Below are 57425 nucleotides of genomic sequence, written 5' to 3' on the forward strand. Positions count from 1 at the left end.
GTCAAAAAGCTCAGCCGTGAAGGCGAACGGGCGTGCCTGCAATGGCAAGTCTCGGACACTGGCAAAGGCATCGCCCAGGAAGACCAGGCACTGATCTTCGAGCCGTTCTACCAGACCGAAGGCAACCCCCATGTGATCGCCGGCACCGGCCTCGGCCTGCCCATTTGCCTGCGCCTGACCCACTTGATGAACGGCACCCTGCGCATGGTCAGCGAGCCGGGGCTGGGCAGCAGCTTTTCCCTGGCCGTGCCGCTGGAGCAACCCGCTAGCATCGTGCCGTCGCTGCGGCCGCCGTTGGCGCAGGAGGTGGTGTATGTGCTCTCGCCTGTACGCGAACTGGCCGACAGCCTCTGCGGCTGGCTGCGCCGCTGGGGTGCCCGTGCGCAGGTCGGCCCGCCGTCCAGCGCCGAGCTGGCCGCACCCGCGGTACTGCTCGAACTGGTAGAGCGCAGCCTGGACACCTCCTGGCACGGCCCACGGGTATTCGCCAGCAGCGATGGTGCCCACGAACCGCAGTTCACCGGCGATGGCTGGCAGGTCAACCTCAACGACCTGAACGCGATCCACCAGGCGGTTCGCCACGCCCAGAACGGCCAGGCCGCACCGTCCCAGGCGCGTTGCGAGCGGCGCGACCTGCACCCCTTGCACCTGCATATCCTGGTGGCCGAAGACAACGCCATCAACCAGTTGATCCTGCGTGACCAGCTTGAAGAACTCGGTTGTACCGTAGAGCTGGCCGGCGATGGCGAAGAGGCCTTGTCGCGCTGGCACGAAGGCGCCTTCGACATCGTGCTCACTGACGTCAACATGCCCAAGCTCAATGGCTACGAACTGGCCGAAGCCCTGCGGTGCCTTGGCTGCAACACCCCGATCCTCGGCGCAACCGCCAACGCCCTGCGCGGTGAAGATGCCTTGTGCCTGGCGGCCGGCATGAATCACTGCCTGGTCAAACCCTTCACACTGCGAGCCTTGTTCACTGCCCTGGCTCCCTACGCACGAGCTACCCATGAAACCCTGTAGCATTCTGATCGTTGAAGACCATCCCTTTCAGCACCTGTATTTGCAGAACCTGTTCAGCGAGTTGGGCGATTTTGACGTGGTCTGCGCCAGGGACGGTGAAGCCGCGCTGGCCTGCCTGAAACAACGCGATTTCGACCTGGTGCTCACCGACTTGCTGATGCCTGGCATGGACGGTGTGCAATTTATCCAGGGCCTGGCCGCACAACCCTCATGCCCCGCGCTGGCGATCATGAGCGCCGCGTCACGGCGCATGCTGATGGGTGCAAGCCTGGTGGCGAGTAACCTGCAAGTGAAGGTGATCGGGTTGATTTCCAAGCCGGTGAATGCCGCGGCCCTGCGTTGCCTGATCGACCAGCTGCAGGCTCTGCGCCAGGTTGCCCCGGCCCAGACCCAGCCCGGCATCGATTGCCAAAGCCTGATGAACGCCCTCGATAATGGTGAACTGCAAGCCTGGTTCCAACCCAAGAAAGCCCTGAACAATGGCCGCATCGTCGCGGCCGAAGCCCTGGTGCGCTGGGTACACCCCGAGCATGGCCTGTTGCTGCCCGGCGTGTTCCTGCCGGCATTGATCGCCTGCCACCTGGAAGAACGCCTGTTGTGGTGCGTGCTCAAACAAGCGATGGCCGCCCAAGCCGTATGGCGCCAACAAGGCTATGACATCCCGGTGTCCATCAACCTGCCCACGCACCTGCTCAACAGCCACGACCTGCCCGACCGCATCCTGGCGTTCGTGCTGGAACACCATGGGCTGCCGGCACGTATCTGTTTCGAGCTGATGGAATGCTCGGTGCCCGACGACATCAGCAATTTCTACGCCGGCGCCTGCCGCTTGCGCATCAAGGGTTTCGGCCTGTCCCAGGACGATTTCGGCAAGGGCTACAGCTCGTACATGAACCTGGTGTCGGCACCGTTCACCGAGGTAAAGATCGACCGTGCCCTGGTGCAGGGCTGCAACGCCAACGAAGAATTGGCCCAGGCACTCACCAGCATCGTCAGCCTGGGGCGTCAATTGGGCTTGATCGTGGTCGCCGAAGGCGTAGAAACCGCGCAAGAACTTGCGCTGTTGCGTAAGATCGACTGCACTCAGGTCCAGGGTTTCCTGATCTCTCACGCCGTCTCTGCGGATCAGTTCCAGCAATTGCTGACCCACGACGGGCCTGCGAGCGCCTATTGACCGGCTGCCGGGTGTGGAACAACGCCGTTAGCTTGCGAGGTCACCGCGTCATGCATCACCCCAATGCCTTCCTGGAGAAACTCACCAGCAGTTCACTGCGCCTGAACAAAGGCTTGCTGGTATTGGGAGCCTTGGTGCTGTTGCTGCTGGGTATCAGCTGCCTGGGGGTGCAACGCATGGTCCAGGAGCAGCATGAAACCCTGCAATTCCATTTCGCCCGGCTGATGGAGAATATCCACGAGCAGGAAGCCTTCCTGCGCGATGTCTCGCGGGGCAGTATCAAGGGCGAACTCAACCCTTCGGCCCTGCTCCCACCCGTTGCGCAAAAGCCGCTGCCCGAAGAAGGACCGAATATCTATGAGGGTCGCGGGCTGCCGTTTTCCCTGCCCTACAGCCTGAAAATCAACCCGGACAAGATCGCCGCCGCCGAGCACCCCAAGGTGTTCGCCCTCGGCACCTACTTGTCGGCTTACTACAGCGCATTCTGGTCCGCCTCTCACTATCAGTCGCCCCAGGTAATGGTGGTCAACGGACCGGATAACTTCGACATCAGCGTGCCCGCCACCGGCCGGCTGCGCGATGGCGGCCAGGTGCCCGTCGGTACGCTGCTGGACGTGCTGACCCAGTTGAACGAACGCCTGCACGCAAAGAATTCGTCGCGGACGGATCATCAAGTGCACTGGGAACCCTACGCCGCCGCACCCGATCACAACGGTGCGCCCGTGCTGCTGGGCTATGTCGACATCAACCTGGCCTCGACCGCGCTGACCATCGACGGCGCCAACACCTGGGTGGTGGTGGCCTCTCTGCTGGACCTGGCCAAGGTCAATAACATCGAGCGCTTGATGCAGTGGTCGATCTACGACAACTTCACCTTGATCACCCCCGACGGAGTTGTCCTGACCGGTGCAGTAACGCCCGGCCAGGTGCTGAACGAAGGTGTGAACGTCACCCGTGACGGCCTGGTGTTCAAACTGACCAGCCAGGGCGGGCAGCCCTGGACAGCGATCTACGTGATCAGCCTGCAACGTTTCCTCGATTACGCGATGTGGCCACTGCTGTGCCTGCTGGTCGTGGTGCTGGCGATGCTGGGCTGTGGCCGCGCCTTCAACCGTTGGTACACGGCGCGAGTGGTGTTGCCCGCCCATCAGGCCCACGCGAGCATCGCCGAAAGCGAGGCGTTCAGCCGCGCGGTCATCGACACCGCGCCGACCGGCCTGTGCGTGATCCGCCGCAGCGATCATCACGTGCTCCTGCAAAACCGCCGTGCCCAGCAATGGCAGGACGCCCGCGCATTATTCGACTTGCTCAAGCAGCAGCCGCGCACCACGCCGGGCCAGGCCGACCTTGAAAGTGACGGCCGCCACCTGCACGTGGCCTTCGTGCCCACCCGTTACCAAGGCCAGGACGCGTGGTTGTGCGCGGTGCACGATGTTACCCGGCATATCGAAGATGCTGCTGCTCTGGAGGAAGCGCGTCAGGCGGCCGATTCGGCGAACCTGGCCAAGAGTCGCTTCCTCGCGACCATGAGCCATGAAATCCGCACACCACTGTACGGCGTGCTAGGCACTCTGGAGCTGCTCGGCCTGACCTCGCTCGCACCACGCCAGCAGGATTACCTGCAGACCATCCAGCGCTCCTCCACCTCCCTGTTCCAACTGATCAGCGACGTGCTGGATGTGTCAAAGATCGAAGCCGGGCAAATGACCCTCGAACTTCAGGACTTCTGCCCCCTGGAACTGAGCGAGGACAGCGTGCGCACCTACAGCGCCTTCGCCCGCGCCAAGGGCTTGCAGCTGTATGCCTGCATCGACGCGAACCTGCCGGACCGACTGCGCGGTGACCCGCAGCGTATCCGCCAGATCCTCAACAACCTGCTGAGCAACGCGATCAAGTTCACCGATAACGGGCGCGTGGTGCTGCGCCTGCGTGTCCTGCAAACCAGCGACGACCAGGTGAGCCTGCAATGGCAGGTCAGCGATTCCGGCGTGGGCATTTCCCAGGCGCAGCAACACCAGCTTTTCGACCCCTTCTACCAGGCCGAAGATGCCGCCAGCCAGGCCGGTGCCGGGCTGGGCCTGGCAATCTGCAAATGGCTGTGCGAGCTGATGCACGGCCAGTTAAATGTGGTGAGTGAGCCCGGGCTGGGCAGCAGCTTTACCTTGCAGGTCGCATTACAGGTCGTTCCCGGCAGCCTGGCCGATTGCCCGCCGTTCAGCCCCGGCCTGCCGCCTGTCTACGTACGCGCACAGGAATCCGAACGGGCGCAGCACCTGATCAACTGGCTCAATCGCCTGGGGCTTCCCAGCCGTGCGCTGTCAGCCGAGATGCCGGCTAACGCGCTGCTGGTGGATTTCGCCCAGGACCTGGCATGGCCCGGCATGCGCATCATCGCCTCGGCGGGCGGGCCCGACCCGGCGCAACCGTGCGGTGCCGACTGGAGCGTCGACGCCGACAATGTGCGCGCCATTGCCTGGGCGATCTACCGGGCGCAGCATGGCGCCGAAGCAGGCCCACGCCGCGTACCGTCCGCCAACGCGCAACCACTGAACCTGCAGGTGCTGGTGGCCGAAGACAATGTAATCAACGCGGCCATTATCAAAGAACAATTGGAAGCCCTGGGTTGCCAGGTGGTCGTGGCGGCCAACGGCGAACAGGCGCTGATGCAGTGGCTGCCGGGACGCTTCGACCTGGTGCTGACCGACGTGAATATGCCGGTGATGAACGGCTACCAACTGACCGAAGCCTTGCGCCGACAGGATGCCGTACTGCCGATCATCGGGGTGACCGCCAATGCCCTGCGCGAAGAAGGCGAGCATTGCGCCGCTGTCGGCATGAACGCGTGGATGGTCAAGCCCCTGAGCCTCGCCGCTTTGCGTACGCAGCTGGAACAACACTGCAAGATCGAAATACCGGCGGTGGTCGACATGCCGCCGTTGTCGCCCAGGATGCGTGAGCTGTTTGTCACCACGCTGCGCCAGGACGTACAGACTACCTTGACCGCGCTGGACAATCGGGACGCCAATGGCGCGGCGCAGCAACTGCACAGCATGGCCGGCGCTCTGGGCGCGGTGCAGTTGGACGATATGGCCAGCGCCTTTGTCAGTTTGGAGCTACGCCTGACCGGCATGGCGGTCACACCGGCCCTGGCCTTGGAAGTACGGCAGCACCTCGCGCGCCTCACGGCATTGCTCGACACCCTTGAATAACTTCACTCTGGATAAAAAACCCATGGAAACCCTCAACGTAGTCATCGCAGACGATCACCCCATCGTGCTGGTCGGGGTGCGGGAACTGGTCGAGCGTGATGAGCGCTTTCGCGTGGTGGGCGAAGCCGTGTGCTCCAACGAACTGGTGACGTTGCTGGAAAACACCGAGGTGGATCTGGTGATCACCGACTTCAACATGCCGGCAGACTCGCCCTACGGCGATGGCCTGAAGCTGTTGGAATACCTGGTACGACACTTTCCCAGGGTGCGCGTGCTGGTGCTGACCATGATCTCCAACCCACTGATCCTCACACGGTTGCAGGAACTGGGTGTCCTCGCCGTGATCCAGAAAAACCAGCTGCACGTGGAGATCCAGGCTGCGCTCAAGGCCATCGCGCGCGGCAACCCGATTCGCAGCAATGGGCCGCGGCCGACCTCGGTGCTGGAGTCGTTCGACCTCGACCAGCGCTTCACCCGGTTGTCACCCAAGGAGCATGAGATTCTGCGGCTGTTTGTCTCCGGGCAAAGCGTCAATGAGATTGCCCGTGGATTGAACCGCAGCGCCAAAACCATCAGCACGCAAAAAGTCGCGGCCATGCGCAAGTTGGAGGTCAGCAGCGACCAGGACTTATTGGCTTATTGCATAGAGCGCAACTTGTTTAACTAACGTTCACTTCTAGGGATCGTCTGATGTCCCACTCAGGGCCTGCGCCTTATTGTGTTGTTTTAACCCCAACCATGGAAAAACAACATGAAGCAGTTCTCTCGCGCACTCTTGGCTCTGTCGGTATTTGCCGCAGTTAATGCATTCGCCGCCGGCGAACCCACCGCGCCAACCAAAGCCGGCAGCGGCACCATCAGTTTCACCGGCAGCATCAACAATGATGCCTGTTCCGTTGAAGGCGCTGGTCTGAACAAAACCATCTCGATCAACATGGGTGAAGTGTCCATCAAGGACATGGGCACCGCGACCGCGCCAAAAGGTAGCGGCACTCTGAGCGCCGAGAACTTCGACATGAAGATCAGCTGCAACGCCGGCACCAAGGTGGCGATGATCTTCGAACCGACCAAAGGCGCAGGTTCGGGCATCGTTGCCGGCACCAAAGTGTTGAAGCTGATCGACGGCCTGGGCTCAGCCAAGAACGTCGGTATCGCGCTGCTTGACGCCAACGGCGCGCTGATCGACCTGAGCTCGCCGACCACCGCGAAGATCGAAAACACCCTGCAGGACAGCAACACCACGCTGAAATTCTCGGCCGCCTATGTCACCACGGCCGACATTGCATCCGTCGTAGCGGGTCGCGGCGACGCCACCTTGCCATTCACCCTGCAATACGAATAACCCCCCAGCGTCGCGGGGCCTTCGGGCCCCGCACACCTCTCGAACGTAGTGGTAGCCATCATGTTATTTCGTCATTCTCTGTCCCTCTGCGCGGGCCTGCTGGGCCTGCTTGCGGTCAGCCAGGCCACGGCCGGCATTTCGTTGAGCAGCACACGGCTGGTGTTCGATGGCCAACACAAAGAAGCCGGTATCACAGTGCGTAACAACGGTGAAGACGTGCTGATCCAATCCTGGGTCGACACCGACAGCGCTGCTGCCGGCACCGTGCCGTTTGCCGTTACCCCACCGCTGGCGCGGGTCACGGCCAATGAGCAACAGCTGTTGCGGGTAATTTATGCTGGCGCCGGCTTGCCCACCGACCGGGAATCGGTGGTGTGGCTCAACGTGCAGGAAATCCCCCAGGCCTCGAAAACCCAGAACACCTTGCAGCTTGCCGTGCGCCAGCGCATCAAGGTGTTCTTTCGCCCCGCCGGCTTGAAAAACAACGCCTACCTGGCACCGACCGAACTGCTCTGGCAGTTGGCCGAGCACGACGGCAAGCACGTGCTGCGGGTCACCAACCCGGGGATTTATCACGTGTCGATTGCCGACATTACCCTGCAAGCCGGTACTGTCAGTGAACACCCGTTCGATTCGCTAATGATTGGGCCGGGCGAACTAAAAGAGTTCAATCTTAAACAACTTAATTCAAGCCAGCCGTCACGCTTGATATTCGGCAGCATTAACGACTATGGCGCGCAAGATCGTTATTCCGCGCAACTGGTTAACGGCGCGCCTACATCAGCAAGTTTGAACACAGAATCACCATAAAGCGCCTGACGTTCGCGCAGCCGCACTTTCACTGTATTTCTCTTCGCTCCGTTAGTTCGTATCGGAGGTGATATAGGGTTCCTGCATGTTTTTATTCAAGCGCGATGGATTGGCGCCGTTATTGATTGCCCTGGGCTTCACCTCATTGTGCCAGGCCGATGGCGACGAACAATTCAATACTTCGTTTTTGCAAGGTGCGGCGGCTGACGTCGATTTGCACACGCTGCTCGCCAGCAGCAGCGTACTGCCCGGTACTTACCGGGTTGACCTGTACGGCAATGAAACCCTGGTTGGTCGGCGCGATATCGACTTTCAGCGCAACCCGCAAAACGGCAAGGTCGAGGCCTGCCTGACCCTGGAGATGCTGCAGCAAGTGGGCGTCGATATCGGCGCATTACAGGCCAGCGGCAAGCTCGTCGATACCGACCCGCATGCCTGCCTGGACCTGCCTGCCTTGATCGAGCATGCCAGCGTGCGCTACGACGTACCTCGCCTGCGCCTGCTGGTCAGCGTGCCTCAACGCGCCATGGAGCGTGGGCGGCGCGGCTACGTCGACCCTGCGCTGTGGGACGAAGGCGTGCCTGCGGCGTTCATCAATTACCAATTGAGCAGCAACCGCAACAGCACTGACGCCGATACCACGCTCTCGAATAACCTGGGCTTGCGCAACGGCATCAACCTGGGCGCGTGGCGCCTGCGCAACGAATCGAACTTCAACAGCAGCACCGACCGCCCCAGTACGTTCAAGAGCAACCGCACCTACCTGCAACATGACGTGACTGCCTTGAAGGGCCAGTTCAGTGCCGGGGATATTTTCTCGGACACCGACCTGTTCGACAGCGTGCGCTATCGCGGTCTCAAGCTGGCCTCCGACGACGGCATGCGCGCCGACAGCGAGCGTGGCTACGCGCCGATCATCCGTGGCATTGCGCAATCGAGCGCCACGGTGGAAATCCGCCAGAACAATTACATCCTCTACACCGCCAACGTGCCGCCGGGCCCGTTCGAGATCAGCGACATTTACCCCAGCGGCTCCAACGGCGACCTGGAAGTGACGGTCATCGAGGCTGACGGCCGTCGCCGGGTCACGGTGCAGGCATTTTCCAGCCTGCCGATCATGGTGCGTGAAGGCCAGTTGAAATACAGCCTCTCCGCCGGCCAGTACAACAGCAATGACGACGGGCAAGAAAAACCGCAATTTGTCAGTAGCACCCTGGCCTATGGCATCAGCAACAACCTGTCGGGGATTGTCGGCGTACAAGCCACGCAGGACTTCCAGGCGTTGTCCGTGGGGGCTGGACGCAACACGTCGATCGGCGCGGTATCGCTGGACATGACCCACTCCGTCAGCCGCACCTTCGGCCAGCAGGTCACGGGCAACAGCGTGCGCGCGTTATACGCCAAGACCTTTACCGGCACCGACACCAACTTCACCCTGGCGGCCTATCGGTATTCGACCGAGGGCTATCGCACCCTCGCCGACCACGTCGAGGAACTCAGCAATGAGGGCCAAAAACGCAACGGCAACTCCAAGACCCGCACCGACCTGACCATCAACCAGAGCCTGGGCCGCAACCAGCAGTTCGGCAGTGTGTACGTAAATGCCAGCGACCAGCGCTACTGGGGACGCGGCGGTTCGCAAAGCCTGTCGGCGGGCTACAGCAACTACTGGGGCGACGTGAGCTACAACCTCAGCGCCACGCATACCAAGGACGTGGGCAACTACGGGGCGTCGAACAACGACACGCTGATCAACCTGTCCGTATCCTTTCCGCTGGGCTCAAAGCCCCGCGCGCCGAGGGCCTTTATGTCGGCCAGCACGCAGAAAGGCAGCGACACCACGCAACTGGGCGTCAACGGCTACCTGACCGAAAACAGCGACACCTATTACTCATTGCAAGGCGGTAACAGCAGCACAGGCGGCAGCACCGGCTCGGCCAACCTCAGTACCCGCACCTCGCTGATGGACATCAGCGGCGGCTACAGCCAGGGCCGTGGGTACAGCGCGCAGAACCTCAACGTGGCGGGGTCGGTGGTGGCCCACCCAGGCGGTATCAACCTGGGCCAGACCGTGGGCGAGACCTTTGCGCTGGCGCACGTCGACGGCGTGCAGGGCGTGAAGATCGGCAGCTTTTCCGGGGCCAAGACCGGCCGTAACGGCTATGCAGTGATCCCCAATGCGCAGCCTTACCGGGTGAACTGGATCAGCCTGGACACCCGTGACCTGGGCGCTGACATTGAAATCGATAACGCCACCCAGCAGGTCGTGCCTCGTCGTGGGGCCGTGGTGGTGGCCCGCTATACCAGCAAGAGCGGGCGGCGCGTGCAGTTTGCGCTGTTCGACACGCATCACCAGCCCATCCCGTTTGGTGCGTCGCTGGAGAATGTTGCGGGCAAGCAGATCGCGATGTCCGACCCTAGCGGCAAGGCATTGGCATTGATCGAAGAGGATGCCGGTACGTTGGTGATCAAGTGGGGTGACCAGCAATGCCAGGCGCCGTATACGCTGGGCGAGCGCAATAAGGCGCTGAACTATGAGCAGGCGACCCTGACCTGCTTGCCATAAATCCATCAACGCCACTGATCAAATGTGGGAGGAGGCTTGCCCCTTTCCACATTTTTGTCCCTGTGTGGCTTAGAAGTCACGTTTGTAGAAGATATCCAGGGAGCTGGCCACGCCGCTCGCCACTTCCAGGTACACCTTCTTGCTCAACAGGTAGCGCAAGGCAATGGTGCTGGCCGGTTCGAACACGCCTACCCCATACCGCAGGCTGAGTTTCTCGGTGATCTTGCCGCTGGCCACCACGGCGGTGTTATTGCCGCTGCCCTGGGTGTCGAGTTCAAAGTCCTGGATGCCCAGGTTCTTCGCCAGGTCCGAGGTGACCCCGGCACTGCCCATCAAACCCAGGCCCAGCGCAGCCTGGGCCAGCATGTTGTTGTCTTCACCGCTGGTGCTCAGCGGACGCCCCAGCACCAGGTAGGACAGCGCCTGTTCCTGGCTCATGGCCGGTTCGGAGAAGATTTGCGTGGTGGGCTGTTCCGCGCTGCCACTGAGGCGGATACCGGCGACCACATCGCCCGTCTTGCGAATCGCTTCGATATCCAGGAATGGCTGGTCCAGCGGCCCGGCAAACAACAGCCGCGCACGCCGCACATCGAGCTTCTGGCCATAGGCGCGGTAGCGGCCATCGTTGAGCCATAGCTCGCCCCGGGTGTCGAGGTTGTCGCCGATGTGCACCTGGCCCTGGACCTTGGCGGTGAGGCCGAAGCCCGAGAAGTTGAGCTTGTCTTCGCCCACCACCACGTTGATATCCATCGCCATGGCCATCGGTGGTTTGCCCTCCTCGGTCTGGCTGCCGATGATCACCGTGTCATCGGAAACCTTGACCGTCGACGGCGGCAGCTCGCGCACAGTGATGTCGCCACGTGGGATGTGCACGTTGCCGGCGATGGCCAGCTTGTCGTTCTTCAGGCTGATTTTCAGGTCGGGCGCCACTTCCAGCACGGCGTAAGGTTCGACCGTGACCGGCAACTGCGAGCCTTGCAAACTGAGGTCCACCACCAGCGCCTTGCCCCAGTCGATCTGACCCTTGAGGCTGCCCTGCCCGGCCTTGCCACTGTGCCAGGCGCCGTTGAGCTGCACGCTTTCGCCGGCAATCAGCGCCTGCACATTCAGGCCTTCCAGGCTGATGGGCAGCTCCGGCCCGGAGATCTCGCCGCCCACCAGGTTGACGTTGCCGTTGACCTGGGGCGCCAGCAAACCACCGGAAATACGGCCATTACCATTGAGCTTGCCGCTAAGGGTTTCCACCATCGGCACAAACGGCCGCGCCACGGAAAGGTCAAGGCCGGCCAAGTTGAAATTGCCGGTGATCGGTTTGTTTTTCGGCAACGGGTTGAGTTGCGCCTGCACCATCAATTCACCCAACTTGCCGCCACGGAAGTTGAGCTGCGTGTCGATGCGCTTGGGGTTGAGGGTGGTTTCGAGCTTCAAGGTGTCGTACGGGAAATCCAGCCACTGGTCCTTGTCCTTGACGCGCAGGGTGCCGCCACTGGCGTCCACCGAGACCACGCCTTTGGGGCCGCTGTCCGGGAGGTCCAGTTGCAGGTCAGCATTGAGCTTGCCCTGCCAGGCGAAATCCTTGGGCAGGAACGCCGCCAGGCTGTCGATGGGGAATTGCTTGAGGTGGTAGCGCAGCTTCGGCTCGGGCATCAGGCGCTGGTCTTCGCCGCACAGGCTGGCGGGGCCGGACACCCAGCAATGCGCGGCAAATGTCAGCCTGCCATCAGCCATGCGTTCGATCTTGGCCGGCGTTTGCAGCTTCCAGTCCTGGCCGCCGGCTTGGACGTCGCCACTGGCCAGGCGCCCGCGCCAATTGCCTTTGTCGAGATTGCCGTCCAATGCCAGGGCCAGCTTGACCAACGGGCCGGCCAGGTCCAGTTGGACTTTCTGGTGCTTGATATCGCCCTGGGCGCTGGCCGTCAGGGTGCCGACCTGGGTGTCGCCGGCCTGGATACCGCTGCCCTTGAGGTCGATTTTGGCGCGCTGGGCGTTATCCAGGTTGGCATCGAGGGTAAGGCTTTGCAGGCGGTTCTCGGCAAACGCCAGTTGCTGGCCCTTGAGGGCGAGTTTGCCCTGAGGCGCGTTGAGGCTGCCGGCCACGTCGAGCCGGCCATTGACCTGCCCGCGCAACTGCGGCCACAACTGGGCCAGGCGCGCCAGCTTGATATCGATCTGCCCGGCCAGGCGTTGTTGCAGGCTGCCGCTGCCGTTGATGCGGTTGTCGCCCAGGCGAATGTCCAGGTTGGCCAGGGTCCACTGCTCGCCCGCGCCTTCGGCCTTGGCCGCCAGCACCGCGGTTTGCCCGCGCAGGCGGCCCTTGAGGTCGAGGTCGGCATTGAGCTTGAGTTGCTCGTTCTTGAACTCGCCCTTGCTGCGCAGCGGCCCGGCCAGGGTGCCGGGCAGTTCCGCGACCCAGTACGCCGGGTTCAGCGCCGACAGGTCGAGGGCAGTGTCCCAGGCAATGCCATCGGCAAATTGCAGGTTCAGGTGACCCTCGGCCTTGCCCTGGCCGGCTGTGAGTTTCAGCTCGGGCAGGAAGATTTGCGTGAGGTCGCCACTGAACGGCGTGACCACATTGAACTTGCCCGCCGGGCCATCAAGGTCGGCCTTGAGATTGCCCAGGTAGTTGCCGTCTTTATAGGAAATCTCGCCATTGAACGTACGCAGGGTGACTTGCGGCTCGTCGATCACCGGATAGAGGCGATGCCAGGGGAAGTTCAGCCAGTCGACCTTGGCATCGGCGCTGAAGCCTTGTTGCCAGTCCAGATTGGCGCTGAGCTTGAGGCTTTGCTTGTCACCGGCATTCAGGTCCAGGCCGGCGATCTGCGCCCCCTTGGCGTCGACCTTGCCTTGCAGCAGCAAGTCCACCGGGCCTTTTTCCGCCGGCAGCACGGCTTTGCCCAGCAGTTGGTAGCCACGGCTCAAATCACCTTGGGCGGTGAGGTCGAGTTGATTGAGTTGCAGGGTGTCGGGCAGCTCGGCGCTAGGCTTGAAGCCGTCGGCGGTGATGTGTAATTGCGCTGGGAGGTGTTCCACCAGGGGTTGAAGTTCTCCCGTGAGCTTGGCCGGCAAATAGCCCGTGCTGTCGGCGTCAAGCCTGAGGGTCTTGAGCAGGTCGCCGTCTAGCTTGAGCGCAACGGTCCAGGGTGCGCCGCCCGGTGCATAGGGCAGGCTAAGGTTACCGCTGGCGCTCAACGGCCAGTCACCGGTGGGTTGCAGCAAGCCGGAAAGGTCCAGCACCAGGCCATCGCGTTGCAAATGCACCGAATCAATCTGCATGCCCGCGGCGGTCCAATGCGCCGCCAGTTGCAGGCCCTTGAGCTCTTCGCTGCCGTTGAACAGCAGGCTGCCGACGCGAACGTCGCCCAACTGGATGGCCACGGGTAGCTTCAAGTCAGGCAGTGCGATGGGGCCGCTGCTTTCTTCGGTGCTCGGTGGAAATTGCAGGCTGACCTGTTCCACGTCCAAGCGGTCGATGCACAAGGTCATGCGCAACAGGCAGGCCGGCGACCAATCCAGCTGGGGCGCCTGGAGTTCGATACGGCTGCTGTCCTGCTGCCACAGCAAATGGTCGGCGCTCCATTGGCCGCCCAGATGCCCCTGGAAATTGTCGACACTCAAACCCGGCACGCGGGCCAAGGCCCAGCGGCTGCCCGCCTGGGTGCCCAGCAGCGCCCACACTGCCAGCAACAACACGGCAAGGCTCGCCACCACGGCCAACCCCGCTATTTTCACACCACGCATCACAGCTCAGGCCCCATGGAAAAGTGCAATCGAATGCCGCCCGGGTCTTCCAGGGCATGGGCCAGGTCCAGGCGGATCGGGCCGACCGGCGACACCCAGCGGATACCGACGCCAACGCCGGTTTTAAGGCTGGGCATTTCCAGGGTATTGAACGAGTTGCCCTGGTCGACGAAGGTCGCGATCCGCCATTTCTCGGCGATGGAATATTGATACTCGGCGCTCAGGGCCACCATGTAGCGGCCACCGATGCGATCGCCCCGGTCGTTCTCCGGCGACAGTGTCTGGTACTCATAGCCCCGTACGCTCTGGTCGCCACCGGCAAAGAAACGCAGCGATGGCGGCACCGATTTGTAGCCGTTGGTGGCACTGCCGCCCACCTGCGCACGGGCCAGGAAGCGATGGTTGTCCCACAGCGTGGTCAGGCCTTTGACCATGGCGGTGCCGTAAAGCAGGTTGGTATCGGAGCCCAGGCCTTCCTTGGCGACTTTGGTGTCGAACTGCAGGCGGTAGCCGTTGTGCGGGTCGATGCGGTTGTCGCTGCGCAGATAGGAATAGCTGACGCCCGGCATCACCAGGTTGCTCAGGCCGGAGTCATTGCCCAGGCGATATTCTTCACGCTGATACTTGAGCGAAATCACCCGGGTCCAGCCGCTGGGCAACTTGCTGTGCCACTCGGGGCCCACGGTGAGCAATTTACTCAGGGTGTCGGTATTGGCGATTTCTTCGTTCTGATAGCCACCGGCAAAGCGCAGTTTATCGGTGAGCGGTGGGTCCAGCGGTATGTCGTACCACAGGCCGACGTTCTGCCGCGGCGCCGACAGCTCGGCTTCCCAACCATAGCTGTGGCCCTGGGGGTTGACCCAGTGGCGGGTCCAGTTGGCTTTGCCACGCGGGCCGACGTCAGTGGAAAACCCCAGGCCCAGCCCCATGGTGCGCGGCTTGCGGGTCTCCAGGCGCACGGCCACCGGGATGATGTCATTGGTCGACGCGGCAGGGGCGGCGTCCACGCGCACGCCTTCAAAAAAGCCACTGGCTTGCAGGTTCTGGTTGAGTTCGGCGATCAGTTCGGAATCGTAGGGCGTGCCGCTTTTGAACGGCACCATGCGTTGCAGCAGCTCTTCGTCAAACGGCGTGTCGCCGGCGAAGCTGACTTTGCCCAATGTGTAGCGCGGGCCGCTGTCGTAGATGAGTTCGATATCGGCGACACCGGCCTTCGGGTCTACCGCAAGTTTCTGGCTTGTGAAGCGCCCGCTGAAAAAGCCGTAGCGCGAAGCCTGGTTCTGGATCAGGCGCTTGGCGTCTTCGTAATGGCCGTGGTTGAGCACAGCGCCGGCCTTGAGGTCGTTGCTGACGGGCACGCGAAAGGTCTTGAGGTCTGCGGCGGGGCCGTCGACCCGAATGGTCACGTTGCGCAAATGCACCGGTTCGCCGGGGTCGATGGTGAGGATCAGGCGCGGGTTCTTGCCGCCCTTCACTTCACTGTCGATCTGTGGCTGATAGAAGCCAAGGGCCTGGGCAGCTTTGCGCGCCTGCTCCTCGGCGCCACGGCTGAACCGCAGCAGGGCCTCTTCATCACGATCGCCCACCCCGCCGATATAGCCTTCGATGTTGGCTTTCAACGCGTCGTTCGAAGGCTTGATCCGCACGTCCAGTTCGCTTTGCGCCAACGCGCCGCAGCTTGTGAACAGCAGAATCAAGCCGCTGGTAAATCTTCCTGGAAACTTCATAGGCGCGGATGCTACACGAGCAAGGGAGACTCTTTGAACTCGGATTTATCTGAATAATTCTGTATTAAGCCGTTGCAGCATGTAACGACTGCGGATTGGGATGGAAAAACACATGTTCCAGGATCGGGCCTACCGCTACTTCACCGATTTCCTCGTAGCCCTGACGCTTATAGAACTCCAGGTAACGTGAATTCCCAGTGTCCAGCACCACACCGGATGAATGTGGGTCTTCGGCACACCAATTGTGCACGGCTTCCAGCAACTGCTCGCCGTAATGCTTACCCTGGAACTGCGGGTGAATGCCCAGCAACGGCAGTACATGTACCGACTCACTGGGCAGGCACGCCAGCACCGCGTGATGGTAGTCGAGGTAACGCCGTGTACCGCGCACGCCGGTGCTCAGCCACATGCGCAGTTGCCAGGCCCAGCTTTCGGTGATGCCCAGGCGCCGCTGCGGTGGCGCGATCAGGGCGATGCCGATCAGCCGGTCGTTGACGAACAGGCCGATGGCCGGCAGTTTCTGAAAGAAGTGCTGCTTGACCAACTCGCGCACGGTGGCGCGCACCCGTTGTTCATAACCGGGGCGCTCGGCTTCGAAGATGTAGGCGAAGGTCGGCTCATGCCGATAGGCCTGGTACAACAGGGACCGGGCCTCGCGGGAGTAACCGCTGTTGAGCAGGCGAATTTCAGCAATTGCAGTTGTAGTGTCCGGCATACCGTCAATCTCCCTGGGCGCGGCTCAAAAGGCAGCGTTCTTATGGGTACGAACCTACACAGCACGAGTCGTTCCCAGACATTAGCAGTGCATGTGCCCTACCGCCACGCTGGCCCCCGTCCGACTTGTCCGCTAGCATCGCCCTTTTGCCAGACTGGACTGCCGACCATGAAAATCGTCTCCTTCAATATCAACGGGCTGCGCGCCCGCCCTCATCAGTTGGCGGCGCTGATTGAAAAGCACCAGCCCGACGTGATCGGCTTGCAGGAAACCAAAGTCCACGATGACCAATTCCCGCTGGCCGAAGTGCAGGCCCTTGGCTATCACGTGTACTACCATGGGCAAAAAGGCCACTACGGGGTGGCGCTGCTCTCGCGCAAGGAAGCCCTGAGCGTGCACAAAGGCTTTGCCAGTGACGAAGAGGACGCCCAGCGTCGCTTTATCTGGGGCACCTTCGCCGACGCGAACGGCCACCCGGTCACCATCATGAACGGCTACTTCCCCCAGGGCGAAAGCCGCGACCACCCGACCAAGTTCCCGGCCAAGCAGCGCTTCTATGAAGACCTGCAGCAGCTGCTGGAAAGCCAGTTCAGCAACGACCAGGCGCTGGTGGTGATGGGCGACGTAAACATTTCCCCGGAAGACTGCGACATCGGCATCGGTGCCGACAACGCCAAGCGTTGGCTCAAGACCGGCAAATGCAGCTTCCTGCCGGAAGAGCGCGAATGGATGGCTCGCCTGAAAAACTGGGGCCTGGTGGACAGCTTCCGCCACCTCAACCCGGACGTGGCCGACCGCTTCAGCTGGTTCGACTACCGCAGCCGGGGCTTTGAAGACGAGCCCAAGCGTGGGCTGCGCATTGACGTGATCCTGGCCTCCAATGGCCTGCTTTCGCGGGTCAAGGATGCCGGGGTGGATTACGAGCTGCGTGGGCTGGAGAAGCCGTCGGACCATGCACCGATCTGGCTGGAACTGAGCTGATCGCAAAAAGTGGGAGTGGGCTTGCCCCTCCCACATTCAGCCTTGCGGCGCACCCGTCACATTTATGCAACCTGCCTGTCTTATTCTCGCGGCACTCCCTTTGGCTTGAGAAGGTGCCGGCATGAGGCTGCGCGTTCTGTTACTGCTGACCGTTTTTCCCCTCTTCGCCGTATCCGCTCCCCTGCCCCTTCCTGATCAAGGCCCGGCACTGCGTATCCAGGGCTCCAATACCATTGGCGCGGCGTTGGGTCCGGCACTGGCCAAGGGGCTGATGGAGCATCAGGGCTTGCAGGCGGTGCACAGCGAACCGGGCGAAGGCGTCAATGAACAGCGTGTGATCGGCAAGACGCGCCAAGGCAAGACCGTGACCATCGAGGTCGCGGCCCACGGATCGAGCACCGGGTTCACGGCGCTGAAAAAAGCCAGCGCCGATCTCGCCGCCTCGTCTCGCCCGATCAAGGACAGTGAACTGGTCGACCTTGAACCCCTGGGCGACCTGAAAAGCCCTGAAGCCGAACAAGTGATTGCCATCGACGGCCTGGCGATCATCCTCCACCCGCAGAACCCGTTGAACACACTGAATACCGAGCAACTGGCGCAGATCTTCAATGGTGAGGTCAGTACCTGGGAGGCGCTGGGTGGAGTGGGCGGCCCCATTCATGTGTACGCACGGGATGATCAATCCGGCACCTACGACACGTTCAAGGAACTGGTATTGCGTCTGCGTGGCAAGCCGCTTGCCTCGGGTGCCAAGCGTTTCGAGTCCAGCGAGCAGCTGTCCGACGCGGTCAGCCAAGACCCGCAGGGTATCGGCTTTATCGGCCTGCCCTACGTACGCCAGGCCAAAGCCGTGGCGATTGTGGATGGCGATTCACAGCCCATGCTGGCGCTCAACAGCCTGATTGCTACCGAGGATTACCCGCTGTCACGCCGGTTGTTTTTCTACCTGCCGCCGTCCGGGCATAACCCGTGGGCCAAGGCGCTGGTGGACTTTACCCAGAGCGCCAAGGGCCAGGCGATTGTGGCCGCAAACGGGTTTATTGCGCAGCAGGTGCAGGCGATCGCCGTGCAACCGCGCCCGTCGATGCCCGATGATTATCAGGGTATCGCCCGCGACGCCCAGCGCCTGACGGTGAATTTTCGCTTTGAAGAAGGCAGCGCCAGCCTGGACAACAAGGCGCGCCAGGATCTGCAAAGGGTGGTGGCGTATCTGAAGAGCCACGACAAGCTGGATAAGCAGGTGACGCTGGTGGGCTTTGGCGATGCCAAGGATGACCCGCAGCGCGCCGCGCTACTGTCAAAGTTGCGGGCGATGGCGGTGCGTCGGGAGTTGGTGAAGAACGCCGTGGTGCTGCGCGATATCCGTGGGTTGGGTGCGCAGATGCCGGTGGCGGCGAATACGGCGGATGAAGGCCGGATCAAGAATCGGCGGGTGGAGGTTTGGGTTTACTGAGGGCTGATGGAGCTTCATTGCCTGATCCGGCCTCATCGGGGGCAAGCCCCCTCCCACATTTTGATCTGTGAACACATCCAAGTGTGGGAGGGGGCTTGCCCCCGATGCAGGCGACGCGGTGTTACTGCCCGCTGCGCATCAGCTCTTTAGGCACGTACTTGCCAATCTCGAACTTGCCGATGGCCGCCCGGTGCACTTCATCCGGGCCATCGGCCAGGCGCAAGGTACGTTGCATGGCGTACATGTAGGCCAGCGGGAAGTCGTTGGAAACGCCGGCGCCGCCGTGAATCTGGATTGCGCGGTCGATCACCTTCAAGGCCACGTTCGGCGCCACTACCTTGATCTGGGCGATTTCACTCTTCGCCACTTTGTTGCCCACGGTGTCCATCATGTACGCCGCTTTCAGGGTCAGCAGGCGCGCCATGTCGATCTCCATGCGTGAGTCGGCAATCTTGTCGATATTGCCACCCAACCGGGCCAGCGGCTTGCCGAACGCGGTCCGGCTGACGGAGCGTTTGCACATCAACTCCAACGCACGCTCAGCCATGCCGATGGAGCGCATGCAGTGGTGGATACGGCCTGGACCGAGGCGGCCCTGGGCGATTTCGAAACCCCGGCCTTCGCCGAGCAGGACATTTTCATAGGGCACACGGACGTTGTCGAAGAGTACCTCGGCGTGACCATGGGGCGCGTCGTCGTAGCCGAACACCGGCAGCGGGCGCACGATTTTCACACCCGGGGTGTCCACTGGCACCAGGATCATCGAGTGCTGCTGGTGGCGTGGCGCATCCGGGTTGCTCAGGCCCATGAAGATCAGGATCTTGCAGCGCGGATCGCAGGCCCCGGAGGTCCACCATTTCTTGCCGTTGATCACCCATTCGTCGCCCTGGCGCTCGGCGCGGGCGGCCATGTTGGTGGCGTCCGAGGAAGCGACGTCCGGCTCGGTCATGGCGAAGGCTGAGCGGATCTCACCGCGCAGCAAGGGCTCCAACCAACGTTGCTTCTGTTCTTCGTTGGCGTAGCGCACCAGCACTTCCATATTGCCGGTGTCGGGGGCGGAACAGTTGAACGGCTCCGGGCCCAGCAGGGAGCGCCCCATGATTTCGGCCAGTGGCGCGTATTCGAGGTTGGTGAGGCCGGCGCCCAGTTCGGATTCAGGCAGGAACAGGTTCCACAGGCCTTCGGCCTTCGCCTTGGCTTTCAACTCCTCCATGATTGCGGTGGGCTGCCAGCGGTCGCCTTCGCTGACCTGGCGTTCGAACACCGGCTCCGCCGGGTAAACGTAAGCGTCCATGAACGCAGTGACGCGTTCACGCAGTTCCTGAACCTTGGGCGAATAGGCGAAATCCATGAGCAGCTCCCTTCTCTGAGAGGTTGTTTAGGTCATGCAATCGATGCTAGAACAGCGTTGATAATTTACCTAGCCTATTCTCGGCGTGTATTAACATTCATCACCGATATATGATCGACGTATGGCCACCTAACAATAAGAGCGCTGCGAAATGAATCTGAGCAAGGTCGACCTCAACCTGTTTATCGTCTTTGACGCGATCTACACCGAAGCCAACCTGACCCGCGCCGGGCAGATTGTCGGCATCACCCAGCCGGCGGTGTCCAACGCGCTGGCGCGCCTGCGTGAGACCTTCAACGACCCGCTGTTCGTGCGCACCGCCCAGGGCATGGTGCCGACGCCGATGGCACAGAACATCATCGGCCCGGTGCGCAATGCGCTGTCGTTGCTGCGGGTATCAGTGCAGGAAAGCCGCATCTTCAACCCGCAACAGGCGGCCAAGACCTACCGCATCAGCATGACCGACCTCACCGAGGCGGTGATCCTGCCGCTGCTGTTCCAGCGCCTGCGTCGCCTGGCGCCCACGGTGGTGATCGAGAGTTTCCTGTCCAAGCGCCGCGAAACCACCAAGGAACTGGCCGCCGGGCGCCTGGATTTTGCCGTGGATGCGCCGCTCAACACGGACCCGCAGGTTCGCCACGTCAAGCTGATGGAAGACCGCTACGTGTGTGCCATGCGCAAGGGGCATCCGCTGGCCGGCAAGGACAAGCTCACGCTGGATGACTACCTGTCGCTGACCCACATCCATATTTCCAGCCGGCGCAACGGTCTGGGTCATGTGGACCTGGCCCTGGGCAAGATGGGCATCCAGCGCAAGATCGCCCTGCGCTCCCAGCATTACCTGATGGCCTCGCAGGTGCTGCAGCAGACCGACATGGTCATGACCGTGCCCGAGCGCTTCGCCCGCCGCCATGAACTGCACTGGTTCAACCTGCCGGTCAACGACGTACCGCCGGTGGAAACCCATCTGTACTGGCACGAAAGCACCGACCAGGACCCGGCCAACCGCTGGATGCGCGAGCAGATGATCGAGTTGTGCCAGCAGGTCACGGCCCATGAGAAGAAGCTGGATAAACAACAGGCGTGAGGTTGGCGAGCGTCCTGTGGGAGGGGGCTTGCCCTCGATGGGTCGCGCAGCGACCCTTGACGTTTACGTCAACCTGCCAGTAGCTTAACGCCAAGACCTCCTTGAGCGCCCCCATGAGCACGACTTACAGCATCTCCGACCTCGCCCGCGAGCTCGACATCACCACCCGCGCCATTCGCTTCTACGAAGAACAAGGCCTGCTGGCCCCGGAACGCCGGGGCCAGGAGCGCATCTACTCGGCGCGCGACAAGGTCAGCCTCAAACTGATCCTGCGGGGCAAGCGCATCGGTTTTTCCCTGGCCGAGTGCCGCGAGCTGATCGAACTCTACGACCCCACCAGTGGCAACCACGTGCAACTCAACAGCATGCTGGCAAAAATCGCCGAGCGCCGCGAGCAGCTGGAACAGCAACTGCTGGACATCGAACAGATGAAGCTGGAACTGGACACCGCCGAAGAGCGCTGCACCCAGGCCCTGGCCCACACCCTGCGCCAGGCCGACCACTGATCAGAAGGTAATTGCCATGTCCCTCCCCTCACACGTGCGCCTGGTGGAAGTCGGCCCGCGCGATGGTTTGCAGAACGAAGCCCAACCCATCAGCGTGGCGGACAAGGTCCGTTTGGTGGACGCCCTCAGCGCTGCCGGCTTGCGCTATATCGAGGTCGGCAGTTTTGTCTCGCCCAAGTGGGTGCCGCAAATGGCCGGTTCCGCCGAGGTATTTGCGCAGATCCAGCGCAAGCCCGGTGTGACTTATGGTGCGCTGGCGCCGAACCTGCGCGGGTTTGACGACGCGCTGGCGGCTGGCGTTAAGGAAGTGGCGGTGTTTGCCGCTGCGTCCGAGGCGTTTTCCCAGCGCAATATCAATTGCTCCATCAGTGAAAGCCTGGAGCGCTTCGCGCCGATCATGGCGGCGGCCAGGCAGCATGGGGTCAGCGTGCGGGGCTATGTGTCCTGCGTGCTGGGGTGCCCGTATGAAGGCGAGATCGCGCCGGGACAGGTCGCGGCGGTGGCGCGGGAGCTGTATGCCATGGGCTGCTACGAGGTGTCTCTGGGCGACACCATCGGCACCGGCACGGCAGGCGCCACGCGACGGCTGTTCGAGGTGGTCGCGGCGCAGGTGCCACGGGACAAGCTGGCGGGGCACTTCCATGACACCTATGGCCAGGCCATCGCGAATATCTACGCCAGCCTGCTGGAAGGCATCACGGTGTTCGACAGCTCTATCGCGGGCCTCGGCGGCTGCCCCTATGCCAAGGGCGCCAGCGGTAACGTCGCCACCGAAGACGTGTTGTACCTGCTCGACGGCCTGGGCATCGAGACCGGTATCGACCTTGAGGCATTGATTGGCGCGGGGCAGCAGATCAGCAGCGTACTGGGCCGGCCAACAGGATCGCGTGTGGCCAAGGCGCGTAACGCCGGTTGAGTAGCCTGGCCGTGACAATGTGTTACCGCACGCCTACACATCGAGTAACACGGGAACATATTTTGTCGTATTTGCCGTAGGCCAATCCCTACACAAAAATCAAATCATTGATTTTAAAGGGTTTTAAAAAGTTGGCACGGGTTCTGCTATCTCTATCGCATAACAAGAATAAAAAGCGCCAAACCTAATAAAAATAAGACGAAACGACTCTGACATAACAAAAACAACACGGCAGAGACGCAGCTAACAGATTTTTTTGGAGAAGATGTGCTTCGCAGGGTACGGCATGCCGAAACCCGCAACCGGTCAGAGAAAAATAAAACTACCTCAGGTAGCTGCCCACTGGTTGGATCATCACGAAGAAGCAGATCAGCGCTCAAAAAAATACGTTTGCTCTTGATCCCGGATGGGGGTCGCCAAAAACAGCGGTAAAGGGTAACGGTTGCCAAAAACAACAATAGACCGCCCCTCAATAATAAAAAAAGAGCACGCAACGACAAATTAAAGGGGACCCTCGGGTCCCCTTTGTGCATTCAGGGATTTACTCCTGCCCTGCCCCCAACTCCTCCATGGAAATCTCGCGCATGCGGAATTTCTGGATCTTGCCCGTTACCGTCATCGGAAACTCCTCTACGAACTTGAAGTGCTTGGGCGTCTTGAAGTGCGCGATGCGGCCCTTGCACCAGGTTTGCAGCTCCAGTTCATCGGCGACATGGCCGGGGTGGAACTTGATCCAGGCAACGATGGCTTCACCGTAGCGCGCATCCGGAATGCCGATGACCTGCACATCCGCCACCGCCGGATGGGTAAAGAAAAACTCCTCCAGCTCACGCGGGTACACGTTCTCGCCGCCGCGAATGATCATGTCCTTGTTGCGCCCGGCGATGCATACGTAGCCGTGGGCATCCATGCTTGCCAGGTCGCCGGTGTGCATCCAGCCGGCGTCGTCGATGGCCTCGCGCGTGGCGTCGGGGTTGTTCCAGTAGCCGAGCATCACGCTGTAGCCGCGGGTGCACAATTCGCCGATTTCTCCACGCGCCACCGTGTTGCCGTCTGCATCGATGATCTTGCTTTCCAATTGTGGCTGGGTGCGCCCGACCGTGGTCACACGGCGCTCCAGGTCATCGTCCGCTCCGGTTTGCAGCGACACCGGGCTGGTCTCGGTCATGCCGTAGGCAATCTGGACCTCGCGCATGTGCAGTTCGCTGATGACCCGGCGCATCACCTCGATGGGACACGTGGCGCCAGCCATGATGCCGGTGCGCAGCGTAGACAGGTCAAAGTCGCCCAGCTGTGGGTGATCGAGCAGGGCGATGAACATGGTGGGTACGCCGTAAAGACCGGTGGCGCGTTCTTCGGCGACGGTGGTGAGGGTCAGCAGCGGGTCGAAGCCGTCGTTCGGATAGATCATGGTGGTGCCATGGGTGATGCAGCCCAGGTTGCCCATGACCATGCCGAAGCAGTGATACAGCGGCACCGGGATCACCAGGCGATCTTGCGCGGTCAGGCCCAGGCTTTCGCCGACCATGTAGCCGTTATTGAGGATGTTGTGATGACTGAGGGTGGCGCCCTTGGGGAAGCCGGTGGTGCCGGAGGTGTACTGGATATTCACGGGCTGATCGAAGTGCAGGCTGGCCTGGCGACTGTGCAACTGTTCGGGCGCAATGCCAGCGCCGAGCGCGGCCAGTTGCGACCACGGCATGAACCCTGCGGGCGGTTTGGGATCGAGGCTGATGAGGCCGCGCACGTCCGGTTTCAGCTCCTGCAGCATGGCGTGGTAATCGGAGCTTTTGAATGAGCCGGCGCACACCAGCCACTGGCAGCCGGACTGCTTGAGCACGTAGTCCAACTCGCTGCTGCGATAGGCCGGGTTGATGTTGACCAGGATCACCCCGAGCTTGGCACTGGCAATCTGGCTGATGCACCACTCGGCACAATTGGGTGCCCAGATGCCCAGGCGGTCGCCCGTTTGCATGCCCAGGGCCATGAACGCCCGCGCGTGCAAATCGACAGTCTCCGCCAGTTGTCGCCAGGTGTAGCGGCGTTGTTGATGACGCACCACCAAGGCCTCGCCATCGGGGAACTGCGCAACGGTTCGGTCAAAGGCTTGGCCAATCGTCATGGCCAGCAAGGTCTTGTCCTGTGAGCCGCGGCTGTAGCTCTGGTTCGGTTGTTCCATAACGACCCCTGTTGTCTTTTTTGTAGGTTGACGTAAACGTAAACTACGATTGACAGCGCCGCAACGCAAGCTTACGTTAACGTAAAGGTGAGCGCCCTCCCCTGGCGCCCCATCCACACAACAACAATGCTCACATTAAGGTGCCTGTCCATGAGTTACCCGTCCCTGAACTTCGCCCTCGGTGAAACCATCGACATGCTGCGCGACCAGGTGCAGTTTTTTGTGGGCAAGGAAATCGCGCCCCGTGCGGCGCAGATCGACATCGACAACCTGTTCCCCGCCGACCTGTGGCGCAAGTTCGGTGACATGGGCCTGCTGGGCATCACCGTGCCAGAAGAATATGGCGGTGCCGGCCTGGGTTACCTGGCCCATGTGGTGGCCATGGAAGAGATCAGCCGCGGCTCGGCCTCGGTGGCGTTGTCCTATGGCGCACACTCCAACCTGTGTGTGAACCAGATCAACCGCAACGGCAATCACGCGCAGAAACTCAAATACCTGCCCAAGCTCATCAGTGGCGAACACGTCGGCGCCCTGGCCATGAGCGAGCCAAACGCCGGCTCCGATGTGGTCTCGATGAAGCTGCGCGCCGATAAGCGCGGCGACCATTACGTACTCAACGGCAGCAAGACCTGGATCACCAACGGCCCCGATGCCAGCACCTATGTGATCTACGCCAAGACCGACCTGGAAAAAGGCCCGCACGGCATCACCGCGTTTATCGTCGAGCGCGACTGGAAGGGCTTCAGCCGCAGCAACAAGTTCGACAAGCTGGGCATGCGCGGCTCCAACACCTGCGAGCTGTTTTTCGATGATGTGGAAGTGCCCGAAGAAAACATCCTCGGCGCGCTCAACGGCGGCGTGAAAGTGCTGATGAGCGGACTCGACTACGAGCGCGTGGTGCTCTCCGGCGGCCCTACCGGAATCATGCAAGCGTGCATGGACCTGATCGTGCCCTACATTCACGACCGCAAGCAGTTCGGCCAGAGCATCGGCGAATTCCAGCTGATCCAGGGCAAGGTTGCCGACATGTACACCCAGCTCAACGCCAGCCGCGCCTACCTCTACGCGGTGGCCCAGGCTTGCGAGCGTGGCGAGACCACGCGCAAGGATGCCGCCGGGGTGATCCTCTACAGTGCCGAACGCGCCACGCAAATGGCCCTGGACGCGATCCAGATCCTGGGTGGCAACGGCTACATCAACGAATTCCCGGCCGGGCGCCTGCTGCGCGACGCCAAGCTGTATGAGATCGGCGCCGGCACCAGTGAAATCCGGCGGATGCTGATCGGTCGCGAACTCTTCAACGAAACCCGCTGAAGGAGCGCACCATGGCCACCTTGCACACCCAGCTCAACCCGCGTTCGGCGGAGTTTGCCGCCAACAGCGCGGCGATGCGCCAACAGGTCGACGCCCTGCACACCCTGCTCGCCCACGTGCAGCAAGGCGGCGGCGCCAAGGCACAGGAGCGACACACCTCACGCGGCAAGTTGCTGCCCCGCGAGCGTATCAATCGTTTGCTCGACCCGGGCTCGCCGTTCCTTGAACTCAGCCAACTGGCCGCCCATCAGGTGTACGGCGAAGACGTGCCGGCCGCCGGGGTGATTGCCGGGATCGGCCGCGTGGAAGGCGTCGAATGCATGATCGTCGCCAACGACGCCACGGTCAAAGGCGGCTCCTACTACCCGCTCACCGTCAAAAAACACCTGCGCGCCCAGACCATCGCCGAACAGAACCGCCTGCCGTGCATCTACCTGGTGGACTCAGGCGGTGCCAACCTGCCGCGCCAGGACGAAGTGTTTCCCGACCGCGAGCACTTCGGGCGGATCTTCTTCAACCAGGCCAACATGAGCGCCCAGGGCATCCCACAGATTGCGGTGGTGATGGGTTCGTGCACCGCCGGTGGCGCCTATGTGCCAGCCATGGCCGACGAAGCAATCATGGTGCGCGACCAGGCCACCATCTTCCTCGCCGGTCCACCGTTGGTGAAGGCGGCGACCGGTGAAGTGGTGAGTGCCGAAGACCTCGGTGGGGCCGATGTGCACTGCAGGATTTCCGGGGTGGCCGATCACTATGCCGACAGCGATGAGCATGCACTGGCGCTGGCCCGGCGCAGCGTGGCGAACCTCAACTGGCGCAAACAAGGCCAGTTGCTGCAACGTTCGCCGGTAGCTCCGCTGTACAGCAGTGAAGAGTTGTACGGCGTGATCCCGGCCGACGCCAAGCAGCCGTTTGATGTGCGCGAAGTCATTGCACGGCTGGTGGACGGTTCGGTGTTCGATGAATTCAAGGCGCTGTTTGGCACCACCCTGGTGTGCGGCTTTGCCCACCTGCACGGCTACCCGATTGCGATCCTGGCCAACAACGGGATTCTGTTTGCCGAAGCGGCGCAAAAAGGCGCGCATTTTATCGAGCTGGCGTGTCAGCGCGGCATTCCCTTGTTGTTCCTGCAGAACATCACCGGCTTCATGGTCGGCCAGAAGTACGAAGCCGGCGGCATCGCCAAGCATGGCGCCAAGCTGGTCACCGCCGTGGCCTGCGCCAAGGTGCCGAAGTTCACGGTGATCATCGGCGGCAGCTTTGGCGCGGGTAACTACGGCATGTGTGGCCGCGCCTATGACCCGCGCTTTTTGTGGATGTGGCCCAACGCACGCATTGGCGTGATGGGCGCCGAACAGGCGGCGGGTGTGCTCGTGCAGGTCAAGCGCGAGCAGGCCGAACGCGCCGGTACAGCGTTCAGCACGGAAGAAGAAGCCGCGATCAAGCAGCCGATCCTCGACCAGTACGAAACCCAGGGTCATCCCTACTACTCCAGCGCACGCCTGTGGGACGACGGTGTGATCGACCCGTTGCAGACCCGTGACGTGCTGGCGCTGGCCTTGTCCGCGTCGCTGAATGCCCCCATCGAGCCGAGCCGCTTCGGCGTGTTCCGCATGTAAATGGAGCTGTACCCCATGAGCGATTTCAACACCCTCGAACTGATCATCGACCCCCGTGGCTTTGCCACGCTGTGGCTCAGTCGTGAAGCCAAGAACAACGCGTTCAACGCCGAGATGATCCGCGAGCTGATCATCGCCCTCGATCGGGTACAAGGCGATCCGTCCCTGCGCTTCCTGGTCCTGCGCGGGCGCGGCAAGCACTTCAGCGCCGGCGCCGACCTGGCCTGGATGCAGCAGTCGGCCGAGTTGGATTACCACACCAACCTGGACGATGCCCGCGAACTCGCGGAGCTGATGTACAACCTGGCCAAAATGAAAATCCCGACCCTGGCGGTGGTGCAAGGCGCGGCCTACGGGGGCGCACTCGGCTTGATCAGTTGCTGCGACATGGCGATTGGTGCCGATGATGCGCAGTTCTGCTTGTCGGAAGTGCGCATCGGCCTGGCGCCGGCGGTGATCAGCCCGTTCGTGGTGCAAGCCATCGGCGAACGCGCAGCACGGCGCTATGCCCTGACCGCCGAACGCTTTGGCGGCCAGCGCGCACGCGACATCGGCTTGCTGGCGGAAAGCTATCCCATCGGCGAGCTGGACCATCAGGTCGAACAGTGGATCGCCAACCTGCTGCACAACAGCCCGGCTGCCATGCGCGCCAGCAAAGACCTGTTGCGCGAAGTGGGCAACGGTGCCCTCACCCCAGCGCTGCGCCGCTATTGCGAAAACGCCATTGCGCGCATCCGGGTCAGCACCGAGGGCCAGGAAGGCTTGCGCGCGTTCCTGCAAAAACGTCCACCGAGCTGGCAGCCCCAGGAGCCGCGTTCATGAGTAAATTGACAACCCTGCTGGTGGCCAACCGTGGCGAGATTGCCTGCCGCGTGATGCGCACCGCCAAGGCCATGGGCCTGACCACCGTGGCGGTGCACAGCGCCATCGACCGCGATGCACGGCACAGCCGTGAGGCGGATATTCGCGTCGACCTGGGCGGCAGCAAGGCTACCGACAGCTACCTGCAAATCGACAAGCTGATCGCCGCCGCCCAGTCCAGCGGCGCCCAGGCGATCCATCCGGGGTACGGTTTTCTGTCGGAGAACGCCGGGTTTGCCCGTGCGATTGAAGCCGCCGGGTTGATCTTCCTCGGGCCGCCCGCCTCCGCCATCGATGCCATGGGCAGCAAGTCGGCCGCCAAGGCGCTGATGGAAACCGCAGGCGTGCCCCTGGTGCCGGGCTATCACGGCGACGCCCAGGACCTGGACACCTTCCGCGCCGCCTGCGAGCGCATTGGCTACCCGGTACTGCTCAAGGCCACGGCCGGTGGCGGCGGCAAGGGCATGAAGGTGGTCGAGGACGTCAGCCAGTTGGCCGAGGCGCTCGCTTCGGCCCAGCGAGAAGCCCTGTCGTCTTTCGGCAATGGGCAAATGCTGGTGGAGAAATACCTGCTCAAGCCACGTCATGTGGAGATCCAGGTGTTCGCCGATCAACACGGGCATTGCCTGTACCTCAACGAACGGGACTGCTCGATTCAGCGTCGCCATCAAAAAGTCGTCGAGGAAGCGCCAGCACCGGGGTTGAGTATTGAACAACGCAAGGCCATGGGCGAGGCGGCTGTGCGTGCGGCCCAGGCCATCGGTTATGTCGGTGCTGGCACTGTGGAGTTTTTGCTCGACGCGCGTGGCGATTTCTTCTTCATGGAGATGAACACGCGACTGCAGGTGGAGCACCCCGTCACCGAAGCGATTACCGGCCTGGATCTGGTGGCCTGGCAGATTCGTGTCGCCCAGGGCGAGGCGCTGCCGATCACCCAGGAACAGGTGCCGCTGGTCGGCCATGCGATCGAAGTGCGGCTGTATGCCGAGGATCCGGCCAATGACTTCCTGCCTGCCACCGGGCACCTGGCGCTGTATCGCGAATCCGCACCCGGACCAGGGCGCCGTGTGGACAGCGGTGTCGAGCAAGGCGACAACGTCTCGCCGTTCTATGACCCCATGCTCGGCAAGCTGATTGCCTGGGGCGAGGACCGTGAACAGGCGCGGTTGCGGTTGTTGGGCATGCTGGATGAGTTTGCCATCGGCGGGCTCAAGACCAACCTGGGTTTTCTGCGGCGCATTATCGGGCATCCGGCGTTTGCGGATGCGGAACTGGATACCGGATTCATTCCGCGCTATCAGGATGACTTGTTGCCCGAGGCCGGTGAACTGGGTGATGAATTCTGGCAGGCGGCCGCCGCGGCATACATGCAGAGCCTGCCACCATCGGATGGACCCTGGGCAGATAAACGCGGCTTTCGCGCCGGGCTGCCTGCCGAGGTGTCACTGCATTTGAGTTGCAATGGCCAGGACCGACTGGTGACGCAGGCCGCCCAGGCGCCACAGTTGCGTGGCGAACAGTTGCTGATCGAACAACAGGGCGTGCGTCGCAGCCATCTGGCGGTACGCCATGACCACACGGTGTATCTGCGTTGGGACGGCGAGATGCGCGGCGTATCGTTGTTCGATCCGATTGCTGCAGTCGAGGCCAACCAATCCCATCAGGGTGGGCTGACAGCCCCGATGAATGGGAGCATCGTACGGGTGCTGGTAGAGGTGGGCCAACCGGTGGAAGCCGGCACGCAACTGGTGGTGCTGGAAGCCATGAAAATGGAACACAGCATCCGTGCGCCCCAGGCCGGGGTGGTCAAGGCACTGTTCTGCCAGGAAGGCGAAATGGTTGCCGAAGGTTGCACTTTGGTGGAGCTTGAAACGGCTGGTTAAAATTTTGCCGTGGCCTGTACGACGACGCCCAGGAGGCGGCAATCGTCGGTCAGCAACTGCTTCGGGTAGGTGGGATTGAGCGGCACCAGGTAACGCTGGCCGCTCTCCTCCAGCAACTGGCGAAAGGTCGCCCGGGGGCTCCCGACCCACTGGGCCACCACTAATTTACCGGGCTCGGCGGCAATGGCCGGGTCCACCAGGATCATCATGCCCGCACTGATGCTCAGGCCACTGGGTGCGGTCATGGCGTCGCCGGTGACCGGCAGCCAGAAGGCTTCGCCCCGGGCGTGGTAATCCGTCAGCTCGAAGCGGGCAGCGCCGTAAGGTGTACGCGGCTCACGCACTTCGCACAACCCATTCCAATCGCTGACCGGATAACGGAAATACGGGTTGTAGTTTTTCTCCGCAGGCGGCTCATCGACCCGCTCGCGAATATCCAGCGCGACCTCCAGATAGCCCAGCCCCAGCGCCGCCAGCACCCGATTCATGTCCACCAGGCTCGGCGCACGGCGCTTGTTAAGCCAATGGCCGACGCCGCCCTGGGACATGCCCAGGCGCTCAGCCAGTTCACCTTGCGTGACCTTGCGGTCTTCCATGTTGGCCTTGACCAACGCGATCCAGTTATCCATGGGCGCTGACAATACGTCACGCAGTTTCCAGGGCAATAAACAGTTTGTAGTAATCCATAAAACGACATAAATACGATACGTACTATCATCGGGCATAAGGTTTTCGACACCCACCCCAGAGTACCGCCCCTTATGACGACAAGCCCGTATCTGCTGCCTGAAATCCCCGAAGACACCGAGCTGCACGACCTGCGCAGCAGCGGCGCCGCCAAGCGCGCATTGGACTTTTACTTGAAAGAAGATATGTCGGCACCAGCCCCTGACGATGCCCTGTTTGCCATTAAGCCAGGCATCAGCCCTGAGGAAGCCCTGGTGCACGCCTCGGACCTGTTGCGCAGTGCAGCGGCCACGGCCTATGAGTCCGCGAGCAGCCATCGCGGCACTCATCGTGACCTGGCGTTTTCGGTGGTGTATTTGATCGATATGGCGAAGGCGATGGTGGAGCGGTCGTTGCAGGCGCCGGAGGCTCAAGCGAACGGATGACAGGCGCGAAGAAAAATATTTCTATATCACGGATAAAAACATTTGACTTGCAAATGATAATGATTATTATTGGACCCAGCTGATCGCGAGATCAGTCGATAGGCCAAGGGACCTTAGGTCGGACTCTTGGAATATCTCCTCATCAGGCTAATCACGGTTTTTGACCCGGCTCTTTGGCCGGGTCTTTTTTTTGCCAGTTTCCCTGGCATGGCTTCAGGCTAATGAAGACTGTGTGTTGCTTGATGGCGCGCATGGTAGCAAAAGACTATCGCCAAAAGAAAGCCAGTCTACCGCTCTGGCCCCCATCTTTTCGAAATAGCGCTTGAGAATCAATCTCATAGATCCTAAGCTGCTGCGGCGTCAAGGAAGACGCCCCCTCCCCCTTCGCAACAATTTTGCGTCCAGTCTTTACCAGACTCCTGTGTAAGATAGCCGCCACAACACTCATATTCAGGCAACCAGACTATGACCGTGGCCTTGACCTCCATCAGGATCAGCACCGACTTCGACAGTGGCAATATCCAGGTACTGGATGCCCACGACGCCTATCAGTTACTGCTGGCAATCAAACCCGACACGCGCAGCCAACATTACCAATGGTTCCACTTCAAGGCCGAAGGCATGCACGTGGGCCATACCCACACCTTTCGCCTGAGCAATGCGGGTAAATCGTCCTACCCACACGCGTGGAGTGGCTACAACGCCGTGGCCTCCTATGACCACGTCAATTGGTTCCGGGTGCCTTCGCGCTTCGACGGGGAAATCCTGCATATCAGTTTGGAAACCCGCGAGAAGCACGCCTGGTTCGCCTATTTCGAACCCTATAGCCGCGAGCGCCACGACTGGCTGATCGAGCAGGCCTTGAGTCGCGCCAGTACCTGCTTGCTGGCCACCGGCAAAAGTGCCGAAGGCCGTGACATCCAGCTACTGCGTCGCGGCAAGGGCGGCGAAGGTCGGCGCAAGATCTGGATCATCGCCCAACAGCATCCCGGCGAGCACATGGCCGAATGGTTCATGGAGGGCATCATCGAACGCCTGCAACAGGACGGTGACGCCGAGCTGAAAAAACTGCTGAAGGTCGCCGACCTGTACCTGGTGCCAAACATGAACCCGGACGGAGCCTTCCACGGTCACCTGCGCACCAACGCCATGGGCCAGGACCTCAATCGTGCCTGGCAGAGCGCCAGCCAGGAGAGCAGCCCGGAAGTGTTGTTCGTCCAGCAACAAATGGAAAAGTACGGCGTCGACCTGTTTCTCGATATCCATGGCGACGAGGAAATCCCCTACGTCTTCACCGCCGGCTGCGAAGGCAACCCCGGCTACACCCCACGCATCGAGGCATTGGAAAAACACTTTCGCAGCCACTTGAGCGCCCTGACCCGCGACTTCCAGACCACCCACGGCTACACCCGCGACCTGCCGGGCGAAGCCAACATGACCCTGGCGTGCAACGCGGTCGGCCAGAAATACGACTGCCTGTCGCTGACCCTGGAAATGCCCTTCAAGGACAACGACGACGCGCCCAACCCGAAGACCGGCTGGTCAGGCGAGCGCTCCAGGCAGTTGGGCAAGGACGTGCTGAGCACGGTGGCCGATATCGTCACCGTGCTGCGCTGACGCCCTCTCCCACCGGCATCACTCCTTGGTGCCGGTCATGCTCTGCAACACGCCATCGCGGCGGATCAGTCCATGGAACAACGCCGCCGCCAGGTGCAACAGCACCGTCAGGAACAGCAGGTAGGCCAGATAACCATGGGCCTTGCGCAGCACCGCGAACAATGGCGCGTTCGCGCCCACCAGCGCCGGCAACCGCACCGAACTGCTGAGCATCACCGGATCGCCTGCCGCCGAAATCATCGCCCAGCCCAGCAGTGGCAATACCAGCATCAAGGCATACAGCACCACATGGGACGCCTTGGCCGCCAACACTTGCCACAACGGCAGGTCGACGGGCAGCGGCGGTTGGCGCGTGGAGAACCGCACCGCCAGGCGCACGATCACCAGCGCCAGAATCGCGATCCCCAGCGGCTTGTGCAGGTGGATCAACCACTCATGCCGTTCCGACACTGAAGCCGCCAGGCCCGCGCCGATAAACAGCATGGCGATGATCATCAGCGCCATCAGCCAGTGCAGCAGGCGCGCCAGCGGGGCAAAAAACCGTGGTTGGGCATTCATGGCTTCGACTCCTGAGGGGCGCTGTGCAACGGGCCGACTTCACCGGCGCGGCGCAGGTAGGAACTGGCATACGCCGCCGAGCGTGCCGCCAGCAACGGGTCATTGGACGCTTCGATACCACTGGGCAGAATCAGTGGGTCGAAGTTGATGTCGCGGCAATCACCGTCCGCCTGTGGCTGGCTGCTTTGCAACACCAGGGTGCCGGCATTGATGACTTTATGCTCGCCAGTCCAGGCCTTGCTCGCATCGTCCAGTGGATCACCCGGGTTGGCCAGGGTCATGTTCAACTGCCAGCGCAGCGGCCCGGCAGCCAAGCGTTGCACCAGGTCTTGTTCCAGGTAATCACTTCCGGCTGGCGCGGTATCGCCCGGCGCATCCTGACGCTGCGGCACCACGCCCCAACGTACGGCCTGGCGCTTGCCATCGGCGCCCACCAGGTAAAACGCGTTGATACCGTTGTAGGTTTCGGTCGCATAGCTGGCCGAAGGCTTGGCAGTCTTGACCCACGCCAGGAACGGCGCGGTCTCGGGGTGGGCGGCGAAAAACGCCGGCATGCTCGCCGGGTTCGGCTTGCCAGTGGCGGGCTCCGGTGCGCCGGCCTGGAGCAACTGATAGAACGCCTCGGGCGTGCCCACCGGGAACACTGGCATGCTGTTCATGCCGGTGCGCCATTGCTGGCCGTTGGCCTGGGAGAACTGCACCGCAAAACTGCGGATCGGCACACTGCTGTCGGGCGCGTAAGGGTTGCCGCTGGGCAAGGCAAAGCGGCCGATCACGGGGGTCTTGGCCTCGCTGAACACTTGGGCACTGGAATAGGTGCGAGCTTCGGGCGTGCTCTCGAAATACCCGGCGACGCAGATGCCTTTGGCATGGTTACGCCGAAAGCCCGGGTGCACGCCATTGTTGGTTTCCAGCGCGTTGACCAGGGTTTTAGGACGCAGGCGCTGTGGGTCGAGGGTGCCGTTGACGTAGGCAAAGGCCCCCGCCACAACCGCAACCACGGCACCGATACCCGCCAGGCGCGCGATCAGGCTCGCGGTGCTCAACGGGGGACGAGGCGGTGATGAGTGATCTACCATGAAGGAACTCCGGGGCCAAAGGCCTTAGGGGTGAACATAAGGTCGGAGCATGAAGACGAACGCCGATCGGCTCTATTCCCTGGCCCTGGATTTATTTTCAAGCACGGGGAATAACCCGCAACGGCGCACGTCTCTCTAATCCCAGCGTAGTGACCAGCCAGATTCCCATGCATGAACTCGACGAACAGTTACGTGAACTCATCCCCAGGCTGCGGCGCTTTGCCGTGTCCCTGACCCGTAACGCCAGCAGCGCCGACGACCTGGTGCAGTCGACCCTGGAGCGGGCGATCATCAGTTGGGCCGATAAACGTGTCGAAGGCGACTTGCGTGCCTGGTTGTTCTCGATCCTCTACCGCCAGTTCCTCGATGCCCACCGTCGCACCCGGCGCTATGCGCGCATGCTGGAATTCTTTACCGGGCGTGACGATACGCAGCCGTCGGTCGAACGCACGGTGATCGCCCAGTCGACCCTGCACGCCTTCGATCAGCTCAACACCGAGCAGCGTGCCCTGTTGCTGTGGGTGTCGGTCGAAGGCTTGAGCTACAAGGAAGTCGCCGAGATCCTCGATGTGCCCCTCGGCACGGTGATGTCACGCCTTTCCCGTGCGCGCCAGGCCCTGCGTCAACTCAGTGATGGCGAAATTGCCAGCCCTTCCCTGCGGATACTCAAATGATCAGACTGCCCCCCAGCGAACGCGATTTGCATGCCTACGTCGATCACCAACTGCTGGAGAGTGATCGCCGTGTACTTGAAACCTATCTGGCAGCCCACCCGGATGTCGCAGCCCAGGTCCATGCCTGGCAGCACGACGCGCAGTTGCTGCGTGCCGCGTTGGGCGGTGCCCTGCAGCAACCGGCCAACCCGGACCTGGACCCGACGTTGATCCGCCAGCGCATCAAGCGTCAATCACGCCGCCACTTGGCTACGGCAGCCGTGCTGCTGATCGCTGTCGGCCTCGGCGGTGTCGGTGGCTGGCACGCCCGTGAAGTCAGCCAGCCGGCCCAACTGCCCATGGCCGACGCGATGCAGGCGTTCCGCTTGTTTGCCCAGGACGGCATCATGCCGGCGGACTACAAGGGCCAGGGCGGCGGCACGATGCAGGCCTGGCTCGACCGCTACTTCAACCAGGCCCACCGCCTGCCTGACCTGAGCGCGTCGGGCTTCACGCCGGTCAGCGGGCGCCTGCTCACCACCGAGCAAGGCGCCGCCGCCATGGTGCTGTACGAAGACCCGCAAGGGCGGCGCATCAGCTTCTACATCCGCCCGCCAGGCCCGGAAAACGGCTTTCTGCCCCGTGGCAGCCGCAGCGCCGATGGCTTGCAGGCCCAGTACTGGTCCGGTGCCGGCTACAACTATGCGGTGGTCAGCCCGGCGGATCAGCCCGCCCCGGCGATGCTGAAGTTCTAGAAGCCCACGTCGAGTACCACGTTGTCGAGGTAGGTGCCGGCGGGCGGTGTGGCTTGATCGGTGTAGATCCTGGCGTTGTAGTTGAATACCTGGCTGCCGATACCCAGGCCGTTGCCGGGGTTGACCTCGGCGGTAGAACTGTCGCGTCGCGCCGCGCCCACGCTGCCCCAGCGCGTGGTGCCGGCGCTTTTGAAGATGTCGTAGGCCAGGTAGTGGGTGCCGGCGATCATGCGCCGCCGCCCGCCCACACTGACGGCGTTCTGGCCGTCGCTCAGGCCTACGCTATAGGCGCTGCCCTTGGTGCAGGAAATACTGATGGTCTGGCCGGTCACGGCAGTGAACCCGCTGATGACGGGCGCACTGCCAAAACTGATATTGGGCGCGGTGATCTGGCAGTCATTGGTGACGGTCATGCTCACGGTCAGGAGCTTGACTTGGGGAGTCAGGTTTTTGTCCCGCAATACGCACAAGTTGCCCACCCCCAGGCCAATGCAATAATCCCAGGTCCATGCAACGCTGAGGACTTCGGTATACACCCCGGCCGCCACATTGGTCCCGGTAATACTGCCCACGTAAAGCGGCAGGTTCTTGCTGCCCGGCCCCGTCAAAAGACCCGCGCTTGTCGCAATGCCATTGGGACCGAAATCGAACTGAAGCCCTCGTGTAATAGGGAACGTGGTGGTGTTGTTGCCATAAATCGTATAACCGATCACATCCCCCGTGGGGCCGACCATGCCGCTGGTGGTTGAGGTGATCGTGGCATAGAAGTGGTCACTGGTGCCGAGGGCGATCAGTGAAGCGGTGCAGCTCAAACCGCCATTGAGGGTCGAGCTGTTTTGCGTCGCGGTGCGTACGTTGATCGAACTCACCGAGCCAAAACTCACCGGAGCCGTCGCCACCGTCGAACACAGCGCCATTGCCTGCCCCGAGCCCACCATCCCGAGGAGCCACAGCCAGCCCACGCGTCTCATTGGCACACCAACGGCCCGATCAGCGGCACGCCTTGTTGCTGCTCGTTGACCTCGAATCGCGCCTGGCACGTACGCCCTTCACCCAGCGTGACCTGCAAGGTGTTATGCACCGAGAGGTTTTCCAGGTACACCAGGCCGTCCCAGCCGACCACTGCCTGCTGGTTGCTTTGCTCGTGCACCACCAGGCTGCCCAAGGGCAATTCCTGATGCTGGGTGTCCACCAGGGTAACGCTCGCCGCGAGTACCCGGCGCAACGGAAACTCCAGCAGGTAGCCGCTGCCACGGCGCACCGATACACGCTGTTCCACATTTGGGCTTTGCACGTTGAGCGGCAGGTTCAGCGGATCGATTTCGTATTTGGCGCGGTAGTACGCGCTGCTCCACGGCACCAGGAGATGCCCATTACGGTCGGTTTCGCCCACCAGTTGGTTCTCGTAGCGCACCGGGATACCGGCGAAGCCCTGGGTACTCACCACCACAAAGGCATCATTGATACGGTTGGCGGCAAAGGTGTCGCCGCCCATCCACACCAGCGAGCCACTGGCATCCGCCCAGCGCGTCTGGGCATCGCTGCTGCCGTACACGCCGGCCTGCAATTGCACCGACTGCAAGCGCCAGGTCAGGTCGGCCTGCCGGTACGCCGCACCATCGCCCTGGGCATAACCGAGGTTGTAGCCCACGCCACCCTCGCTGGGCACTGCGCTGCTGTAATTGAGGCGCTGGCGACTGACGCCGTCCTTGCTGCGCTCGGTGCTCAAGGCCAGGCTGCCGTTGAGGTCGAACGGAATCACCCACTGCGCCTGCATCGCCCAATTGCTGTCGCCGATCTCGCGGTTGGCCGACAGGTAGAAACTGGTATTGCGCCACAGCGGCTTGCTCCAGCTCAGGTTGAGCAGCCGCGTGCGCGAATCGTCCGCCGCCTGCACGTCGAAATACCCCATGCCCAGGCTGCCAAAACGTTCAAGGTTGAGGCTCAGCGTCACCTGCTCGCTGCGCTTGCTGAGGCTGGCGTAAGCGGTGTCGACCAGGGTCAGGTCGGCGTACTCGTCGTGTCGTTCCACCCGCTGATAGGACAGGCTATAGCGCGTGCTGTTGTACTGATACCCCAGGCTCAGTTGCTGGCCGCTACGCCCTTCGAATCGACTTTGGCTGACGGCGGCATTGAGTACGCCGAGATTGCCCAGCCGCAGGTTACCGCCCAGGCCGCCGAGGGTCAGGTCAGTGGAGGCTTCGGCATGGCTCTCCAGGGTCAAATTGTCGGAATAGCCATAACGAAAGGTACCGCTCGCCACGCCGGGGCCGTAGGCGAAGTCCTTGAGGGTGTACTCCCGGCGCAAGGTGCCGGCAGCCACTGAAAAATCCGTCAGGCCTTTTTGCAACAGCGTGCTGGTCACATAGAACGGCACGGTGGTCGACACCTGGCGACCCAGGGCGTCAGTCGTCACCACCACCGCTTCGCCCGCTCCGTTGATAAACGGCACGTTGGTCAGGGTGTAGGGCCCCGGTTGCAACTGCGCGCTATCGGATTTGTAGCCATTGATAAACAGGTCCACCGACGACGGCACCGCGGCCTCACCGGCAAATTGCGGCAGGGGGTAAGTCACCAGGTCCGGACGCACCGCGAAGTCCCGCGAGAACTGCACACCGCCGAGGCGCACCGAACTGCTCCAGGGCAAGGCGCCGCTGATCACGTCACCGGCTTCGTAGGTCAGCAGCCGCTCATCATCGGAGAAGCGCCAGGTAGTGTCATAGCGCCGGTAGCCGTTGTTGAACGTACCGCTGCTGACACCATCAGCCAAGGTCTGGCGGTACTGGCCGGTATTGGACAAGGTGCCCCAGTTGTCGAACAGCCGCACTTCGTTCCAGGCGGCGAGGTAGCTGCCGCCTTCGTCAGTGTCGTTGAAATACAGGTCATAGTTGAGCAAGGCGCCAAAGCTGCTCATTGCCTGGGTGCGCGGGTAAGTGTCGCGGTTGCCGATAAATTGTTCCTTCAGCCACGACGGCGGCACATCCAGCAGCAGGCGCTGGCCGTTGCTGTCGTAATCGCTGTGCAGGCCGGGGATCCTGTCCAGCGCCACGCTGCCGCTCAATTCGCCGGGCAACTTCATGCCCACGTCCTGCAGTGCGCTGGCCGGCACATAGAGTTGCCCGGCCCGTTGATCGACCGCGATAACGCGGCCGGTGTCCATCTGATTGACCACCAGCTCCAGAAACAACTGTGCATCGGCGACAGCCTCCATACTGCTCGGGGGCGGTGGCAGGTCGCCAGCTACGCCCGGAAGCGCCACCACTGCCCCGCCCAGTCCGCCCACCACCGACAGCCATAGACTGCGAGCCAGACCACGACTCACCATGGCGTTGTGTCCTTCAATGGACATCTCCATCCGTTTAAATCCCGGGACGTTCCTGCCCCGTTACAGGCTTGTTACCGCTGCGGCGCGAGGCTCTCCAACTGGGATGCGCCGTTGACCCTGACCTGCAGCGGCTGGTCGGCCGACAGCGCTGGCGGCACCGGCCAGCGCATGCTGGCGCCCGGCAGCACGTAGCCCAACAGGCCATCCACCAAGGGCCGTGTCTGCCCGCCCTGCTTGAATGCGGCATCGGTAAGGCGCGCATGCACGGCGCCCTGGTTGCGCACTTCGATGTAGTCGCGCCCTGCTACCGTGACCTTGTGCCAGCTCAGATCCGGCTTGCCCGCGCCCTTGGGGTCACGCTGGCGCGTGCTGTCCTCCTTGTTCCACAGACCCGCGCCGTAGGCGAACAGCGGCACCGAATAACGCATCTGAAAGCGGATCGCCGCTGCGGTGTTCTTGCCTTCCGGCGGCGTGGGCACCTGCAGGGGTGAAGGGATTTCATCGATGATGATGCGGTAGGCCAACTCTTGCCCCGGTGGTACTTCACGGGTGCGGGTCAGGCGTACCAATTGTTTCTGCCCCGGCTCGATCCGCGCTACGGGCGGGCTGCCGATCACATCACGCTGGTTCTGGTATTGCTCTTCGAAACCACTCTGGCTCCAGGCAAACACACGAATCTGCAGGCTCGCGGTTTCGGTCCCACGGTTTTCCAGCCACAGCGCGCTAGCCTGTTGATCGGCCTCCAGCACCGGGTCGATGGGCCAGATCAGCACCGAGCTGGCCGCCTGCACAAGCCCCGCCGTGCACAACGCACTCAAGGCAATACCCGCGGCCCACAACCGCCGGGATGGTGAACGCATAACCCCACTCCTTATACCGATAGCCTTACCACGTCAGCTGCACCTGCAGCGTGTCGCTGTATGTCCCCCCAGGCTGATTGCCCGGCAATTGCACCCGCCCGTAGATCGGCAGGCTGATATTGTTCGCATCGCTGTAGGCCACGTTGACGCTCTGGTCGATCCCCAGGCCCTGACTGAACGCCGCATCCCGAAACAACTGGTAAGCCACCCGCGCGCTACCGCTATTGAGCTGCAGATTGCGCCCGGTGCTGCTGTGCTGCCCGCCGTCGACGCTCATGCTCAGCGTCACACCCGGTGTGCATTGCAAAGTCACGCCCCCCGTCAGCGCCGCCGTGACCGTGCTGGTGGCCAGGGCCGAATGACTGCCATAGGTCAGCGCACCATAATTGGAGCTGCCGCCCACGATCAGGCAGCCCGGGATGATGGTCGCGCTCACCTGGAAACTCTGGCTCGTCACCGCCGACAACGGCAGCGGTACCGCCAGCCCACAGGCCAGCAAGACTCTGAGCCACATTGCTAGAACGTCAGTTCCACGGCCACGGTGTCGGTATAGGTGCCCGCCGGCAGCCCCGCCTTGCCCACCGCCCGACCGTAGAGGTTGACGGTTTGCGCCACTCCGGTACTGGTGGCGAGGGTGATCACACCGTCAATCGCCAGCAGTGCGGAGTGGCCACTGTCGGTGTAGAAATCGTAGGGCACGAAGTTGCCCGCACCGTCGGCCAATGCACGGCTGCCACCGGGGGACGCACCATCATGTGCACCGGCGCGTACCTTGACCGCTGGCGTAGTGCCGCTGGAACACAGGATCGACAACGCGCCACCGGTGCCAGTACCGCCCAGCAACTGGGCATCGGCGTTGGTGAACAGGCTATTGGTGGTGCCGAAATTCAAGCTACCGAAGTTCAACCCGGTAGCCGCGCCCGAACCGTTGACCTGGCAACTGGCGATCAATATCAGGCTGGAGGTGATCTGCCCGGTCACCGTGGTCGCCGCGTTGAGGCTGGAGGCCATCGCCAGGCCCAGTGCGCAAACACCTAATCGCGAAACAAGTACATGCATGGTTTTCATCCTCTTGAGTTACCAGTCCAGTGTCACCGTCAACGTGTCGGTGTAGATCCCTGCCGGTAAGGCACTGGTATTTGCCACCACGGAGCCAAACACCGGGATCGGTATCTGGGTGCCCTTGGCCGCGACAAAATTGCGTTGTTGCCCGATGCTATAGGTGCTGTGCCCCTGCGGGTCGGCGGACAGTCGATAAGGAATCATCTGGCGCCCATTGCTCAGGCGCCGGGTGGTGCCATCGCCGTTGGTGCCGCCGTCGATGGTCACGGTGAAGCTCGAAACCGAGGGGTTGCACGACACCGCCAGGGGCGCCTTGTCGCCAGCGGTGACGCCAGCACCCAATGGGTTGTTCCAGGTCGGGCCCTGACTGCCGAAGTCGAGCATCGCCGTGCCGCCCGTGGGGTTGACCGGCGCGCTCTCCACGCCTTTGCTCACTTCGCAACTGGCGGTGATCACCAGCCGCGCCTGGATGAACCCGCTGGCGACAGCCGCCTGCACGTCGTCTGCCAGCACCAGCAGGCCGCCCATGGCCACCAGGGCCAGGCAACGGCTTACCATGTCACCGTGACCTTGAGCAGGTCGGTGTAGCGGCCGACGGCGGGGATGTCCTTGAGCGGCTCGATGCGACCATAGAGCGGCAGGTCGACGAAGCCTGTGTCCGGCACCCGGCCGCTGAGCGGCACATCCACCGGCAACGGCACGCGCCGCGCCGCGTCGGCATAGATGCGATAGGGAATGGGTTTGGTCGATGAGGTGGCGCTGAGGTAGCGCACTTCGCCGGTGCCACCATGCAGGCCGCCATCGACGCGGACCTGGTACGGCGTGTCGGGGTTGCACTCCAGGCGCGGCTGGCGCTGGCTGATCAGTGCCGCACTCAGGGGCCCGGCCGGGTCATCCAGACGCGGGCCGCTGCCGAAATCCAGTATGCCCAGTTGCTCGATGCCAGCGCTGCGGGTGGTGCCCACCAACTGGCAGCCCCGCTGCACATCGATACGCACCTCCACCTGGAGCTGTGCACCGTAAGCCGCGTTGCAGAGCATTGCGCCCATGACTGCCAATACTGCTCGTCCCTTCACTGCCCCAGATCCTTGTACAGGGGTGACTGCTGTGTAGAAGGTTAGTCACTCAGCGAGAAACTGCCAGTCTGGACAGGATTATCGGCGTGAGATGCTTTTTCGAGATAGCTGGCAGCGCCCTTCTCTATTGGTCAAAACGCAGCGAGCGCCCTAAAGTGAGCGACCATCGAAATACAGAGTGACTTGCATTGGCCGCGCTTTCCCTGATCCGTCGCCTGCTCGGCCAAAAGCCCGGGCCCCTTGACGCTTCGCCTATTCCCGCGTTTTTTCAGCAAAAGGCCGAGCAACAGGGTTACACCCTGAGCACCGGTCAAACCCGCGCAATTGCCGCCCTGGCCCGGGAAACCCAACAACTGCTCGCCGGCCAGCCCGCCCGCAGCCTGTACCTCCACGGCCCCGTGGGTCGCGGCAAAAGCTGGCTGCTGGACGGGTTCTTCCAGGCGTTGCCGATCGCCGAGAAGCAGCGCGTGCACTTCCATGATTTTTTCGCCCAACTGCATCGCGGCATGTTCACGCACCATGCGCAGGACGATGCCCTGGCCGTGACGCTCGATGAACAGTTGGCAGGCTGCCGGGTGCTGTGTTTCGACGAATTCCACGTCCATGATATCGGCGATGCCATGCTGATCACGCGGCTGTTCAAGGCTCTCTTCGAGCGCGGTGTACTGGTGCTGGTGACGTCCAACTATGCACCGCAAGGGTTGCTGCCCAACCCCCTGTACCATGAGCGCTTCAAGCCGGTGATCGACCTGATCGCCGCGCGCATGGAGGTGCTGGAAGTCAGCTCGCCCCAGGACTTTCGCAGCCTGCCCCAGGCCCAGAGCGCGCAACGGTTTACCTGCGGTCAATACGTGTGGCCGGGCACCCCGGATCAGCGCGCGGCGCTCGACCTGCCCGCTGCAGGCAGCCCACCGCGCCCACTGGACGTCGGCCATCGGACCTTGATGTGCCGCCGCCATGAAGGGCGCAGCATTGCCTTCACCTTCAACGACCTGTGCGAACAACTGACGGCGGTGATGGACTACCTGCTGCTGTGCCAGGACTACGACCACTGGATCATCGACGGCCTGCCTCAACTGGCGAACTGCCCGATTGCCGTGCAACAGCGCTTTATCAACCTGGTGGATGTGCTCTACGACCGCGACAAGCATCTGGTATTGATCGGCGAATTGCCGCTCGAGATTGCCCTGAGCGGCCAGGCCATCGACCTGGGCCGCACCGCCAGCCGTCTCGGACAATTGCAGCAGGCCGCCCCGCAATCCGCGTCCGACCCGCTATCATGAGCGCCTTCCACGCCTTTTTGCCGAGTGACCGCGCCGTTCATGAATACCCTCGCCCAACTCAAGGCCGGCCAATTGGCCGGCATCACGCGCCTTGACCTGTCCTGCGGGCTGACCGAATTCCCCCGGGAAATCTTCGAGCTGGCCGACTCCCTGGAAATCCTCAACCTCAGCGGCAATGCCCTGAGCAGCCTGCCCGACGACCTGCACCGCCTGCCGCACCTGCGCGTGCTGTTCTGCTCGGACAACCGGTTCACCGAGCTGCCGGCTTGCCTCGGTCAATGCGCCAACCTGAGCATGATCAGCTTCAAGGCCAACCAGGTCAGCCTCGTGCCCGCCGTAGCGTTGCCGCCGCTGCTGCGCTGGCTGATCCTGACCGATAACCGCATCAGCGCGCTGCCCGAGGCATTGGGCGAACGGCCATTGCTGCAAAAACTGATGCTGGCCGGCAACCAGCTGGCGCACCTGCCGCAAAGCCTGGCCAACTGCCACAACCTCGAACTGCTGCGCATCGCCGCCAACCGGTTCACGCACCTGCCAGAGTGGCTGTTGACGCTGCCGAGCCTGACCTGGCTGGCCTACGCCGGTAACCCGGTGGAAATGGCGGTGACGCTGGCGGATGAAGACACCACACCGGAGATTCCCTGGTCCGAACTGGAACTGGCCGAAGTGCTGGGCGAAGGCGCTTCCGGGGTGATCCGCAAGGCGCTCTGGGCGCCGTCAGGAAAGCCCGTCGCCGTTAAGCTTTACAAGGGCAGCATCACCAGCGACGGTTCGCCGCTGCACGAAATGCAGGCCTGTATCGCCGCCGGGCTGCACCCCAACCTGATCAAGGTCGAAGGCCGCGTGGTCGGCCACCCCGATGACCAGGCCGCCCTGGTGATGGACCTGATCGACCCGAGCTACCGCAACCTCGCGGCCCTGCCGAGCCTGGCGTCGTGCACCCGGGATATCTACGCAGCGGACACCCGTTTCAGCCTGGAGGTGGCGTTGCGTATGGCCCGTGGTATCGCCTCGGTAGCGGCGCATCTGCACCGGCACGGCATCACCCATGGCGACCTGTATGGCCACAATATTCTGTGGAATGAAGCAGGTGACTGCCTGCTCGGGGACTTTGGCGCGGCGTCGTTCCATGCCACGGCGAATACCTTGGAAACCAGGGCGTTGCAGCGTATTGAAGTGCGGGCGTTCGGAATTTTGCTGGGGGAATTGTTGGAGCGGGTTGAGGAGCAGGTGAGCAGCGAGTTAGTCGAGCTGCAGAAAAACTGCTGTCAGCACGAGGTACTGGCACGGCCTGGATTCGAAGAGATCGAAGCGCTCCTGGAATCAATCCAACTCCGCTGAGCCGATGCGGGAGGGGGCAAGTCCCCTCTCGCATTGTGAGGGATCAGCCCGCCAGGCCGACGAACATATCCTGCACGTCATCGTGGTTGTCCAGGCCTTCGAGGAAGGCTTCGACTTCCGCCATCTGCTCATCGCTCAAACCGCTCACCGGGTTCTTCGAGAGGTAGCCGAGCTTGGCCGACAACACGGTAAAACCCTGCTCCGGCAAGGCTTTCTGCACGGCGTCGAGGTCAGTGGTCTCGGTGATGAACAGGGTGGTGCCCTCTTCTTCACCTGCTTCGAAATCCTGGGCGCCGGCTTCGATGGCGGCCATTTCCGGATCGGCGTCCGGGCTGTCCGGCGAGGCTTCGATCAGGCCGACGTGGTTGAAGTCCCAGGCCACGGAACCGGAAGCGCCGAGCTGGCCCTTGCGGAAGGCCACGCGGATTTCCGCCACGGTGCGGTTGATGTTATCGGTTACGCATTCGACGATCAGCGGCACCTGGTGCGGGGCGAACCCTTCGTAGGTCACGCGATGGTATTGCACGGTTTCGCCGAGCAGACCGGCGCCTTTCTTGATGGCACGGTCCAGGGTTTCCTTGGGCATCGAGGCTTTTTTCGCCTGTTCCACCACCAGACGCAGATGCGCGTTGGTTGCGGTGTCGGCGCCATTGCGGGCGGCAATGGTGATTTCCTTCACCAGCTTGCCGAAGATCTTGCCCTTGGCATTGGCTGCCGCTTCTTTATGTTTGACTTTCCACTGTGCGCCCATGACTCACTCTCTTTATGTCCATCGCGCCCAAACGTCTACTGGCCGGCGCTTTGGGGGCAGAGTTTATAGCGCAAAAACACATCGTTCCACCAAAAAACCGTCAGGGCGCCAACTCGAAAAACGCCTGGATCAGGCGCAATGCGCTGCGCCGTTCCATGCAACCGAGCAGGTGCCGGTTCACCAGGCCGTCGCCCTGGATCGGCACGGCGCGCACGCGCGGGTCGGGGCTGACTTCCATCGACGACACCACCCCAACCCCCAATTCGGCAGCCACGGCTTCGGTCACCGCCTCGCGGCTGTCCAGCTCCAGCAACACCTTGGGCTGTACACCGGCAGCCAGGCAAGCACCGTCAAACGTGCGCCGGGTGATGGAGCCGGGTTCGCGCAGCACCATGATGACCTCATGCAGTTGCTCCAGGTGAACGCCCTCGGATTGCCTCGCCCACGGATGTGCCACCGGCACCAGCGCGCAGATCCGCGATTCGGCCAAAGGCAGCAGGTGCAGGCCATTGCGCGGCTCGACCTCGGTCAGCACCGCCACGTCCGCATGCTCGGACAACAGCGCCGCCAGGGTTTCCTGGGCATTGCCCAGGCGCAGGTTCACGGTGATGCCCGGGTAGCGTGCACGCAGGCTGGCGATCATCGGCATCACCAGGTGCGGACCGTCCGCCGCCACTTCCAGGCGTCCGGTGAGCAATTGGCGATTGGCCTCCAGCAGGGTCTGCGCTTCGTCCACCAGGCCGAAGATCGCCCGGGTGATGGCCGCCAGCCGCGTACCTTCCTCGGTCAGTTCCACCCGCCTGGCGGTGCGGCGCAACAACGCGATCTGGTAGTGCTCCTCCAGGGCCTTGATATGCCCGGTAACCGCTGGCTGGCTGATGAACAGCCGTGCTGCCGCACGGGTAAAACTGCCCTCGCGGGCCACGGCATCGAATGCACGCAGTTGGAACAGGTTCATGGCTATCGGCCTCACTGATAGCTCGCATAACAACAAACAATTTGATTGATGACAAGCCAAACTGCAATTTAGGCGCCGTAGATTCAACCGATGCTTCGCGAGGATTTGTAATGACGACGCCCATCCTGCTGACCCCAGGTCCCCTGACCACCTCGAACCGCACCCGCCAGGCCATGCTGGTGGATTGGGGTTCATGGGACGAGCGCTTCAACCAGCTCACCGCCAGCGTCTGCGAACAGTTGCTGGCAATCATCGACGGCGCCGCGAGCCACCATTGCGTGCCTTTGCAAGGCAGCGGCACCTTCGCCGTCGAAGCGGCCATCGGCACCCTGGTCCCGCGCAACGGAAAGGTGCTGGTGCTGATCAACGGCGCCTACGGCAAGCGCCTGGCGAAAATCTGCGAAATACTGGGCCGCGATTTCAGCACCTTCGAAACCGCCGAGGACCAACCCACCACCGCCGCCGATGTGGGCCGCCTGCTGCACGCCGACAAGGCCATTACCCATGTCGCGCTGATCCACTGCGAAACCAGCACCGGTATTCTCAACCCATTGGCCGAGATCGCCCAGGTGGTGAAACACCACGGCAAGCGCCTGATCGTCGATGCCATGAGTTCCTTCGGCGCGTTGCCCATCGATGCCCGCACGGTGCCATTCGACGCCCTGATCGCCGCCTCCGGCAAGTGCCTGGAAGGCGTGCCGGGCATGGGTTTTGTCTTCGTCGACAAACAGGCGTTGGCCGCCGCCGAAGGCAACTGCCACTCCCTGGCACTGGACCTGTTCGACCAGCACAGCTACATGGCCAGGACCGGCCAATGGCGCTTCACCCCACCGACCCACGTGGTGGCGGCCCTGCATGAAGCGCTGCTGCAATACGCCGAGGAAGGCGGCCTGCCCGCACGTCATCAACGCTACGCCCATAACTGCAAGGCACTGCTGGACGGCATGGCCGAACTGGGCCTGCGCAGTTTCCTGCCGGCCGCCATCCAGGCGCCGATCATCGTCACCTTCCACGCGCCCCAGGACCCGCGCTACCAGTTCAGGGATTTCTACGAACGGGTCAAGGCCAGGGGGTTCATCTTGTATCCGGGCAAACTGACCCAGGTGGAAACCTTCCGCGTGGGCTGCATCGGCCATGTCGATGCCAACGACATGCACGCCGCCGTCACCGCCATCGCCGACGGATTGCAGGCCATGGGTCTCACCCTCTCATCGATTGGAGCACACGCATGAACTACCAGAACCCCAACGCCCTGCAAGCCGTGATCCTCGATTGGGCCGGCACCGTGGTCGACTTCGGCTCCTTTGCCCCCACGCAGATCTTTGTCGAAGCCTTCGCCGAATTCGACGTGCAAATCTCCATCGAAGAAGCCCGTGGCCCAATGGGCATGGGCAAGTGGGATCACATCCGTGCCTTGTGCGATCAGCCGCAGGTCGCCGAGCGCTACCGCAAGGCCTTCGGCCGCACGCCCACCGACGATGACGTGACGGCCATCTACCAACGCTTCATGCCGTTGCAGATCGAGAAGATCGCCGAGCACTCGGCGCTGATTCCCGGCGCCCTCGACACCCTCGCCCGGCTGCGGGTGCAAGGCATCAAGATCGGTTCCTGCTCCGGCTACCCCAAGCAAGTGATGGACAAGGTGGTCGCCCTGGCCGCCACCAACGGCTATATCGCCGACCATGTGGTCGCCACCGACGAAGTGCCCAACGGTCGCCCATGGCCGGCCCAGGCCCTGGCCAACGTCATCGCCTTGGGCATTGACGATGTGGCGGCATGCGTGAAGGTCGACGACACCGTGCCGGGCATCCTCGAAGGGCGGCGCGCCGGCATGTGGACCGTGGCCCTGACCTGCTCCGGCAATGCACTGGGTTTGACCTACGAACAGTTCCGTGCCCTGGATGCCGCGACTCTGGCCAGCGAGCGCAAGCGCATCGAAGCGATGTTCGAAGGTTCACGTCCGCATTACTTGATCGACACCATCAACGACTTGCCTTCTGTCATCACCGCCATCAATGCGCGCCTGGCCCGTGGGGAAATGCCGCAGAGCGACTGATAGAGGTCAACATCACGGCACTTACCCCAGGCAATCCGCTCAAAACCGGCATACAGTTAAAGGACTCCATCGCCAAAGAATGGAGGTATGCCCTGATGAGTGAGGAACCCAGCGATGCCGTGGAAAAACTCCGATACACGCTACAGCACCATGTCGATTGCGTTGCACTGGTTGATGGTGGTGCTACTGGCGGTGGTCTACGCCTGCATTGAGTTACGCGGACAGTTTCCCAAAGGCAGCGGTGCACGAACGTTGATCGTCGAGATGCACTTCATGTTCGGCCTTACCGTGTTTGTGCTGGTGTGGCTGCGCCTGTTCGCGCGCAGCCTGGGGGTAGCGCCAAAGATCGTACCGGCGCCGCCGCCGTGGCAGAGCCTGCTGGCAACCCTGATGCACTTTGCCCTGTACGCATTGATGATCGGCATGCCGATCGCCGGCTGGCTGATTGTCAGTGCCGAGGGGCATTCAGTGATGTTCTATGGCATTGAATTGCCGCCGCTGATCGCGGAAAACAAGGCGCTGGCCAAGCAGATTGAAGGCTGGCATGTGCTGTTCGGCAAGATCGGTTACTGGTTGATCGGCCTGCATGCATTGGCCGGGATCGCTCACCACTACATCCTGCGGGATAACACCGCGTTGCGGATGATGCCGGGCAAGCGCGCTAACCCTTGAAGCCGCGCCGGCCCTGGAGGCCGCCGGTGTGGACGAAGACCAGACGAGTGCCGGGTGCGAAGCGTCCGGCTTCGATTTTCACCTTCAAGGCCAGTAACGCCTTGCCGGTGTAGAGCGGTTCCAGGGGCACGCCGCAGGCTTGTTGCGTGGTCTCGATGAAGTCGAGCAGCTCGGCGTCGACTTTGGCGAAGCCACCTCGGCTGGCGTCCAGCAGTTCATAGCCGCCCTGCACGATGGCCTCGACGTTCTGCGCCACACCATGATCGTCCGGCACCGCCATGGCGCCGTACACCGGGTGCGCGCCCGCCTCTGCCAGCGCCAGGCCGGCCAGGGTGGTGCCGGTGCCTGCGGCCAGCCACCAGGCGTCGTAATCCGTCCAGCCCACGCTGTGCAACTGCACACGCACCTGCTCGACCAGCACCGCGCAACCCAGGGCGCCCGCACGGCCACCGCCGCCCTCGGGCACGGGGTGCAGGTGGGGATATTGCTCACGCCACGGCAACCAGAAACCCGGTTCATGCCGCGCGCGATAACCGCCATAACCCAGCCAATGCAACTGCATGCCAAAAGCTTTCAAGTCGAGGACGGTGGCCGTGTCTTGCGGGTGCCCACGCAGCAGGCCGACGGTAGGGAAACCGAAGCGCTTGCCGGCGGCAGCCAAGGCATGCAGATGGTTGGAGTAAGCCCCGCCCAGGCTGATCAGGCCACGAGCGGCCTGCGCCTGCGCCAGATGCCCGGTGAGCTTGAACCACTTGTTGCCGCTGATCAGCGGGTCGATGCGATCCAGGCGCAGCACGGCCAGTTCGACACCTCTGAGCCAATCCAGATACAGCGGTTCAAGCGGTGCGTGGGGAAGCCAATCGAAGGAACCCATCGGGCGGGATCTGCATGAAAAACGGGGCGGTAGTCTACCACCGCCCCGCACCGGGTCTTATAGCTCGGCCGCGAGGCGCGAGCCCTGGTTGATGGCGCGCTTGGCGTCCAGCTCGGCCGCCACATCGGCGCCGCCGACCAGGTGTACGTTCTGGCCGGCGGCGACCAGGCCGTCCTGCAATTCGCGCAACGGGTCCTGGCCGGCGCAAATGACGATGTTGTCCACCGCCAGCACCTGGGGTTCGCCCTCGGCGCCAATGCGGATGTGCAGGCCGGCATCGTCGATCTTCAGGTACTCGACACTGTTGAGCATCTGCACCTGCTTGTTCTTCAAACCAGTACGGTGGATCCAGCCGGTGGTCTTGCCCAGGCCGTCGCCGACCTTGGAGGTCTTGCGTTGCAGCAGGAACACTTCACGCGCCGGGGCATGGGGTTGCGGCTTGATCCCGGCCACGCCACCACGGGCTTGCAACTGGGTGTCGATGCCCCATTCCTTCCAGAACGCTTCGCGGTCCAGGCTGGTGGACACGCCCTGATGCACGAGGAACTCAGACACGTCGAAACCGATACCGCCCGCGCCGATCACCGCCACGCGCTTGCCGACCGGTTTGCGCTCCAGGATCACATCCAGGTAGCTCAGCACCTTGGCGTTGTCGATCCCCGGGATCGCCGGGGTGCGTGGCGCGATACCGGTCGCCAGGATGATCTCGTCATAGCCGCCCGCCGCCAGTTGCGCCACGTCCACGCGGGTGTTGAGGCACAGCTCCACATGGGTGGTCTGCAATTTGCGCTTGAAATAGCGCAGGGTTTCGAAGAACTCCTCTTTGCCCGGCACCCGCTTGGCGATGTTGAACTGGCCGCCGATCTCGCTGGCGGAATCGAACAAGGTCACGTGGTGGCCACGCTCGGCGGCCACCGTCGCAGCGGCCAGGCCGGCAGGACCGGCACCGACCACGGCGATCTTCTTGACCTGCTGGACGGGCAAATAGTTGAGCTCGGTTTCGTAGCACGCCCGTGGGTTGACCAGGCAAGTGGTCAGCTTGCCGCCAAAGGTGTGGTCCAGGCACGCCTGGTTGCAGCCGATGCAGGTATTGATCTCATCGGCGCGGCCGGCGGCGGCCTTGTTGACGAACTCCGGGTCGGCCAGGAACGGGCGTGCCATGGAGACCATGTCGGCATCGCCTTCGGCCAGGATCTGCTCGGCGATTTCCGGGGTGTTGATACGGTTGGTGGTGATCAACGGAATCTGCACCGCCCCGCGCAGCTTGGCGGTGACTTTGCTGAACGCGCCACGCGGCACCTTGGTGGCGATGGTCGGGATGCGCGCTTCGTGCCAGCCGATACCGGTGTTGATGATCGTCGCACCGGCGCCCTCGATGGCCTTGGCCAACTGCACGATTTCTTCCCAGGTGCTGCCGCCTTCCACCAGGTCGAGCATCGACAGGCGGAAGATGATGATGAAATTCGGACCCACGGCTTCACGCACACGACGCACGATTTCCACTGCCAGGCGCATGCGGTTTTCGTAGCTGCCACCCCAGCGGTCGGTGCGGTGGTTGGTGTGGGCCGCGAGGAACTGGTTAATGAAGTAGCCTTCGGAGCCCATGATTTCCACGCCATCGTACTCGGCGACCTGGGCCAGCAGCGAGCAGGTGACGAAATCCTGGATCTGCTTCTCGATGCCCTCTTCGTCCAGCTCCTTGGGCTTGAACGGGTTGATCGGCGCCTGGATCGCACTCGGCGCGACCTGTTTGGGGCTGTAGGCATATCGGCCGGCGTGGAGGATCTGCATGCAGATCTTGCCACCCGCCGCGTGCACCGCCTGGGTCACGATCTTGTGTTTTTGTGCTTCTTCCTCGGTGGTCAGCTTGGCTGCGCCGGCGTACACCCCGCCCTCATCATTCGGGCCAATGCCGCCGGTGACCATCAGGCCCACGCCGCCCCGGGCGCGCTCGGCAAAATAGGCAGCCATGCGTTCGAACCCGCCGGGTTTCTCTTCAAGGCCAGTGTGCATCGAACCCATCAGGGTACGGTTGCGCAAAGTGGTAAAACCCAGGTCCAACGGGGCCAGCAGATGCGGGTAGGCAGCAGCGGTCATGGTCAAGCTCCACAACGGATCATCACGGGGTGTGACGGGCTCGTGCGACCCGCCATCGGTTTATGTCCCACAGACTAAGAGGCGGTGGATGACGGCTCAATGACTGAAACTGACAAGTTATTGATCCAAATGCACAGCGCCCCTTGGCAAGCCCGCCCATGGGCCCTACCCTAGCCGGCGAACCCTGCACACGGTCTGTTGTCTGTTCCCCCATGCGTAAACTTCTTGCTCTTACCGTCTCCCTGGCGCTGGTTGCCGCCATCGCCGCCTATCTGGTCTGGACCCAGGAACGCCCCGTGGCGCATTACCTGTCGGACCTGCGGATCACCCTCGCCGTCAACGAAGGCCTGCCTGCCGACCGTGGCAACCTGCTGGGCATCCAGCCGGAACTGTTCCCCGCCGACTACCAGAGCCTGGAACGCCTGCACCTGAAGCTCGCGGCGTACTTGCAAAAAGCCCGGGACCAGGGGCTGATCAATGACAAGACCATCGTGGTGCTGCCCGAACATATCGGCACCTGGCTGATGCTCACCGGCGAAAAAAACGAGGTGTACCAGGCGCTCCATGTGAAAGATGCGATGAACTGGCTGTCGGTCAGCAACCCGCTGCTGTTCGCCCGCGCCTGGATCAGCGCCACCGGCGACAACCGCACCGACGACGCCTACCTGCGTATGAAAGCCTCGGGCATGGCACGGGACTATCAGCTGTTGTTCGGCGGCCTGGCCAAGGAGTTCGGCGTTACGTTGGTGGCCGGCTCCATCACCCTGCCGAACCCGAGCGTGAGCCAGGGTCAACTGCAGGTCGGCCATGGCGCCTTGTATAACGCCAGCGTGGTGTTTGCCGCCGACGGCCTGCCGATCGGCGATCCGCAGCGCCAGCTCTACCCGATCTACGATGAGCGCGGCTTCATCAAGCCTGGCGATGAAAACATGGTCAGCGTGGTCGACACTCCGGCCGGGCGCCTGGGGGTGCTGGTCGGCAGCGACAGCTGGTACCCGGACAACTACCGCAAGCTCAACGAACAAGGCGCGCAATTGATCGCGGTGCCAGCCTTTGTGCTGGGTCGCGATACCTGGGACCGTCCGTGGCGCGGCTTCAAAAGCGTGTCCACCCCGACCGAAATCAGCCTCAAGCCCGAAGAACTCAGTGAAGGCGAAGCCTGGCGCCGTCTTACGCTGATCAGCCAGCAACCGATCAGCCAGGCCAGCGCCGGCATGAGCGTGTTCCTGCGCGGGCAGTTCTGGGACCTGGGCACCGCCGGGCACAGTTTTCTCAGCAGCAACGGGCAAATCAGCGCCGATGGCGAGGCCCGTGGCGCGCGCTTGTTGAATATCTGGCTGTGAAACCGGTACGGCTGGGGGACCTGTCGGTGGGCTTCGTGCACAGCCTGGCCGATGCCATCAGCAGCCACGGCCTGGACCCGCAGCCGCTGCTACTGCAATACGGACTCGACTCGGCGCGCCTCGCCGAAGCCGGTGCACGCTTGTCGATCCCGCGTTACATGCGCCTGGGCCACGCCGCCATCCAGCTCACCGGCGACCCGGGCCTGGGCCTGCGCATGGGCCAGCTCAGCCGCTTGAGCCAGGCGGGGCTCGCCGGCGTCACCGCCGACCAGGCGCCCAACGTGCGCGAGGCGGCGCGCGCATTAACGCGTTTCGAGGCGCTGTACGGCTCCAACTATCGCGGGCAGTCGAGCTTCGTCGAGGATGCCGAGGGCGCCTGGTTGCGCTTCTACTCCATCAGCCCCTACAACGCCTACAACCGCTTCGTGGTGGACTCGATCATCGCCGGCTGGCTGCATCAGTTGTCGAGCCTGGCCCGGCAACCGGTGCAGGCGCAGCGTATCGACATCGAGTTCGAGGCGCCGGAGTACAGCGAACGCTACGACGCGCTGGGAGACGTTCACTTCGGTGCCGACGCCAATCAACTGCGCCTCAGCCAGCACACCCTGGCCCTGCGCAACCCGCAGCACTGCCCCAGTACCTGGAACCTGTTGTTGCAGCTGTGTGAGCGAGAGTTGGAGCAACTGACCCGCACCCGCAGCCTGCGCGAGCGCATTACCCGTTTGCTCGGGCCGATGCTCAATGGCGGCCGGGAACCCGACCTGGAAGAAGTGGCGGCACGCTTGAAGCTGCCGACCTGGACGCTGCGCCGCAAACTGGCCGATGAAGGCACTCAGTTTCGCGCGATTCTCAACGACACCCGCCGTGACCTGGCCATGACCTACATCCGCGACACGGAACTGGCGTTCGGCGAGATCGCCTACTTGCTCGGTTTTGCCTCGGCCCAGGCATTTCAACGGGCCTTCAGGCGGTGGAACAACCAGACCCCAGGGGAATTTCGCCGCAGTCAGCGGCATTCCGCCTGAAGTCTTTATTACAGCTCTGTTGCATCGTCTGCCGGTTCCAGCGGGTCCAACTCAATCGCGTGGTACTCAAGCAGTTCTTCCTGGTAATCGTCCATGGCGGACTCCTTCTTGCGTTAACAGGGGTTGCAGATAAATGACCTGCATCACCAGCCTAAAGTGCCGTGATGACGAAAAAATGTCGACGTCATGACGTTCCTGCACTCAAGGATTAAACGTAGCAGCGCTGCAGGGATTTAGCACCCGAGGAATGAGGCACTATTGCAATCATTGCAATTGCAATCAAATGCGGATTTCCATTAGGGTATGGGCATTCGTCGCCAGGTGACCCTCTCCATGACCGCCGCTACCGCACACGCCGCGCAGCTCTGTATCGACGCCTTGAGCACTGCCACCCCCGCCAGCCGGTCACCGTTGCACACCGTGATCAGCATGGCCAGCACCCTCGAATCCAGCCGCCAGGCCTGGGTGATCCACGGCCAGTCGCACTCCCGACGCGTGGGTAACTGGCCCGCCTGGTTCGCCCGCAACGCCGTGGAAAAACCCTTGCTGTACCTGCACAGCGCGCACTCGGCGGCACAGTTGAGCGCGCTATCGAACGTTACCCGGCAGCGCGGCATCCTGTGCAACGACATTGAAAACCAGCCCTCCCGGTGGCCCAAAGGTGCGCAGCCGTCCTTGCCGTTGTGGCTGGCCACTCATCCGCGCTGTACCCCGTATGACCCGGCCTCGGGGGAAGAAGCCCGCGCGATTGTGCTCGCGGCGTTGCGAAGCCTGTATGTCGAGGGCGAGCCCGGTTTCTATTACCTCGCGTTGCACGATCAGGACAGTGCAGCGCCGTTGGGCGAGCAGGACCGAGAGGCCGCGCTCAAGGGCATGTACCCACTCCAGCGCAACAGCCCCGTCGATGTGCGATTGCTCGGCGCAGGCCGCGCGCTTGACGAGGTGGTGCACGCCAGGCGCTTGCTCAAACAGCACTGGAACATCAGCGCGCAGCCATGGAGCTGCCCCAGCTACACACGACTGGCCCGCGAGGCAGCGGCCGCTGAACGCTGGAATCGCCTGCACCCAAGACTGACCAAGCGCGGTTGCCATTTGCGTGATTGCCTGGCGGGGAGCGCTGCGCCGGTAATTGCGGTGACCGGGTATCCGCAGGCGATTGTCGATCAGTTGGGGGCGCACGTGGATGCACGCTTTGTGGCGCTGGGCGCGGGGTCGGTACAGGCGGCGGCGCCGAGTCGATATTGGATCGTGGTATCGGCGCTCAGGGCATTGGCGGATGAAGGGCGGATCGACACACGGCAAGTGCAGGACGCGATGAAGCGCTATGCAGTGGAATGCGAGTGACGGCAAGGCAGCGCCGCAGGGTTTCAGATTTTGCGGCGACTGCGGGTCTGCACGCCCGCCTCCATCGCCAGCCCGGCGGTGCGCTCCAACGCGTCGGCGAAGCCCTGGCGCTGCTCGGGCTCAATCTGCGACAGAAACAACTCATCCACCGTGCTTTCGTAGATCTTCCACATCTTTTTACGCAGCACCCGACCGGCCTCGGTGATCGAGGCAAACGCCGCGCGGCCATCACCGTCGGAGCGGGAACGTACCACCAGACCGTCCTTTTCCAGGCGGTCGATCAGCCGCGTGAGGTTGTAGCGTTCGATGGCCAGCACGTCGGCCAATTCGTGCATGCGGCGGGTGCCGTCGGGGCCGCTTTCCAGCCCCCATAGCGCGTCGTACCAGGCGTACGGCGGCAGGTCCGCCTCAGCCAGGCGACGCTCGATTTCACGGATGACCGTCCTGTGGGCCCTGACAAAACGGAACCATACATCCGGCTCTTTCGACGACATGCAACACCATCCGGGGAATTTCAAGAAGGTTGCAATAGTAGCTCATCCCGCGCTAGATTCGGTCATGTAGTTGCAATTGCAATTATATTTACCGGCACTCCCACAAGGAGCCCGCCACTTCAAACCTGCCTACCCTGGAGCCTCACATGACCCCGAACAACGCTGTCAGACGCGACGACGACCCACAGGAAACCCGCGAGTGGCTGGAGTCCATCGAATCGGTGTTGTCCACTGAAGGCCGGCCCCGCGCGCACTACCTGATCGATCAGTTGCTGGATTTCGACGTGGCGCGGCATGGCGACTTCTACGGGCGGGTGACCACGCCGTACGTCAATACCCTCCCGGTGGACCGTCAGTTGCCCTACCCCGGCAACCTGGCCATCGAACGCCGTATCAATGCGTTTATCCGCTGGAATGCCATGGCAATGGTGTTGCGTGCAGGCAAGCACTCAGGGGTGGGTGGGCATATCGCAACCTATGCGTCAGCCGCCGTGCTCTACGACGTAGGCTTCGACCACTTCTTTCGTGGCCGTACCGAGCACTTTGACGGCGACCTGGTGTACATCCAGGGCCACTCCTCCCCCGGCATTTATGGCCGCGCCTACCTGGAGGGCCGCATCAGCGAAGCGCAACTCG

The 57425-nt window shown here is 62.5% G+C and carries 49 protein-coding genes (2 of these 49 only partly in view); 29 read left to right on the plus strand and 20 right to left on the minus strand.

Annotated elements, in window-relative coordinates; genetic code table 11:
• From BM110_RS06740 to BM110_RS06770, 7 genes are all read left to right on the plus strand, one after another.
• Positions 1–1020: the final stretch of an ATP-binding protein gene (locus tag BM110_RS06740; RefSeq protein WP_093512863.1), read on the plus strand. The gene continues 1767 nt to the left of window position 1, outside the view; 1020 of the gene's 2787 nt are visible here — the last part of the coding sequence; the start codon falls outside the window, past its left edge; its stop codon occupies positions 1018–1020.
• A complete protein-coding gene (locus BM110_RS06745; RefSeq protein ID WP_093512865.1) occupies positions 1007–2194 on the plus strand; it encodes a response regulator cyclic di-GMP phosphodiesterase PvrR in 1188 nt (395 codons plus the stop codon). Before BM110_RS06740 ends, BM110_RS06745 begins: the two co-directional genes overlap by 14 nt.
• 50 nt (positions 2195–2244) lie before the next feature.
• Positions 2245–5403 (plus strand): hybrid sensor histidine kinase/response regulator, encoded by a 3159-nt coding sequence (locus tag BM110_RS06750; RefSeq protein ID WP_093512867.1) that lies wholly within the window; start codon positions 2245–2247, stop codon positions 5401–5403.
• A 22-nt stretch (positions 5404–5425) separates the two neighbouring features.
• Entirely contained in the window at positions 5426–6070 is a 645-nt protein-coding gene (locus BM110_RS06755) for a response regulator (protein WP_093124016.1), read from the plus strand.
• Between the two features lie 84 nt (positions 6071–6154).
• Complete coding sequence (locus BM110_RS06760; RefSeq protein WP_093124020.1) at positions 6155–6745, plus strand: fimbrial protein; 591 nt, start codon at positions 6155–6157, stop codon at positions 6743–6745.
• A 60-nt stretch (positions 6746–6805) separates the two neighbouring features.
• Complete coding sequence (locus BM110_RS06765; RefSeq protein ID WP_093512869.1) at positions 6806–7555, plus strand: fimbrial biogenesis chaperone; 750 nt, start codon at positions 6806–6808, stop codon at positions 7553–7555.
• An 85-nt stretch (positions 7556–7640) separates the two neighbouring features.
• Positions 7641–10121 (plus strand): fimbria/pilus outer membrane usher protein, encoded by a 2481-nt coding sequence (locus BM110_RS06770; protein ID WP_093512871.1) that lies wholly within the window; start codon positions 7641–7643, stop codon positions 10119–10121.
• A 69-nt stretch (positions 10122–10190) separates the two neighbouring features.
• Here BM110_RS06770 and BM110_RS06775 read toward each other — a convergent pair whose 3' ends face one another.
• From BM110_RS06775 to BM110_RS06785, 3 genes are all read right to left on the minus strand, one after another.
• The gene (locus BM110_RS06775; RefSeq protein WP_093512873.1) at positions 10191–13862 is read right to left on the minus strand and encodes a translocation/assembly module TamB domain-containing protein; all 3672 of its coding nucleotides are present in this window, start codon (positions 13860–13862) and stop codon (positions 10191–10193) included.
• Positions 13862–15589 (minus strand): autotransporter assembly complex protein TamA, encoded by a 1728-nt coding sequence (locus tag BM110_RS06780; RefSeq protein WP_092244878.1) that lies wholly within the window; start codon positions 15587–15589, stop codon positions 13862–13864. Before BM110_RS06780 ends, BM110_RS06775 begins: the two co-directional genes overlap by 1 nt.
• A 64-nt stretch (positions 15590–15653) precedes the next feature.
• On the minus strand, positions 15654–16304 hold the full coding sequence (locus BM110_RS06785; protein WP_071491988.1) for a GNAT family N-acetyltransferase: 651 nt from the start codon (positions 16302–16304) through the stop codon (positions 15654–15656).
• A gap of 168 nt (positions 16305–16472) precedes the next feature.
• On the opposite strand from BM110_RS06785, the gene xthA reads away from it, so the two are divergent.
• Both xthA and BM110_RS06795 read left to right on the plus strand, forming a co-directional pair.
• A complete protein-coding gene (gene xthA, locus BM110_RS06790) occupies positions 16473–17285 on the plus strand; it encodes an exodeoxyribonuclease III (protein WP_093124042.1) in 813 nt (270 codons plus the stop codon).
• A gap of 121 nt (positions 17286–17406) precedes the next feature.
• Positions 17407–18738 carry a substrate-binding domain-containing protein gene (locus BM110_RS06795; protein WP_093512875.1) on the plus strand — a complete coding sequence of 444 codons (1332 nt, stop codon included), beginning with the start codon at positions 17407–17409 and terminating at the stop codon, positions 18736–18738.
• A 121-nt stretch (positions 18739–18859) separates the two neighbouring features.
• Here the strand turns inward: BM110_RS06795 and BM110_RS06800 are convergent, their stop codons facing one another.
• On the minus strand, positions 18860–20089 hold the full coding sequence (locus BM110_RS06800) for an acyl-CoA dehydrogenase (protein WP_028616890.1): 1230 nt from the start codon (positions 20087–20089) through the stop codon (positions 18860–18862).
• Between the two features lie 151 nt (positions 20090–20240).
• Here BM110_RS06800 and BM110_RS06805 point away from each other — a divergent pair, with 151 nt between their 5' ends.
• The 3 genes from BM110_RS06805 (at position 20241) to BM110_RS06815 (ending at position 22598) form a co-directional block, all read left to right on the plus strand.
• A complete protein-coding gene (locus BM110_RS06805) occupies positions 20241–21176 on the plus strand; it encodes a LysR family transcriptional regulator (protein ID WP_071491992.1) in 936 nt (311 codons plus the stop codon).
• A 113-nt stretch (positions 21177–21289) separates the two neighbouring features.
• Positions 21290–21682 (plus strand): MerR family transcriptional regulator, encoded by a 393-nt coding sequence (locus BM110_RS06810; RefSeq protein WP_071491993.1) that lies wholly within the window; start codon positions 21290–21292, stop codon positions 21680–21682.
• A 16-nt stretch (positions 21683–21698) separates the two neighbouring features.
• Complete coding sequence (locus tag BM110_RS06815) at positions 21699–22598, plus strand: hydroxymethylglutaryl-CoA lyase (RefSeq protein WP_093512877.1); 900 nt, start codon at positions 21699–21701, stop codon at positions 22596–22598.
• A gap of 541 nt (positions 22599–23139) precedes the next feature.
• Here BM110_RS06815 and BM110_RS06820 read toward each other — a convergent pair.
• Positions 23140–24777, minus strand: coding sequence for an AMP-binding protein (locus BM110_RS06820; protein ID WP_093512879.1), 1638 nt, complete (start codon positions 24775–24777; stop codon positions 23140–23142).
• A 150-nt stretch (positions 24778–24927) separates the two neighbouring features.
• On the opposite strand from BM110_RS06820, the gene BM110_RS06825 reads away from it, so the two are divergent.
• Genes BM110_RS06825 through BM110_RS06840 form a run of 4 tightly spaced genes read left to right on the plus strand, consistent with a single transcriptional unit; the run spans position 24928 to position 30454 of the window.
• Positions 24928–26091, plus strand: coding sequence for an isovaleryl-CoA dehydrogenase (locus tag BM110_RS06825; protein WP_093512881.1), 1164 nt, complete (start codon positions 24928–24930; stop codon positions 26089–26091).
• A gap of 11 nt (positions 26092–26102) precedes the next feature.
• Positions 26103–27710: a carboxyl transferase domain-containing protein gene (locus tag BM110_RS06830; protein ID WP_092244856.1), complete on the plus strand. Its 1608-nt coding sequence runs from the start codon at positions 26103–26105 to the stop codon at positions 27708–27710.
• A 15-nt stretch (positions 27711–27725) separates the two neighbouring features.
• Positions 27726–28532 (plus strand): gamma-carboxygeranoyl-CoA hydratase, encoded by an 807-nt coding sequence (locus BM110_RS06835; RefSeq protein ID WP_092244853.1) that lies wholly within the window; start codon positions 27726–27728, stop codon positions 28530–28532.
• Entirely contained in the window at positions 28529–30454 is a 1926-nt protein-coding gene (locus BM110_RS06840) for an acetyl/propionyl/methylcrotonyl-CoA carboxylase subunit alpha (protein WP_093512883.1), read from the plus strand. The genes BM110_RS06835 and BM110_RS06840 overlap by 4 nt, the downstream gene beginning before the upstream one ends.
• Here BM110_RS06840 and BM110_RS06845 read toward each other — a convergent pair.
• The gene (locus tag BM110_RS06845) at positions 30451–31083 is read right to left on the minus strand and encodes a LexA family protein (RefSeq protein WP_071492000.1); all 633 of its coding nucleotides are present in this window, start codon (positions 31081–31083) and stop codon (positions 30451–30453) included. The genes BM110_RS06840 and BM110_RS06845 overlap by 4 nt on opposite strands.
• A gap of 132 nt (positions 31084–31215) precedes the next feature.
• On the opposite strand from BM110_RS06845, the gene BM110_RS06850 reads away from it, so the two are divergent.
• Positions 31216–31566, plus strand: a complete 351-nt coding sequence (locus BM110_RS06850; protein ID WP_092244847.1) for a DUF6124 family protein — start codon at positions 31216–31218, stop codon at positions 31564–31566.
• Positions 31567–32031: 465 nt separating this feature from the next.
• Entirely contained in the window at positions 32032–33183 is a 1152-nt protein-coding gene (locus BM110_RS06860) for a M14 family metallopeptidase (RefSeq protein WP_093512887.1), read from the plus strand.
• Between the two features lie 18 nt (positions 33184–33201).
• On the opposite strand, the gene BM110_RS06865 is transcribed toward BM110_RS06860, so the two are convergent.
• Both BM110_RS06865 and BM110_RS06870 read right to left on the minus strand, forming a co-directional pair.
• Positions 33202–33741, minus strand: coding sequence for a cytochrome b (locus BM110_RS06865; protein ID WP_092244841.1), 540 nt, complete (start codon positions 33739–33741; stop codon positions 33202–33204).
• Positions 33738–34820 (minus strand): catalase family peroxidase, encoded by a 1083-nt coding sequence (locus BM110_RS06870; protein ID WP_093512889.1) that lies wholly within the window; start codon positions 34818–34820, stop codon positions 33738–33740. The genes BM110_RS06865 and BM110_RS06870 overlap by 4 nt, the downstream gene beginning before the upstream one ends.
• Positions 34821–34987: 167 nt before the next feature.
• On the opposite strand from BM110_RS06870, the gene BM110_RS06875 reads away from it, so the two are divergent.
• Both BM110_RS06875 and BM110_RS06880 read left to right on the plus strand, forming a co-directional pair.
• Positions 34988–35494: an RNA polymerase sigma factor gene (locus tag BM110_RS06875; protein WP_093512891.1), complete on the plus strand. Its 507-nt coding sequence runs from the start codon at positions 34988–34990 to the stop codon at positions 35492–35494.
• Positions 35491–36228, plus strand: coding sequence for an anti-sigma factor family protein (locus BM110_RS06880; RefSeq protein ID WP_092244830.1), 738 nt, complete (start codon positions 35491–35493; stop codon positions 36226–36228). The genes BM110_RS06875 and BM110_RS06880 overlap by 4 nt, the downstream gene beginning before the upstream one ends.
• Here BM110_RS06880 and BM110_RS06885 read toward each other — a convergent pair.
• The 7 genes from BM110_RS06885 to BM110_RS06915 all read right to left on the minus strand — a co-directional run bounded on the left by BM110_RS06885 (position 36225) and on the right by BM110_RS06915 (position 42515).
• Positions 36225–37199: a Csu type fimbrial protein gene (locus tag BM110_RS06885; RefSeq protein ID WP_092244827.1), complete on the minus strand. Its 975-nt coding sequence runs from the start codon at positions 37197–37199 to the stop codon at positions 36225–36227. The two genes, BM110_RS06880 and BM110_RS06885, sit on opposite strands and share 4 nt — an antisense overlap.
• Entirely contained in the window at positions 37196–39553 is a 2358-nt protein-coding gene (locus BM110_RS06890) for a fimbria/pilus outer membrane usher protein (RefSeq protein WP_093513168.1), read from the minus strand. The genes BM110_RS06885 and BM110_RS06890 overlap by 4 nt, the downstream gene beginning before the upstream one ends.
• Positions 39554–39624: 71 nt before the next feature.
• On the minus strand, positions 39625–40413 hold the full coding sequence (locus BM110_RS06895; protein WP_093512893.1) for a fimbrial biogenesis chaperone: 789 nt from the start codon (positions 40411–40413) through the stop codon (positions 39625–39627).
• 25 nt (positions 40414–40438) lie between these two features.
• A complete protein-coding gene (locus tag BM110_RS06900; protein ID WP_092244824.1) occupies positions 40439–40927 on the minus strand; it encodes a Csu type fimbrial protein in 489 nt (162 codons plus the stop codon).
• A 2-nt stretch (positions 40928–40929) separates the two neighbouring features.
• Positions 40930–41472 (minus strand): Csu type fimbrial protein, encoded by a 543-nt coding sequence (locus BM110_RS06905; protein ID WP_034107216.1) that lies wholly within the window; start codon positions 41470–41472, stop codon positions 40930–40932.
• An 18-nt stretch (positions 41473–41490) separates the two neighbouring features.
• A complete protein-coding gene (locus tag BM110_RS06910) occupies positions 41491–42033 on the minus strand; it encodes a Csu type fimbrial protein (RefSeq protein ID WP_092244821.1) in 543 nt (180 codons plus the stop codon).
• Positions 42027–42515, minus strand: a complete 489-nt coding sequence (locus tag BM110_RS06915; protein WP_170856079.1) for a Csu type fimbrial protein — start codon at positions 42513–42515, stop codon at positions 42027–42029. The genes BM110_RS06910 and BM110_RS06915 overlap by 7 nt, the downstream gene beginning before the upstream one ends.
• A gap of 224 nt (positions 42516–42739) precedes the next feature.
• Between BM110_RS06915 and zapE the strand changes: the two genes are divergently transcribed.
• Together zapE and BM110_RS06925 are read left to right on the plus strand one after the other, a co-directional pair.
• Complete coding sequence (gene zapE / locus BM110_RS06920; RefSeq protein ID WP_093512895.1) at positions 42740–43834, plus strand: cell division protein ZapE; 1095 nt, start codon at positions 42740–42742, stop codon at positions 43832–43834.
• Positions 43835–43873: 39 nt separating this feature from the next.
• Positions 43874–45175 carry a protein kinase gene (locus BM110_RS06925; RefSeq protein ID WP_093513169.1) on the plus strand — a complete coding sequence of 434 codons (1302 nt, stop codon included), beginning with the start codon at positions 43874–43876 and terminating at the stop codon, positions 45173–45175.
• A 43-nt stretch (positions 45176–45218) separates the two neighbouring features.
• Here the strand turns inward: BM110_RS06925 and BM110_RS06930 are convergent, their stop codons facing one another.
• Both BM110_RS06930 and BM110_RS06935 read right to left on the minus strand, forming a co-directional pair.
• On the minus strand, positions 45219–45926 hold the full coding sequence (locus BM110_RS06930; RefSeq protein WP_058423896.1) for a YebC/PmpR family DNA-binding transcriptional regulator: 708 nt from the start codon (positions 45924–45926) through the stop codon (positions 45219–45221).
• A gap of 100 nt (positions 45927–46026) precedes the next feature.
• Complete coding sequence (locus tag BM110_RS06935) at positions 46027–46884, minus strand: LysR substrate-binding domain-containing protein (RefSeq protein WP_093512897.1); 858 nt, start codon at positions 46882–46884, stop codon at positions 46027–46029.
• A gap of 110 nt (positions 46885–46994) precedes the next feature.
• Between BM110_RS06935 and BM110_RS06940 the strand changes: the two genes are divergently transcribed.
• The 3 genes from BM110_RS06940 to BM110_RS06950 all read left to right on the plus strand — a co-directional run bounded on the left by BM110_RS06940 (position 46995) and on the right by BM110_RS06950 (position 49612).
• Complete coding sequence (locus tag BM110_RS06940; RefSeq protein ID WP_093512899.1) at positions 46995–48116, plus strand: 2-aminoethylphosphonate--pyruvate transaminase; 1122 nt, start codon at positions 46995–46997, stop codon at positions 48114–48116.
• Positions 48113–48940 (plus strand): phosphonoacetaldehyde hydrolase, encoded by an 828-nt coding sequence (gene phnX / locus BM110_RS06945; RefSeq protein ID WP_093512901.1) that lies wholly within the window; start codon positions 48113–48115, stop codon positions 48938–48940. Before BM110_RS06940 ends, phnX begins: the two co-directional genes overlap by 4 nt.
• A 114-nt stretch (positions 48941–49054) precedes the next feature.
• Positions 49055–49612 carry a cytochrome b gene (locus BM110_RS06950; protein WP_071492016.1) on the plus strand — a complete coding sequence of 186 codons (558 nt, stop codon included), beginning with the start codon at positions 49055–49057 and terminating at the stop codon, positions 49610–49612.
• Here BM110_RS06950 and BM110_RS06955 read toward each other — a convergent pair.
• A complete protein-coding gene (locus BM110_RS06955; protein ID WP_093512903.1) occupies positions 49602–50486 on the minus strand; it encodes a 1-aminocyclopropane-1-carboxylate deaminase/D-cysteine desulfhydrase in 885 nt (294 codons plus the stop codon). The genes BM110_RS06950 and BM110_RS06955 overlap by 11 nt on opposite strands.
• Positions 50487–50543: 57 nt before the next feature.
• Positions 50544–52583 carry an NADPH-dependent 2,4-dienoyl-CoA reductase gene (locus tag BM110_RS06960; RefSeq protein ID WP_093124137.1) on the minus strand — a complete coding sequence of 680 codons (2040 nt, stop codon included), beginning with the start codon at positions 52581–52583 and terminating at the stop codon, positions 50544–50546.
• Between the two features lie 212 nt (positions 52584–52795).
• Between BM110_RS06960 and BM110_RS06965 the strand changes: the two genes are divergently transcribed.
• From BM110_RS06965 to BM110_RS06975, 3 genes are all read left to right on the plus strand, one after another.
• Positions 52796–53926 (plus strand): carbon-nitrogen hydrolase family protein, encoded by a 1131-nt coding sequence (locus tag BM110_RS06965; RefSeq protein WP_092244796.1) that lies wholly within the window; start codon positions 52796–52798, stop codon positions 53924–53926.
• Positions 53923–54951 (plus strand): AraC family transcriptional regulator, encoded by a 1029-nt coding sequence (locus tag BM110_RS06970; RefSeq protein ID WP_092244794.1) that lies wholly within the window; start codon positions 53923–53925, stop codon positions 54949–54951. Before BM110_RS06965 ends, BM110_RS06970 begins: the two co-directional genes overlap by 4 nt.
• A gap of 303 nt (positions 54952–55254) precedes the next feature.
• A complete protein-coding gene (locus BM110_RS06975; protein ID WP_256575363.1) occupies positions 55255–56295 on the plus strand; it encodes a transketolase-like TK C-terminal-containing protein in 1041 nt (346 codons plus the stop codon).
• Between the two features lie 23 nt (positions 56296–56318).
• On the opposite strand, the gene BM110_RS06980 is transcribed toward BM110_RS06975, so the two are convergent.
• On the minus strand, positions 56319–56789 hold the full coding sequence (locus tag BM110_RS06980; protein WP_093512905.1) for a MarR family winged helix-turn-helix transcriptional regulator: 471 nt from the start codon (positions 56787–56789) through the stop codon (positions 56319–56321).
• Between the two features lie 146 nt (positions 56790–56935).
• Here BM110_RS06980 and aceE point away from each other — a divergent pair, with 146 nt between their 5' ends.
• A protein-coding gene (gene aceE / locus BM110_RS06985) for a pyruvate dehydrogenase (acetyl-transferring), homodimeric type (protein ID WP_093512907.1) crosses the window boundary here: on the plus strand, positions 56936–57425 show its 5' portion. The gene runs 2171 nt beyond the window's last position; only the first 490 of its 2661 coding nucleotides appear in the window; the start codon lies at positions 56936–56938; its stop codon lies off the right edge, out of view.

The organism is Pseudomonas sp. NFPP28 (assembly GCF_900115535.1).
Lineage (GTDB): Bacteria > Pseudomonadota > Gammaproteobacteria > Pseudomonadales > Pseudomonadaceae > Aquipseudomonas > Aquipseudomonas extremorientalis.

Coding starts and splice junctions, on each gene's coding strand:
- BM110_RS06835 (WP_092244853.1), top strand. CDS start 27,726: ATGAGCGATTTCAACACCCTCGAACTGATCATCGACCCCCGTGGCTTT.
- BM110_RS06900 (WP_092244824.1), bottom strand. CDS start 40,927: ATGTGGCTCAGAGTCTTGCTGGCCTGTGGGCTGGCGGTACCGCTGCCG.
- BM110_RS06850 (WP_092244847.1), top strand. CDS start 31,216: ATGACGACAAGCCCGTATCTGCTGCCTGAAATCCCCGAAGACACCGAG.
- BM110_RS06785 (WP_071491988.1), bottom strand. CDS start 16,304: ATGCCGGACACTACAACTGCAATTGCTGAAATTCGCCTGCTCAACAGC.
- BM110_RS06800 (WP_028616890.1), bottom strand. CDS start 20,089: ATGGATTTCGCCTATTCGCCCAAGGTTCAGGAACTGCGTGAACGCGTC.
- BM110_RS06795 (WP_093512875.1), top strand. CDS start 17,407: ATGAGGCTGCGCGTTCTGTTACTGCTGACCGTTTTTCCCCTCTTCGCC.
- BM110_RS06870 (WP_093512889.1), bottom strand. CDS start 34,820: ATGGTAGATCACTCATCACCGCCTCGTCCCCCGTTGAGCACCGCGAGC.
- BM110_RS06940 (WP_093512899.1), top strand. CDS start 46,995: ATGACGACGCCCATCCTGCTGACCCCAGGTCCCCTGACCACCTCGAAC.
- BM110_RS06950 (WP_071492016.1), top strand. CDS start 49,055: ATGCCGTGGAAAAACTCCGATACACGCTACAGCACCATGTCGATTGCG.
- xthA (WP_093124042.1), top strand. CDS start 16,473: ATGAAAATCGTCTCCTTCAATATCAACGGGCTGCGCGCCCGCCCTCAT.
- BM110_RS06910 (WP_092244821.1), bottom strand. CDS start 42,033: ATGGTAAGCCGTTGCCTGGCCCTGGTGGCCATGGGCGGCCTGCTGGTG.
- BM110_RS06745 (WP_093512865.1), top strand. CDS start 1,007: ATGAAACCCTGTAGCATTCTGATCGTTGAAGACCATCCCTTTCAGCAC.
- BM110_RS06975 (WP_256575363.1), top strand. CDS start 55,255: ATGGGCATTCGTCGCCAGGTGACCCTCTCCATGACCGCCGCTACCGCA.
- BM110_RS06865 (WP_092244841.1), bottom strand. CDS start 33,741: ATGAATGCCCAACCACGGTTTTTTGCCCCGCTGGCGCGCCTGCTGCAC.
- BM110_RS06925 (WP_093513169.1), top strand. CDS start 43,874: ATGAATACCCTCGCCCAACTCAAGGCCGGCCAATTGGCCGGCATCACG.
- BM110_RS06960 (WP_093124137.1), bottom strand. CDS start 52,583: ATGACCGCTGCTGCCTACCCGCATCTGCTGGCCCCGTTGGACCTGGGT.
- BM110_RS06830 (WP_092244856.1), top strand. CDS start 26,103: ATGGCCACCTTGCACACCCAGCTCAACCCGCGTTCGGCGGAGTTTGCC.
- BM110_RS06825 (WP_093512881.1), top strand. CDS start 24,928: ATGAGTTACCCGTCCCTGAACTTCGCCCTCGGTGAAACCATCGACATG.
- BM110_RS06875 (WP_093512891.1), top strand. CDS start 34,988: ATGCATGAACTCGACGAACAGTTACGTGAACTCATCCCCAGGCTGCGG.
- BM110_RS06755 (WP_093124016.1), top strand. CDS start 5,426: ATGGAAACCCTCAACGTAGTCATCGCAGACGATCACCCCATCGTGCTG.
- BM110_RS06770 (WP_093512871.1), top strand. CDS start 7,641: ATGTTTTTATTCAAGCGCGATGGATTGGCGCCGTTATTGATTGCCCTG.
- BM110_RS06780 (WP_092244878.1), bottom strand. CDS start 15,589: ATGAAGTTTCCAGGAAGATTTACCAGCGGCTTGATTCTGCTGTTCACA.
- BM110_RS06905 (WP_034107216.1), bottom strand. CDS start 41,472: ATGCATGTACTTGTTTCGCGATTAGGTGTTTGCGCACTGGGCCTGGCG.
- BM110_RS06980 (WP_093512905.1), bottom strand. CDS start 56,789: ATGTCGTCGAAAGAGCCGGATGTATGGTTCCGTTTTGTCAGGGCCCAC.
- BM110_RS06775 (WP_093512873.1), bottom strand. CDS start 13,862: ATGCGTGGTGTGAAAATAGCGGGGTTGGCCGTGGTGGCGAGCCTTGCC.
- BM110_RS06810 (WP_071491993.1), top strand. CDS start 21,290: ATGAGCACGACTTACAGCATCTCCGACCTCGCCCGCGAGCTCGACATC.
- BM110_RS06935 (WP_093512897.1), bottom strand. CDS start 46,884: ATGAACCTGTTCCAACTGCGTGCATTCGATGCCGTGGCCCGCGAGGGC.
- BM110_RS06845 (WP_071492000.1), bottom strand. CDS start 31,083: ATGGATAACTGGATCGCGTTGGTCAAGGCCAACATGGAAGACCGCAAG.
- BM110_RS06965 (WP_092244796.1), top strand. CDS start 52,796: ATGCGTAAACTTCTTGCTCTTACCGTCTCCCTGGCGCTGGTTGCCGCC.
- BM110_RS06885 (WP_092244827.1), bottom strand. CDS start 37,199: ATGAGACGCGTGGGCTGGCTGTGGCTCCTCGGGATGGTGGGCTCGGGG.
- BM110_RS06955 (WP_093512903.1), bottom strand. CDS start 50,486: ATGGGTTCCTTCGATTGGCTTCCCCACGCACCGCTTGAACCGCTGTAT.
- BM110_RS06760 (WP_093124020.1), top strand. CDS start 6,155: ATGAAGCAGTTCTCTCGCGCACTCTTGGCTCTGTCGGTATTTGCCGCA.
- BM110_RS06815 (WP_093512877.1), top strand. CDS start 21,699: ATGTCCCTCCCCTCACACGTGCGCCTGGTGGAAGTCGGCCCGCGCGAT.
- BM110_RS06890 (WP_093513168.1), bottom strand. CDS start 39,553: ATGGTGAGTCGTGGTCTGGCTCGCAGTCTATGGCTGTCGGTGGTGGGC.
- phnX (WP_093512901.1), top strand. CDS start 48,113: ATGAACTACCAGAACCCCAACGCCCTGCAAGCCGTGATCCTCGATTGG.
- BM110_RS06895 (WP_093512893.1), bottom strand. CDS start 40,413: ATGCGTTCACCATCCCGGCGGTTGTGGGCCGCGGGTATTGCCTTGAGT.
- BM110_RS06860 (WP_093512887.1), top strand. CDS start 32,032: ATGACCGTGGCCTTGACCTCCATCAGGATCAGCACCGACTTCGACAGT.
- BM110_RS06765 (WP_093512869.1), top strand. CDS start 6,806: ATGTTATTTCGTCATTCTCTGTCCCTCTGCGCGGGCCTGCTGGGCCTG.
- BM110_RS06820 (WP_093512879.1), bottom strand. CDS start 24,777: ATGGAACAACCGAACCAGAGCTACAGCCGCGGCTCACAGGACAAGACC.
- BM110_RS06915 (WP_170856079.1), bottom strand. CDS start 42,515: ATGCTCTGCAACGCGGCTTACGGTGCACAGCTCCAGGTGGAGGTGCGT.
- BM110_RS06840 (WP_093512883.1), top strand. CDS start 28,529: ATGAGTAAATTGACAACCCTGCTGGTGGCCAACCGTGGCGAGATTGCC.
- BM110_RS06805 (WP_071491992.1), top strand. CDS start 20,241: ATGAATCTGAGCAAGGTCGACCTCAACCTGTTTATCGTCTTTGACGCG.
- BM110_RS06880 (WP_092244830.1), top strand. CDS start 35,491: ATGATCAGACTGCCCCCCAGCGAACGCGATTTGCATGCCTACGTCGAT.
- BM110_RS06750 (WP_093512867.1), top strand. CDS start 2,245: ATGCATCACCCCAATGCCTTCCTGGAGAAACTCACCAGCAGTTCACTG.
- BM110_RS06930 (WP_058423896.1), bottom strand. CDS start 45,926: ATGGGCGCACAGTGGAAAGTCAAACATAAAGAAGCGGCAGCCAATGCC.